Below are 56,070 nucleotides of genomic sequence, written 5' to 3'. Positions count from 1 at the left end.
CATGATGATCGCGTGCAAGGTCTACCTACCCGGAGCCGGTTCTGGGGGACCATCTCGTGCTCGTGTTCCGTGCGTGACAGCGGCCGTTCTCCGGCCACGCTCCGGGACCCGTCGCCGGGAAGAAGAGCGCACTGGGATGGTCTCCCGCCGGACGCGGGCGCATAAGCCTCACATGGCCACCCGATCGGCATGTCCGAACGGTCATGCCAGGATGAGGCGGGCACGGCGGGCGTGTGGGGTGCGGCGGTCACTCGCCGTCGGCGTCCGCGGCGCTCGGGAACTCCGACCCGATGTAGTGGGCGGTCAGCGGCGCCATGCCGTTGAAGCCGACCGTGGCGGAGGACACCGTGTAGGCGCCGGCGCCCAGGATGTCGACGTGGTCGCCCGGGCGCAGGGCCAGCGGCAGCCGGTAGGGGGCGCGTTCGTACAGGATGTCGACGCTGTCGCAGGTGGGGCCGGCGATGATCACGGGCCCGCCGGGGCCGTCGTCGTGGGCCGTGACCAGGCGGTAGTGGATGGCCTCGCCCTCGGTGTCGATGAGCCCGCCGTAGCGGCCGATGTCCAGGTACACCCAGCGCTTCTCGTCGTGGTGGTGCTTGCGCGAGATGAGCACCACCTCGCAGCGCAGGACCCCGGCCTCGGCGACGAGGTAGCGCCCCGGCTCCGCGACCAGGCTCGGCGGCACGCGGAAGTGGCGGCGGACGGAGGCGCGGACGGCCGCCGCGTAGGCGTCGATCGGCGGGACCGGCCGCAGGTAGTCGGTGGCGAAGCCGCCGCCGACGTTGAGCATCCGCAGCCGCACGCCGACCGACTCCAGCTCGGCGAAGATCCGTGCCGCCTGCGCGATGCTGGGGTCCCACCGGGCCGGGTCGAGCTGCTGGGAGCCGACGTGGAAGGAGACCCCGACCGGGTCCAGCCCGAGCGCGGGCGCGGCCCGCAGCAGCTCGACGGCCATATCGGGGGCGCAGCCGAACTTGCGGCTCAGCGGCCACAGCGAGCCCTCGCCGCTCGCCAGTAGCCGGCAGAAGACCTGGGAGCCGGGCGCGTGCTCGGCGAGCTTGCGCAGCTCCTCCGCGCTGTCGAACACGAACAGCCGCACTCCGCGGGCGTGGGCGTAGCGGATGTCCGACGCCTTCTTCACCGTGTTGCCGTAGGACAGCGACGCCGGATCCGCCCCGGCGGCCAGGCAGAGGTCGACCTCGCTGCGGCTCGCGACGTCGAACGACGCCCCGAGCCGGACGAGCAGCCGGACCAGGCGGGGCTCGGGGTTGGCCTTGACGGCGTAGAACACCCGCGCGGAGCCGAAGGCGCCCGCAAGCGCCCGGTAGCACCGCGCCACGGTCGGGAGGTCGACGACCAGGAAGGGCGTCGGACCGGTATGAGCGGCCATGAAGGCGCGGATCCGCTGGTGGTGGGTGCCGGCCTCGACGGTGCCGGTGCATGGGTGGTTCATGTACTCCCCGGGTCTCCTCGATCGGTCCGCGGGCCGCCGCCGGTCCGGGGGCCGCCGGTTTCTGACCGGTGCGGCCGGGCCGGGAGTCGCCGCGGCGACGGGGCGAGAATCATCGATGAATAGATTTCACGGTCACCCGAAAATCGAAAACTAAATCCCCTTCGAATTCGGGACGCGGATCACTATACAATTAAATTAGCAAGGCACTCAATCGGAAAATCAAAATCACGTACCACCCTCCGGGGAAGGCGGTTCCGCCTCGAATCCGCCGGGTGCCGAATTCCACGGCGACCGGGCGCGGAGAAAACGGATCCGGGACGCGGTCCCGAACACCGCCGGCCGCCCAGATTCGTCCGGGCGCCGCATTCCGCGTCCGGCGCTTTCCCCGTCCGCCGCCCGGCCCGCCCGAGCGGCGGGGCCGGTCCCGCGCCACGCGGGCGTGCGCCCGCGGGAGAGGCCGGGCTGGCGCCGGACCGCCGGCGCTCCCCTACTGGCCGCATGACGGACGTGCGGAGCGGAAGCTGCGCGGATCACCGCGCAGCGGACCGCCGTCTGGTGGTCCCCGGAGAACCGCGGCGCCGCGGCGGCGCGCGAGCGCGCGGTCACCCGCCGGCGCCTTGCCTCTGCCGGCCGCGCTCCCGCCCGGCACCGAGCCGGACGCCGCCGGAGTCCCGCTGCACGACGTCGTGCTGCACGGCGACCACGGGTAGCGCCCCGCGGCAGCGTTCGGCACCCCGCGCCCGGGCAGCCGCGGCGGGATCGGGGGCTGGGGGCTGCGGCTGGTGGAGCGGAACGCGCGGCTGGCGGTGCGCCGCACCTCGGAAGCCGACGCGTTCCCGCAGCGGCCACCGCGCCTGCCCTGCGTCCTTTCCCCGGGCGGACTCGCCCGGTACCGCGCGAACTACCGATCCGTCAGCCTCTCCCCCATGTCGGAGTGGCGCTACGCGCGGTGGACGCTCACGGTCGGCGACCGCGTCGCCGACCTCGACCTGTTCTCGCCCGCGGCCCGGCGGCGCCGCTGCGGCCTCCGCACACGGAGAAGGCCTCGCCGGTGCCCGCCCGCGTGGCCTCCGGCGAGCTCAGGCCGGCTCCGGCCCCGCTCGCGGGGAGGAGGAGGCCGCACCTCCTCCCCGATCACCGCCGCCAGCGGGCCGGTCCGGCGGCGCGGCACCTGGCGGGCCCTCCCCCCCGGTTCCGCACGGTCGAATCCGCGTCGCGGGGTGCGCCTGAACCTGTGCCGGGAAGGTCGTCGGGCGCCCGGGACGGGACATCGAGCGGCGGCTGGGCGCGGGGCCGCGGTGCCTCGCAGCGCGTTCGTGGGCGTCAAGGAGGCGCACGCCGGGTGCGGGGAGCAGCTCCGCCGGGCCCTGCGGCGCCGCGCCCGGCGGGCCTTGGGCCCTGGCCGGGGTGTCCACGAGGTTGGACCGCGGGGGGGGGAGCACCACGCGCGCGCCCCGGGCGCCGGCCGGCACCACGGCACCGGCCGCCCCGGTCGGCTCCGGGCCCGGGGCCGCCGCACCCCCATGCGGCTGAATCCTCCGGCAGCGCGGGTCGATACGGTGGGCTGGACGGGCCCCGAGTGGGATGATCGTCGGCGCCGCCGTTCCGCACCGCCCGACGGCGCGGGCGCGGTGCGCAGTCCGTTCACCGCTGTTCGAAGAGGAGAGTCGCCATGCCTGTTGTTCGCACCGCCCACACCCGCTGGGAGGGCACTCTGGCCGAGGGCCAGGGCACCGTCTCGTTCGACTCCTCCGGCCTGCCGGACCAGAACGTGACCTGGAAGGCGCGCTCCGACGTCTCCGAGGGCCGCACCAGCCCGGAGGAGCTCATCGCGGCGGCGCACTCCTCCTGCTTCTCCATGGCGCTGAGCCACGGCCTCTCCCAGGCCGGGACGCCGCCGCGGTCCGTCGAGACCAAGGCCGACGTCACCTTCAAGCCCGGCACGGGCATCACGGGTATCCACCTCACCGTGCGCGCCCAGGTCCCCGGCCTGAGCGCCGCCGACTTCGCGAAGGCCGCCGAGGCCGCGAAGACCGGCTGCCCGGTCAGCCAGGCGCTCGCGGGCACCACGATCACGCTGGACGCCGCCCTGGAGGAGTAGTCCCGGGGCCGCCCCGCCGCGCCGGACGGACGGCGGCGGGGCGGTTGCCCGGCCGGGCGGCGACGTGGTCGGATGGGGCCATGAGCACCGACCAGGCGCGGCAGGCGGCGGCCGTGCGGGTCCGCCGGGCGGCGGCCGGCGACGGCCGGGCGATCGCCACCGTGCGGGTGTCGGGCTGGCGCGCCGCCTACCGCGGCATCGTCCCCGACGCGTTCCTGGACCGGATGGCGCCCGACCCCGCCGCCCGCGAGGGGCTGCTGCGGGCGCCCCGCCCGGGCGTGCGGGAGTACCTCGCCGAGGTCGGCGGCGACGTGGTCGGCTGGCTCGCGGCCGGCCCGTCCCGGGACCCCGACCACGCCGCTGCCGGCGTCCACGAGATCTACGCGTGTTACGCCGTGCCCGGCCACTGGCGCCGAGGCGTGGGCCGCGCGCTGATGGCGGCCGCGCTGCGCGATATCGGGGAGGGCAGAGCGGTCTCGCTGTGGACGTTCCGCGACAACGAGCGGGCCCGGCGGTTCTACGAGGCGTGCGGGTTCAGCCCCGACGGCCGCGAGCGCGACTTCCACGCCGGCGCTCCGATACCGGAGGTGCGCTACCTGCGGCCGGGGACGGCGCGGCCGTGAGCGGCGCGCTGTTCGATCCGCGGCCGGACGGGCCGGTCACCGTCGCGCCCGGCGCCGTGCACGTGCCGGGCTGGCTGGACGCGGAGCGGCAGCGCGACCTCGTCCGGCGCTGCCGGGACTGGGCCACCGGCCCCGCCGGAATGCGCCGGCACCGGATGCCGCGCGGCGGCGAGATGAGCGTGCGGATCGTGTCGCTCGGCTGGCACTGGGCGCCGTACCGCTACACGCGGACGCTGCCGGACGGCACCCCGGTCAAGCCGTTCCCGCCGCTGCTCGGCGAACTCGCCGGCGCGGCCGTCGCCGCGGCCTACGGCGCTCCGCCGCCGCCGGACGCCCCGCCCTACGACGTGGCGCTGGTGAACTTCTACGACGCCGACGCCCGCATGGGCCTGCACCAGGACCGGGAGGAGCGCGTGGACGCCCCCGTGGTGTCGCTCAGCCTCGGCGACTCCTGCGTCTTCCGCTTCGGCAACCCCGAGACCCGGGGCCGCCCCTACACCGACGTCGAACTGCGCGGCGGCGACCTGTTCGTCTTCGGCGGCCCGTCCCGCATGGCCTACCACGGCGTGCCGCGCACCCTGCCGGGCACCGCCGACCCCGAGTGCGGGCTCTCCTCGGGGCGGCTCAACATCACCATCCGGGCCTCCGGGCTGCCCGCCCGCTGATGCCGGCGGGCGATCGGATCACGGCTCCGCGGCGTCGAGGCCGTGCGTCGTCTGGCGGACCAGGAGGTCCAGGACGTCGGAGAGCCGCCCCCGCCGCGCGTAGGCGGTCCGCTGGCGGTGCGCCCCCGAGCCGAGCGAGAACAGGCGCAGCAGCAGCCGCTCGACGAGTTCGCCCTCGGCGTCGGCGGTGAGTCCGGGCATCGCCGCCTCGACCAGGCGGTCGAGTTGGCGGCGCGCGGGCACCAGGTCGGCGGAGAACGGGTCGAGGGCGTGCCCCTCCAGGCCGTCGCGGGCGGCCCGCCACATGGCCAGCCGCAGCGCGCGGTCGCTGAGCGGCGGCGCGGGGTCCCCTGCCGCGACCTGCGAGAGCGCCACACTGACCAGGCCGCGGACCAGGACCGCGAACAGCACGGCTTCCTCGGCGGTAGCCGCCACGTCGCCGACCCGGATCTCCAAGGTGGGCAGGTGCTCGGAGAGGCGGACGTCCCAGTACACCATGCGGCGGTCCAGGATGGCCCCGGTGCGCAGCATCTCGGTGACCGCGCGCTCGTGCTCGGCGACCGAGCCGAGCCAGGGCGGCGGGCCGGCGGAGGGGAGCCGCGCCCAGATGACGGAGCGCCAGCTGGCGTGCCCGGTGTCGCGGCCGCGCCGGAACGGCGAGTTGGCGGTGAGCGCGAGCAGGGTGGGCAGCCACGGGCGGAGGTGGTTGGCGACCGCGAGCGCCACCTCGCGGTCGGCGATGCCGACGTGCACGTGGCACCCGCACACCACGTGGGCGTCGCGCAGCGCGCCGAAGCGCTCGGCGATCGCGCGGTACCGGCGCCCCTCGCTCAGCGGGGCCGACCCCACGTCGCCGAGCACCGCGGTGCCGCTGGCCACCACGGCCAGGCCGTGCGCGGCGGCGGCCTCGGTGAGCGAGCGGCGGGCCGAGACGAGGCTGGCGGACAGCTCGGTGGCCGTCCGGCAGACCGGGCTCGCCGCCTCCACCTGGAAGCGGGTGATCTCGGCGCACAGCTCGGCGCCGGTCGGCCGGGCCGCGGCCAGCACCTCCGGCGCCTGGGCGCTCGCCTGCCGGGTGTCGGCGTCGACGACGAAGAACTCCTCCTCGACCCCGAAGGTGGGCGGCGCGGTGCCGGGGAGGTCCTCCGGCGCCCGGGCGGCCAGCGGCACCACGGGGTAGGGCTGCGGATCCGTCCCGCTGGCCGGCATGGCGGGAGACGGGAGACGCGGGTGGTCCTGGCGTCTGCGGCTGAACTCTTCCATGCCCGGCCCCCAAGCTCGACGGTTTCTCGGAGTAGATACCCCCAAAAACCGGACAGCGCCCGATCGGCGGACGGCCGGAAATGTCCATCCCCCGCGCGGGAAAAACCCGTGCCGCACGCGGGTCACTCGCGTCCCATGCCCGCGACGTGCCGGGTGGCGGCCGCCGGCGGCCCCGCCCCCGGCACCGCACGCGGCGCCGGGGGCGGGGGACGGCCGGTCGGCGGCCGCGCCGGGGGCTAGCGGCGCAGCAGGTCCCGGACGTTGACCACCAGCAGGATGACGACGACGAGGACGATCGGCACGAGGATGGTGATCCGCCAGTTCGCCATGAAGGCCGCGATGATACCCGCCACCGCTGCGACGACGACGGCGAAGATCGCCAGGCCGGTGAGGAACGACATGAGCTTGCGGCGGGCGAACGCGTCGAACATCGCGAACAGCAGGACCACGCCGATGCCGGCGAGGGGCGCGAGCGGGCCGCGCAGCAGCAGGAGGGCGCCCAGCGAGGTGATGAGCAGCGGGGTGCTCAGCGCGGCCCACACGTGCAGGAAGCGGGTCGGGCGCTGCTTCCCGGACGCGTAGGGCAGGTGTGGCGAGCGCAGGTGGGCCTGCGGCCCGTGCTCCAGCGACTCGCCGCTCGCGAGCGCCTCGCGGTGGTTGTCGCGTTCGTCGGCCCACAGGGCGCGTTCGCGGTGCCGGGCGGCGAGCTCGCGTTCGGCCTCCGCGATCCGCTCGCGCTTCTCCCGGGCCCGCGACGCGGCGTGCGCCCGGCGCTGCAGGACGATGTCGGCCGACGCCAGCCGCCGGATCTCGTCGCGCCGGCGGACGATGTCGGCGTCGGCCTCGTCAATGCGCTCCTCAAGCTCCCGCACGTGCGCCAGGAGTTCGGCCCGCGCGGCCGTCTCGCTGGGGGCCACCTTGTGCAGCCCCACCCAGGACAGCGGGTCGGCCCACGAGGCGCGGACCGTGCCGTCGCGCTCGTAGCGCGGGCCGCTGGGGGCGCGCTCCCCGTCGAACCAGTCGCGGGTGTCGCGGCCCCACAGGCCGCGGAAGCCGCGCACCCACGAGGTGTCGTCATCGATGAGCACCGGCGACCAGGCGCGCTCGCCCCCCGGGCCCACGCGGACCCCGTCGCCGCGCGCGTAGTCGACGAACGGCACCCCGATGCCGTGCCGCACGATCGCGCTCGTACTGGGGAACAGCCGCTGGGTGACCGCCCGCCACGCGCGCACCACGCCCCGCAGCACGGCGGGGTCGACCTGGATCAGGTAGTCGCCCGGCAGCATCTGGTGGGAGTGCGATCCGGCCCCGACGAAGATCATCGGGTGGTCGCCGTCGCGGTGCAGTTCGGGGTCGTCCCACCTGCGGCGCAGGTCGTCGCCGGTGTACTCGTGGGAGGACGCGCCCACCCACACCGGCCGGGTACCGCCGTCGGCGGTCTCCACCAGGTAGACGGTGACGCGCTCCCAGTCGGCCTCGTGGTCGTTGACGCCGCCGTAGGTGGACCGCCAGTCGTTCATGGCGTAGAAGAACCAGTACTGCAGGATGACGTAGCCGCCTTCCCGCATGACCCGGCCGTAGTAGGTCGCGCCGCCCGAGTCGAGCCGGTCCCTGTAGCGCGTCGCGGCCGCGGCCGCGACCCCGCCCGGGACCGCGCCGCGGATCAGCAGCGACAGCTTCATCAGCACGTCGACCACCCGCCCGAGCACCCCGACCGCGGCCAGGCGGCCGCTCCTCGGGATCACCGGGCGCGCGCTGCGGCGGTAGCGGCGCGCCTCGGCGCGCAGCGAGGTCTCCTGCACGAACCGCAGGTGCTTGTGGTGGCCCGGCCACTCGCGCTCGGCCCCGGACAGCCGCTCGACGGTGAGCTCTCCCGCCGCAACGACCTCCTGCTCCTTCCCACCGGGCAGCTCCAGCCACAGGCTGCAGCAGTTGAGGTAGTCCTCGATCGCGGTGGGGAAGAACAGCTCGCCCTTGGTATAGACCAGCACCGGCTCGTAGGCGCGGAGCAATTCCATGTCAGATTTTGTCGTGCCCATAACTGCGCCCGACCCTAATGGATCACGGGGGCGCCTCCCGCCATGGCGCGGGTTTCGCGGCCTCGCGGGTCGGGCGGCTGCGCGGCTCGCCGGCGCGGCGTAGATTGCCGGGTATGGAGCACGACCGGATCAGCACGCTGACGGCCTCCGTTCGCGACGACGCGCCCCTCACCGCACTGCGGGCAGCCGCGCAACTACGCCGGGAACTGGAGCAACTTGAGGCGGTGAACGTGCGAAAGGCACGGACGCAGGGCGCCACGTGGGCGGAGATCGCGACCGTGCTGGGGATCAGCAAGCAGGCGGTGCACAAGAAGTACGGCGGGAGCCGCCGCGAACGCTGAGCGCCGCCCGGCCGGAGTCGGCCGCCGGCGCGCAGCCGGTGTCGCCCTCGTCACATGGTGTGCGCGGGCGGGACCGGGACACGGCGTCCGGGTGTGGACGCCGCCACGGGGCAGGGTGGCGGCGCCGAGGTGAAGGACCCCGCTCAGCGGGGATCGCGGCGTGGGCCGGACGGCCGCGCTTTCGATCCGCCGCCGTACGCGGGGCCGGTAGGCCGCCGCGCGGTCGCCGCCGGCGTCCGCGCGGCGCAGCCCTCCTCGGGTCCCCCTCGCCGGATCGTCACCGGTGGTGGCCGCCGTAGTGGCCGTGGTGCCCGTGGTGGCCGTGGTGGCCGTGGTGGCCGTGACCGTGGTGGCCGTGGTGATGGTGGTGGTGGTGCATGTGGCGGTGCTCGTGGCGGACGGGTTCCTCGGCGGTGGTCGCGGCGTTCGCGCTCACCAGGCCCATCGCCGGCGCGCCCAGCGCGAGCGCGGGTGCCACGAGTCCGGCGACAAGGATTCGGCGCAGGTTGACGCTCATATGAATCGTTACCCCCACAAAAGCGATCTGGCGACCTGCCAGATCCGGCTCCATTCGATGGGCTCCCGCCATCGGCCCCTTCGCCGACAGCGGCGGGCCCTGGAGTCACGGTTTCCATGCTTGCGGCGGGCACTCCAAGTCCAAACAGCCGCGGATTCCGCGGCAGCCAAAGAAACCGGCGGCAACGTCAAGGACTCTCGACGTACGCCGTAGAGGTGCGCTGGTGTCCGCAGGAGCCGCTCCGGCGGTGTCCCACGGCCTTTCCGGGCTCGCTCGCGCCCCTTCGCCTACCCGCATCCGGTCAACTCGGGGTGATCTGCGCGGCGTACACGAGCGGGGACAGCCGCCGTCCCGTGCGCTTCGCGGCGGACGGCCGCGGGCCGCGTGGACGGGGAAGCCGCCGCCGGGGCAAGCGGCGGGTGCGGGCCTGCGCCGACTCCCTCCGGGTCGCGGCCCGGACGCGCGGCGGCAGGGGGACCGCCGCCGGGGGCGGCGGCCCCCTACCGGTCCGAGACCGAACGCCGCGAGGCGCTCGGCGCGTGGCCGCACCTCCGCAGTCACCACCGGTGCCGCGCCGCACCCGGTAGCCATCCGCGTCACCAACCTCGCGGGGCAGAACATCCGGCCGGAGCTCCGGCCGGTCGCCGTCCCCGCGCCCGGCGGGCGGCCGCACCCGGTAGGGCGGCGTGCCCCGTCTCCGCTCCCGCTCGCCCAGGGCCCGCGGCCCGGCCCGGTCCCCCGGGTGAGCCGTGCCCGAGCGCTCGTGGACGGGGGCGCTCCCACCGGCCCCGTCCGGGCCGGGCGACCGCGCTCCGCCGGCCGCTGCGCCTGCCGGCCGACGGGCGCCCCGGGCGTACGATCGACGGGGCTCGGCTCCGCCCGGCCGCGCCGGCGGTCCGAGCACCGACAGGCCGCCCCGGGCCCCGCGGCACCGCCTCCGCCGGCCGGAAACGAGGACTGCCATGATGACGCCCGCCGCGTCGTCCGCGACCCTGTGGCCACCGGCCTGGTGCCGGCCACCGGGCTCGCGCTGATCCCGGTGGCCGGCATCCTGATCGGCGGTGCGCTCACCGCCACCTCGCTGGCCGGGCGGCGCGCCGTCGAGGAGCTGCGCACCCGGCGCGGCGAGGTGGAGGCGGCCCTGTCGCTGGGCCTGCCGCCGCGGGCGGCCCGGATGGAGATCTGCCGGCCGGCGGCGGCCGGGGCGCTCATCCCCGCCCTGGACCAGACCCGCACGGTGGGGCTGGTGACGCTGCCGGGGGCCTTCGTGGGGATGCTGCTGGGCGGTGCGAGCCCGGTCGCGGCCGGGGCGGTTCAACTCTTCGTGCTGATCGGCCTGCTGGCGGTGGAGTCGCTCGCGATCGTCGTGTGCGTGGAGCTGGTCGCGCGCGGGGCGTTCCCGGTGGAGCCGTAGCGGGGCGGCCGGACCCCGCGCCGCCGCCACGGCCGGCGTGGGCCGCGGCGGGCCGTCGGGACGCGGCAGGCCCGCGCGCCGTCCCCCTCCGGGTCGGCCGCTCGCGCCGCGGTCTCGTCCGCGGCCGTGCCGTCCGCCCGCGGCCCGCGCGCCGCCGCGGCATCGGAGCGCGCGGCGCCCACCCCGGCGAGGACCACGAGCGCCATGCCGAGTGCCTGCAGCACTCCGGGTGTCTGGGCGATGATCAGCATCCCCATCATGAGGCTCACCGCCGGCTCCAGGCTGCTGAAGGTGCTGTAGGCGGTGCGGCTCATGCGCTGCAGCGCCACCATCTCGACGAGGAAGGGCAGCAGCGGGTAGAGCAGTGCGATCCCGAGCGTGCCGAGCAGCGCCCGCGGGCTCGGATCGGCGACCACGGCGGGCGCGCCCAGCGGGGTGGTGAGCACCGCGGCCACGGTCATGGACAGCGCCAGGCCGTGCAGCGCGCCGAACCGGCCGCCGACGCGTTGCGCGAGCACGATGTAGAGCGCGACGCAGACCGCGCCGCCCAGGCCGTAGGCCACCCCGCCGAGGTCGGCCGCGCCGCTCCACGGCCGGGTGAGGCACAGCACCCCGGCCAGCGCCGCCGCGATCCACACCAGTTCGGCGCGCCGCCGCAGCGCCAGTACCGCCACGGCCAGCGGGCCGAGGAACTCCAGGGACGTCGCGGTCCCCAGGTCGATCCGGGCGGTCGCCTCGGAGTAGCAGACCATCATCCCCGCGCTGACTGTGCCGAGGATCACCGCCGCACCCAGGTCCCGCCGCGGTGCCGCACGCACCACCGCCCACAGCCGGCGCCCGCTGACGAGCAGCAGGATGGCCGCGGCCCAGCAGAGCCGCAGCCAGGTGACACCGCCGGTGCCGACCGTGTCGAACAGGCGGACGGCGAAGGCGCTGCCCGTGTGCAGGGCGAACATGCCCACGAGCACGAGCAGCGGCGCGGGCGTCCGGTTCAGGGCATGGCGAAGCAGGGCCGAGGAGAAGAGGATCACCCGACCATTGGACCGGTCATCGTTTGTTGCTGTCCACGGACCGTTGGCGAACGGATCATGTCCTTCTGGCGGATGGTCCCTGGTCCGGCGCACGGCGCCCAGCCGCGCAGCGGTCCCCCGGCGACCCGGGCCGGACCCGCGATCACGGCCGGGCCCGGCGAGGGCGGCCGTCACCCGCAACCGGGGCCGCCGTCCGCGCTCGCTCCGACGTCCTGTGCTGGGGCCGGCGCCCGGGCCCCGAGCTCCGCGGGCCGACCGACGCGGCCGGCCGAGACGGCCCGGTCCCCGGTACCCGCGCCGGTACTGCCGGCGCGGCTGAGCGGGCGGGCTCGGCGGCGGCACCGCCGGCCGCCCGGACCGGCCGGATCCCGCACGGCCGATGCGAGGACCGCCTCGGCAGGCCGAAGCGTGTCGAGGACGGTCCGCGCAGGCCCGGTCGCCACGTTTCTGGAGGGGGCCGGCCAGGGCCGCCTCCCGTGAGCACCCACCTCCGGCCGTCGCCGACCAGCTGGCGCTGCCCCCACCGCCCTGGCACCCCGGCCGGTCCGGGGGGACCTCGCCGGGCCCACGGCGTGGCCCCTTCGGCGGCCGCCCCGGGGCCGCTCGCCTCGCGAGCGGGCCACGGGACCGGCCACCGGCGCCTCGACCACCGCTCCCCCGCCTGCCGGAGGCGCACCGCCGCCTCCCGGTACCCGGTCCACGGCCTCCCCCGGCCGCCTGCCCGATCCGCCGAGTGGCCCCTCATCCGCCTCCGAGGAACCCGGTGGGGCCGCTCCCCGCAGGCCAGCGGCCAGCTGGCGCGTCTTCCCGAGGCAGCGGCTCCCTCGCGGGCACCCATCCGGGCCGCGCCCACAGCCCGCCCGGCGGGTCCGCCGCGCGGCCCCCGCCTTGGGCGCCTGCCGGACGTGCGAGGCGCCGGCCGTGCCCGGCATAGATTGGACGGGTGGATCTCACCCGGTTGCGCCTGCTGGTCGAACTCGACCGGCTCGGCACCATGGCGGCCGTCTCCGAGGTCACCGGCATCGGCACGTCCGCCATCTCCAAGCACTTCGCGGTGCTGGAGCGCGAGGTCGGCGTCCGGCTGCTCACCCCGGACGGCCGCCGGGTGCGGCTGACCCCGGCCGGGCACCGGCTGGTCGAGCACGCCGTCGAGATCCTGTCGCGGGTGGAGACGGCCCGCGGCGAACTGGCCGGCGAGTCCGAACCGGTCGGCCGGGTGAACCTGGTGACCTTCGTCAGCGTCGCCACCCCCATCGTGGTACCGGCGCTGCACCGCCTGGCCGCCGACCACCCCGGCATCGACGTGCGGATGATCGAGCACGAGCCGGACCAGGCCCTGGAGCTGCTGCACACCGGTGACGCCGACCTGGGGCTGGTCTACGAGTACAGCCTCGTGCCGCGCCGCTTCCCCGACACCTTCACCCTGCACCGGATCGGCGCGGAGCCGCTGCTGCTGGCCCAGCCGGCCGGCGGAACCGCCCGGTCCCGACCCATGACCCTGCCGCGTTTGCGCGAACTCGCCGACACGGCCTGGATCGCCAACTCGCGCGGCAGCGACGAGGACCAGCTCGTGCAGCGCATGTGCGCCATGGCGGGTTTCGCGCCGCGGATCCGGCACCGGATCGACAACCTCGACGTGGTCAGCGCCGTGGTGTCAGCCGGTTGGGGCGTGGGCGTGCTCCCCCAGCTCGCCGCGACACCCCGCAGGCGCGGGGTCGTGCACTCCCCCCTCGGCGATCTGGGCGGCCTGCGGCGTATCTACCTGGTGGGACGCACCGGCGGATGGGCGTGGCGGCCCATGCGGACCGTGGCCGGCTACCTGCGCGACGCCGCCCGGGAGGTGCTGCGGGACACCGACGGCGACGCGGCGGGCCCGCTGCCGGGAGCGCCGGAGACCATCACCGGCTGACACCGCCGAGCCGCGGCCCGGGACGACCGAGCCACCGGAGCGGCGGCGCGCTGGCGCGCCAGGTTCCGGCCGCTTCCCTGGACCGGGGACCCGGCGGCGGACGATCCGGGTGTGGCTGCCCGGGCCCGCGGCGGCGGTGCCGATGCCGCACAGGCACGGCCGCCGGCGGCGGCGGAGACCGCGGTCGCCGAACGCGTCCACGCCATCGTCACCAGCACCGCTCCGGATCTGGCGCCGTAGCTGTGGTACGGGCAGCCGGCCTATGCCAGGAAGGGCGCGGTGGTCTGCTCCTTCCGGGAGTCCGCTGGAGCGCGTCTCCCCACGGCGAAGGGCGCCGGGATGGGCGTGCGCGGACCCCGTCCTTCGGGGCGGGGTCCGCGTTCGTCGGGGCGGCGGTGTCCCGCCTTCGGCAGCGGCGACGGCGGTGGGGCGGTTCCCGGCGGCCGCCCGCTCACGCTGGTCCGCTCGGCGTGGCCGCGGCTTGGGTAGCGCCGGGGCACGATCGCGAACGCCCGTGCCCCCGCCTGGCACCCCGGGGCGCCGGGCCCTGGGCCCGCGCCCGTTACGCCGGTCCGGAAGCCGCGGCCGGTCCGGGGCAGGTGCCGCTCGGCCCGTTCGGCGTCGAGGAGCCGGCGGTGGCGGCGTTACCCGGCCGGCTCCGCCCACGGGAACGAGCTGGTCGTCCGAATGTCGTGGAACCGGCCGGGCCCGGAGCGCCGGGCCGCCCGCACTGGCGAAGGACGGCCGCCCCGCACGCGCCAATGGGTCCCGGCACCGGCCACCGCGATCCGGCAGCCCGGCAGGCCGCCCGACCAGCCGGTGGTCCCCGGCAACCACTGCCCCCAGACCGAACCCCGCCAACGATCTAGGTCTAGGCGGCCCCGCTCCCGGTCACGATGAGCGGCCCCGCGGAGGGCACCGGCACCTTGCCGGCTGCCTCCCGCATGGCGCTGAGCAGCGGCTCCGGGTTGCCGCCCGCCCGGCTCACGGCGACGATGTGCCGCCGCGGGCCGTTGCTGACCGAGCGCACCACCACCTGCGACGTGGACAGGCCCGTCCAGGCCAGCCGGGGCATGAGCGCGATCCCGAGACCGGCGGCGACGAGCGCGAAGACCGCGCTGAACTCGTCGACCGTGTGCGCGACCCGCGGCTGGAAGCCGACCTGGTTGCACGCCGCGGTGACGCAGTCGTACCAGGCACTGCCGGGTCCCGACATGATCCAGTCGGCGTCGGCCAGATCGGTGGCCAGGTCCAGTTGGGTGCGGCCCGCCAGGGGATGGTGGTAGGGCAGCACAGCGTCGAACGGCTCCACCATGAGGGAGTCGAGCCGGAAGTCCGGTGTACCCGCCGGAGGCAGGTGCGCCGACGACATGGTGACGGCGAGGTCGAGGGCGCCCACGCGCAGCATCTCCGTGCTCTCCTCGGGCTCGGCCTGCACCACCTGGAACCGCCAGCCGGGCTGGCTCTGCCGCAGGCCGGCCACGGCCGGAGCGACCAGGTCGGAGATCGCGGTGGCGAACGCGCCGACCCGGGCGATCCCGATGGTGCCGTCGGCGTACTCGGCGAGATCCGCCCGCGCGCGCTCCATCTCGGCGAAGATGACCCGTGCGTGGTCGAGCAGGACCCGCGCCGCGCCGGTCAGCAGGAACCGCCGGCCGCTGCGCTCGACCAGGGTCACCCCGGTCTCCTTCGCCAGTGCGGCGAGCTGCTGCGAGACGGCCGAGGGGGTCACGTTCAGCGCCTCGGCGGTGGCTGCCACGGTGTGGTACTGGTCGAGTGCCTGTAGCAACTGCAACCGGCGCACGTCGATCATGTCTGCCAATCTAGGTGAGGCCGCGAGTGCCTCGGCACGGGCCCCCGATGCCGGATCGGCCCTCCCGCATCAGGCGCTCCCGAGAGATGCGGCCGCGTTCCACCGCATATCCCACCGAATCATCGCTTTCCCGGCACCTTTCCGGAACACCGCGTTCCTTGGCCGGCGCGGGCTTTCCCGAATCGGTCCGTCACCGTGCGCTGGCGTCCCACGGTTCACCGCCGACAGCCGGGGCGGCTGCCGCCCCGGCTCCCCGCACGCGGCCACGACTTCTCGGCCGCGGACGGGAGTAGGTCGCGGGCGCCGTTCCCCGTGAGAGGTCCGCCGGCACGTGCGCCGGACGCTGCGGCGACAAGGCGGCGGCGACCGCGGCAGGCACGGAGGCGCGCCGCGCGAGGCCGCCTGACCAGCACACCGGTCCCCCGTCAACGATCTAGGCTGAACCGCATGCCCGAGACCCTGCTGTACGACGCCGCCGGCTCCGTGGTCGCGGAGAGCTCGGCGGCGCGGCTTCCGGAGACGCTGTCCGAAGGCGCGGCGGCGTGGGTCGGGTTCGGTCCGGACGAGCGGGCGGACTTCGTCGCCTTCGCCACGCCGCTCGGTCTGGACGCCGGCGCCCTGGCCGAGCAGCAGGCCGCCCGTGCCCACCGGCGGCCGCGGCTGCGCGCCTCGGACGGCCGGCTGACGCTGACCGTCCCCGCCGCGCTCCCCGGTGAGGGCTCCGCGGGCCGTCCCGCGCTCGTCGTGTTCGCCACCGAGCGCGTCCTGGTGACCCTCTCCTCGACCGCCGACCCCGACCTGCGGGCGGCCATGGCCGACGGCGGGGACCCCGGGCCGGTGGCGCGGCACGGCTCGGCCGCGCTGCTGGTGCGCCTGCTGGAGCGGCTGGCCGCCCGCTACCACGACGCGGCGCTGGACATCGACGACGAGGTCGACGAGGTGGAAGGGCTGCTCTTCGAGGAGAGCCGCCGGGCGGCCGCCCAGGTGCAGCGGCGTTCGCACGAACTCCGGTGGCGCCTGGTCCGGCTGCGCCGCGTCGTGCTCCCGCTGCACGCGGTCCTGAACGAGCTCGCCCAGCGGGAGCGGCCGCCGGGCGGCCCCGGGATCCGCCCGCGTCTGCGCGAGGTGGCGGTGCGGCTGGACCACGTGGTGGAGCTGATGGACGCCCTGCGGGAGATGCTCGCCTCGATCACGGGAACGGCGCTCAACCTGGAGCAGAACCGGCTGAACGTCACCATGAAGAAGCTGACGGGCTGGGCCGCCGTCATCGCCGTGCCCACCGCCATCACCGGCTGGTACGGGATGAACGTGGCCCTGCCCGGCCAGCACCGCCTCTGGGGGGCACTGCTCGCCAACGCGCTGCTCCTCGTCACCGCGGTCGCCGTCTACGTGTCCTTCCGCCGCCGCGACTGGCTCTGAGCGCGCTGGCGTCCGCTCACCGCGCGTCGATCCGCTCCAGGTCGGCGACGAGCCGCGCGGTCACCGGGGTCTCGACGCCGACGCCGGCGGCCGCCCGCAGCAGCGCGCCGCCGAGAGCCTCCACCTCCATGGGGCGGCCCGCCTCGCGGTCGCGCAGCATCGACGGCTTGGTCGCGGGCGGGATGGCATCGATCACGCGCAGCACACCGGGCGAGTCCAGCGCCACGCCGTGGCGGGCCGCGACCTCGGCGACCTCGGCCACCACGGCGGCCAGGTCGGCCCGGCGGTCCGCGCGCGTCGCACCGATCGGGCTGCCGGCGTGCGTGCACACCAGCGCCGTCGGAAGGAGGAAGTGGAACTTCTCCCACAGGGTGCGCGCCTCGTCGTCGCTGACGGTCACGGTGAAGCCGGTGCCGCGGAGCCGCTCTGCCGCCGCCGCGACGAGTCCGCCGGGAGCGCCCGGGGCAGCGAGCTCCAGCGCGGTGAAGGGGCTGGTGTGGCTGATGCGCCCGGGAGCGGTCCGGGTCGACTCCACCCGGATCGCGGCCGCGGCCACATGTGCGCCGGGCAGCCGGCGGCGCAGGTGCCCGACATGCTCCAGGCCGTTGAGCAGCGGCACGACCAGGGCGCCTCTCACCAGGTCGGCGGGGATGCGGTCCAGGGCGGCGTCCAGCGCGGTCGCCTTCGGGGCGACGAGGAGCACGTCGGCCGGCTCGGCCAGCCGCGCGGCGGCGGGCGGTGCGGCGGTGAAGTCGCCGAAGACCGCGGACTCCACCCGCAGCCCGTTCGCGGTGATGTGCTCGGCCGTGGCCTCACTGGCGACCACGGTCACCCGCTCACCGGCGCGGACCAGGAGCCCGGCGAGCAGCCCGCCGACCCCGCCGGGGCCGAGCACCGTGAAATGCGGCGAAAGTTTCCCGACTGGCATGTCAGCGTCTCCTTTTTCCCGTGTCACAGGGTGCCGGCACCGACCTGCCACGTAGTCTCGGTTCACAGCTCAGTCGGTGGATCAGCCTGCGCCGCCGGCGATCGAGCCGCGCCAATCCTGGTGGAACGGGTGAGAAAAAAAGATGCAAAATTCGGTTGCCACCAAATCACGCGTCGGAGCCGGCGAGATCCTGCGATTCCGTTATCTCGGCCGCCACGATATCGAGGACCTCGCGGAGCTCTGGCGCTCCCAGCACCGGCGCCACACCGCCCTCGCCCCGCATCTGGAGGACGTGATCACCTCCGTCGGCGTTGACGAGTCGTGGCGCCGCCGCCGGGCGCAGTACCTCGACTGGCTGGCCGACCCGGACACGATCGCGGTGCTCGCCGAACGCGGCGGGGTACCCGTCGGCTACGCGATGGTCACCGTGCGCCGCGCGCACCAGGGGTCGTGGGAGCGGGGTGAGCGGGTCGCCGTGGTGCAGACCCTGTCGGTGCGCCCCGACGCCGAGGACGCCCAGGTCGGGCCGGCCCTGCTGGAGGAGGTCCAGCACCAGCTCGCCGCAGTGGGCATCCGCGAACTGGAGCTCGACGCTGTCGCGACGAACGCCGACGCCATCCGCTTCTACGAGGAGCAGGGTTTCCGGCCGTTCGTCACCACCCTCGTGGCGCGTATCGGGATGGCCGGACCGCACGACTGACATGGCGGTCGAGCGGGTGCCGCCCGTCCGACCCGCCGGGTTAGGGTGAGCGCAGCACACCCGCCGCCGCCCCCGGCGCGGTGCTCCGGCCCAGCGAGCCCCGGGAGCCCCATGCGCAGCGCCCTCCGCCCGGTCGCCTGGCCGTCCGCCCTCCTCGTCCTGGCCCTCGTCCTCTCCGGCTGCGGGTCCGCGGGCGACGCGGGCGGTACCCCGGCCGAGACGCGCACGGTCCAGGTGTCGAGCGGAACCGTGGAGGTGCCGGCGGACCCCGAGCGGGTGGCCGTCCTGTGGCGTCCGGGCCTGGCGGCCGTGACGGAGCTCGGCGTCGTGCCGGTGGCCACGCTGGGCGACCCCGCCCGCGGCGACTCCGGTCTGGCCCCCTACCTGCCCGAGAGCGTCCCGGCCGAGGCCCTCACCGTCGTGTCCAACACCCCGCAGGAGCACGACGTCAACATGGAGCGGCTGGCCGCCACCCGGCCGGACCTGATCATCGGGGTGGACAGCACCGCCGCCGCGCAGGCGCAGCTCCGCGGGCAGCTGGAGGAGATCGCGCCGACCGTGCTGCTGGACTGGCCCGGCCCGACGGCCTGGCGGCAGTACCTCGGCGACGTCGCCGCGGTGCTGGGCATGCCGGGCGAGGGCGAACGCGCCCTCCGGGACTACGCGGAACGGGTCGCCGCCGCCCGGGAGCGCCTGGGCGACACCTCGGGCGTCGAGGTGTCGCTGGTGCGGTTGCAGAGCGACAGCGAGGTCCGGTTCGAGACGACCACCTCGTTCCCGGGTGAGATCCTCGACGAACTCGGTTTCGCCCGTCCGAAGAGCCAGCGCGGCACCGAACCGGACGAGCCGTTCGTGTCCGAGAGCTACGAGCGCCTCGCCGAAGCCGACGCCGACGTGGTCTTCGTGTTCGCCAACCAGGACTACGAGGACGCGCCCACGGCCTTCGGCGACGGCGTGTGGGCGAACATCTCGGCGGTGCGGGAGGACCAGGTGTTCGCCGTCGACTACGACTACTGGGGCGCCGCGAGCCTGTTCGGCGCGGAGCGGGTCCTGGACGACGTCGTCGCGGCGATGGAGGGCGACCTGCGCCCCGCGGTGTGACGTCCACGCTCGGCCGGCCTCCGGCGGCGCGGGACGGCGTCGCCCCGCCACCGCGCTCGGCGGAGCGGGCCTCCGCGGCGACCCCCGCGGCGGCGATCCGCATCCACCCCCGCCCACCCGCGCGAGCGGGGTATCGCCTCGCCCCGCGGCCAGCGCCGAGGGCTGCGGTCCAGGACGGAACCGTCCCCCCGCCGTCACTCGCGGCCGCCTGCGCGACCGCATCCGTCGGTTCGCCGGAGCACGGATTCCCATGGCGAAGGGCGCGGGGTGTGCACGCTCCTGGCCCGCTTCGAAGCGGGCTCCGCGTCCACGGCGGTGCGCCGCCTGCGGTGCGGCAGAGGCAGGCGCGGTCCCTGGACGGCGGCCCGCCGAGGCTGGCCTGGTCGGCGTGGCCGCAGCCCGAGTACCGCCGGGACACGGTCGCGGACGCCGGTTCCCCGGCTTCCGGAGCGGTGCCGGGCGCTGGGCCCGCGCCCGCTGACCCCGGTGCGAAAGCCGCGACCGGTCCGGGGCACGTGCTGCTCCGTCCGGCCCGCGACGAGGAACCGGAGCCGGCGGGGACGGCGTCACCCGGTCCGCGCCGCTCACGGGGGCGAGGTGGCCATCATCCGGTCGTGGAACCAGCTGAGCCCGGAGGCGTGCCGCACGCGCTACCGAAGGAGCCCGGCCCGCACCCGCCAGCGGCTCCCGGCGCCGAAATCCGCGATCCGGTGGCAACCGGCTGACCCGCACCCTGCCCAGCGGCCACTGACCTCCCACCGCCACTGGCCAGCGCACCACCCCATCGACGCCCCAGGGCCGTCGTCGGTGGCGGGGCGCGGGGGTGGCTCCGCCAGAGGGCGGCATGGGGCGTCCTCGCTGCCGTCTCATCCGGTGAGCGCTCGATCCCGACGCGGCCCCGCCACTACCGCGACCGCCGCGGTCCCCGCACCGGCGAGGAACACCACGTGGTTCCGGGCGGCCACCCGCGTCCGCGCCCCGGCGACGCGTCCGCCCGGGGCACCTGGGGGGGGTCCGGCCCGAGATGCCGGCGCCGGCCGTGCGGGCGCCGGTCCGGCCTTCCCCCGGCCTGCCGAGCGGCTTCCCGGCCCGGCTCACCGGCGGACGCCGGAGGCCGGCCCTTGGCGGCCGCCCGCCCGGCCGGTAAAGTACCAATACGTAACTTCTTTTGCACTAATACAAAGGGAGAATCATGGACTCCGCGCTCCCCGGCCCCGCCTACTCCGCCACCGCCCGCACCACGCCCACCCGGCACGCCGACCGCGCCCGCTACGACGAGGACACCGTGCACGCCGTCCTGGACGCCGAATTCGTCTGCCACCTCGGTTTCGTCGCCGAGGGCGCGCCCGTGGTGCTGCCCACGCTGTACGCGCGCGTGGACCGGCGGCTCTACCTGCACGGTTCCACCGGCAGCCGCCCGATGCGCACCGTCGACGGCCGGCGCGTCTGCGTCACGGTGACGATCACGGACGGGATCGTGCTCGCCCGGGCCGCGCTGCACCACTCCGTCAACTACCGCTCGGTGGTCGTCCACGGCACGGCGCACCGAGTCACCGACCCGGCGGAGCGGGCCCTGGCGCTCGACGCGGTCGTGGACCAGGTGGTGCGCGGCCGGTCCGCCGACTGCCGGCCGGCCGGTGCGAAGGAGCACGCGATGACCGCCGTGCTGCGGGTGGAGCTAGACGAGGTCTCCGCGAAGGTCCGCACGGGCGACGTCGCGGACGACCCCGAGGACGTGGAACTGCCGCACTGGGCGGGCGTGATCCCGGTGCGCCGCACCCTGGGTACACCCGTCCCCGACGCCGCGCTCCCCTCCGGCACGCCGCTCCCGGGCTACCTGGCGCACCTGGCGTGACCGGGCCGCCGGTCCCGACCGGGGTTTCGGCCACCCCGATTCCGCGCATGCCGGGGCTCCTCGGTAGTTTTACCTGCCGGTGGACCTCGGACGCGACCGCCGACCCGGCGCGGACCGGTTTACCCGTCCCTTGCCGCGCGTCGCGACCATGACGCGCGGTGAGCGGCCCGGCACCGTCCGGCGCGACCCGCGTCGGACGGTGCCGCCCGCGCCCCCGGAGCGGCTCGCCGGGCCCCCCTCGGGAAGGCGCTACCCTCGTCGCGTGGCTGGCACCGACGCGAACACCTGCAACTTCCCCGGCTGCGACCGCCCCGTCCCGCGCGGAACGTCCCCCGGTCGGCCACCGGAGTACTGCGACCTCCCCGAGCACACCCGATGGCGGGCCTGGCGGGAGCGGCAGCGCCTCGCCCAGGAGGCCCAGGACGCCCAGGAGCGGCAGCGGGCGGCCGAGGAGGCCGAGCGGCCGCCGGAGGCCGCCGAGCCCGAGCCGCAGCGCTCCGGAGCGGCCCCCCGCGGCGCGACGCCGGTGACCAGTGCCCGGTTGCGGGCTGACGAACTCCTCACCAGGTTCGCCGTGCAGGCCGAGCAGCTGGCCGGCACCCTCACCGCCGCCACCGAGGCGTTCTCCACCATGACCGACCCCGCCAACGCGGAGGCCCAGGTCGAGGCGGCCCGGGTCGCGGCCGCCCGTCAGATCGCCGAGGCCGACGCCGCCCGGCTGGAGGCCGAGAACCTGCGCCGTGCGGCCGAGGCCCAACGGCGCGCGGCCGAGAACGCGCGGCGCGGGGCGGAGGAGGCGGCCGCGTCGTCGATCGCCGCGGCGGGCTCAGCCGAGCGGATGGCGGACTCGGCGATCGCCGCCCGCGAGGCGGCACTGGCCGAGCGCGATGCCGCCCGGGCGGAGGTCGAGCGGCTCGGCGCCGAGCACGATGCCGCGGTGGCGGCGCGCGACGCCGCGGTTGCCGAACGCGACGCCGCGCTCGCGGAGGCGGAGCGCCGGGTGCGCGCCGCCGAGGAGCGCGCGGCCGCGCGGCTGGACGAGCAGCGCCAGCAGGCCGAGCGCACGCTGGCCGAGGCGCGGGAGCGCGCCGCCGCCGAACTCGACGGCGTGCGCGGCCGGTTGGCCGAGGAGACACGCGAGCGGGAGGCGGAGAGCCGCCGCGCCGAACGCGCCGAGTTCGCCACGGAGCGCGCCGAGGCGCGCACGGCGGAGGCCGCCGCCGAGCGGGACCGCCTCACCGCCGAGAACGCGCGGCTCGCCGCCGAGCTCCAGCGGACCCGCGAGGCCGCCGAGGAGGAGCGCGGCCGCTCGCTCGCGGAACTCGCCGAGCACCGCCGTACCGCGGCGGAGGCGCTGGCCGAGGCCAGGGAGTCCGCCGCCCAGCGGCTAGCCGCCGTGGACGACGCCCGCGCCCAGGCCGTCCGCCGCGCCGAACGCGCCGAGGCGCAGATGGACGACGCGCTGGCGGAGCTCAGGCGGCTGCGCGCCGCGCTCGACTCCCGGTCGGCGGCCGAACCGGGCGGGTGACCGCCGGGCACGGTCCGCTCCGGTCAGCCGAAGACCGCGTACTCCGCGAGCACCTCCTCCAGCTCGGCGGGCAGGTCCGCCCGGATGACCGCGTCCGCCACGGAGCTGAAGCGCCCGCCCATGCGGCGCGCGCGCACCAGCGCCTGCGCGTGCTGGACGGTGACGCCGTTGATCCGGCTGATCACCTGCTCCGGAGCGTTGTTCAGGTCGACCACCCCGCCGTCGTCGAACTCGCGGTCGCGATCAGGACGGCCCACACCGAGTTCCTTCGCCACCAGGGGGTCCCGCTCCATCAGCTCCCGTGCGTGCGCGCGCGTTTCGCGGAGCCGCCGCGCCTCCGCCAGCAACGGCGACCGCTCCCGCGCCCACCCGTCCGGCTCCGGCTGTGGCGCCCGCCCGGCCGGGGCGGCCCCCGCGGGAGGACCGAAGACGTATCCGCGCATGGCGAGCGCCAGGCCGCCGCCGACCACCCAGTTGAGGACCGCGCACGCCGTCTCCCAGGGCGAGTCCGGCTCGGCCAGGAAGAAGCCGACGAACAGCGCGGTGGTGGCGACCGCCAGCGCCAGCGTCCAGGCGTTGAACCGGCGGGCCGCGGCCTGGATGAAGAAGAACGGACTGGCGAACCCGAGACTCAGCGCGGGAAGGCCCGCCCACACCCACGTCGCGACGTGGCGAGCCCGGCTCCGGCTCCCCGCCTGCTGGACCTGTCCCGCACGGGGCTGACGGGGGGATTCGTTCGACATAGGCCGCAGGTTAGGGGCTCTCCGCGCGGTGAGGAAGCCCTCCGAGCGGCCGCTCCCCCGGCCACGGAAGCCCTCGTATCCCACCGTCTCCGCCCCAGCCGCACCAATCCGACGAACCGCGCACCAAGTGCCACATCGCACGCTCTGGTGACGAATCTGCCTAACATTGAGGGTGTGCACGAACAGGCGACATCCCACGACGGCGGGGGTTCCGAGCCGTCCGCCCCCGAGTGGAGGCCGCCGGCACGGATCCGCCCCAAGGTGGCCGACCTGCCGAAGGCGCGTATCGATCTGAAGGCGGTGTTCGGGCTCGCGTCCGGGCGGTGGGCCTGGACGATCGCGATCAAGGCCGCGGTCGCCATGAGTGGTTCCTTCGCGCTCGCCGCCGTTTTCTTCGACCCCAGGGCGGCCGCGCTCGCGGCCCTGGGCTCCATGACGGTGCTCTACGAACGCACCACCCCCTACGCGCACCGCGCCGTGGCCCTCGCCTTCGTCGGCGTCGGGTTCGTCCTCAGCGTGGGCCTGGGTTCCCTCGCCTCGGTCACCCCGTGGACGGCGGCGCTCGGCATCGGCCTGATCGCGGGGGTCGCCACCTGGATCTGCCAGGCGCTGCGGGTCGACCGCCCCGGTCCGCTGTTCATCACCCTCGTGGGCGCCATCTCCACGATCGCCCCGGGCGGGCTGGCCGCCGTCCCGCTGCACGCCGGGCTGGCCGGGATCGGCGCGGCCGTCGGCTGGCTGGTGGCGATGGCGGACGCGCCCTTCCGCGGCCGGTACCCGGAGAACCGCGCGGTGGCCGAGGCGTTCCGCAAGCTCGCCAAGCTGCTCCGCGCTGTCGGCACGCCTTCGCTCGACCACGTCCAGCACGAAGCCTCGCTCGCGGTCGCGGAGGCGTGGCGGCTCGTGCTGCTGGCCCAGACGCGCGGCTACCGCGACACCCCGGCCGCCGCCCGGCTGCGCGCCCTGCTGCGCTGGGTCTCCGACATCCACCTCGCCGCCGCCGACGTCTCCATGGCACGGACCGACCCGCTGCCCGAGGAGGTCGCGCGGTTCGCGGCGGGCCTCGCCGACGCCGTCGCCCGGCCGGAGCTGGCCCCCGATCCGGCCCGGCTCGACGAGGTGCGCCGCGGGCTGCGGCCGCGCTCCCTGGAGTCCCGGCTGTACACCCGGCTGGCCCGCGCCGCGCAGACGGCGCGCAAGCCCGAGCACGAGGCCGCCGGCGCCGGCCTCGGCCTGTACGACACCCGCTACCCCTCGGTCCTGGACTCGCTGCGCTCCAGCCTGAGCCGCGAGTCGCTGGTGCTGCCGACCGCGCTGCGGATGGGGATCACGGTGGCGGCGGCCGGCCTGCTCGCCGTGCTCCTCGGCTTCGAACGCTTCTACTGGGTCTCGGTGACCACCGCCGCGGTGCTCCAGGGCGGCAACGTGGTGCTGACGGTGAACCGGGGGGTGCAGCGCGCGCTCGGCACGCTGCTCGGCGTCGTGATCGGGGTCGGCGTGCTGCTGCTGCACCCGCCGCTGCCGGTCGTCATCGTGGCGGCCGGACTCTTCATGGGGCTGGCCCAGCTGGTGATCGCCCGGACGTTCCTGTACGGCAGCATCCTGCTCACGCCGATGGCGCTGCTCATCGCCCACACCGCGGCCCCCTACCCGGTGGACGAGCTCGCGCAGGCGCGGATCCTGGACACCCTCCTCGGCTCGCTCGTCGGTATGCTCGGCGCGGTCCTGCTGTGGCGGCAGGCGTCGGCGTCGCGGCTGCCCCGGACGATCATCAACGTCCTGGACGACGCCCGGACGGTGATCAACGAGGTGCTCGACCCCGACGTGGCGATCGGCCCGGAGCGCCGCTACCGGCTGCGCCGGGACCTGCGGGCCGACCTGATCAGCCTGCGCGGCGTCTACGACAGCGCGATCGGCGACGTGCCGCGGGCGGAGACGACCCAGCCGCTGTGGCCCGTCGTCGTCGCGACCCAGCGCACCGGGTACCTGGCGCTGTCGGCGCTCGCCCTGGACAAGCCGCCGCCGGTCTCCGGCATCACCCTGCAGCGCGTGGACCTGGCGTTCCGGGAGCTGAGCGCGGCGATGAGCGAGCGCCGGGCCCCCCGGCTGGGCGCGCTGCCGCGCCTGGTGGACTACCCGCGGATCAACATGGAGCTGCGGGCGCTGGCGTCGGCGATGCGCACGGCCGTCGCCGGCGACGAGCGCGCGGCGGCGCTGGAGCACGAGCGCCGGGTCCGGCGCGAGCAGCGCCAGGCCCGCGCGGAGGTGGACGCCGACCTGTGACGCCGGCCGGCTTCACGGCCGGCCGGCGGCCGCCCGGTTCAGTCGCCGACGACGGCGAACGCCCGCACCGGGAAGGTGCCGAGGCCGCGGACCTTCACCGGGACCGCGAAGAACCGGAACCCGGCGGTGGGCAGCCGGTCCAGCAGGCACAGGTGCTCGACGACCGGGATGCCGGCCGCGAGCAGCGCCGAGTGCGCCGGCCGCGCCCCGTCGGCGGCCGGCGAGATGTCGTCGATGTTGACGGAGTCGATGCCCACGAGCACGGCCCCGGCCGCCACGAGCGCCTTGGCCGCCGCCTCCGACAGGTAGGGGTGCTCGTCGCTGCCGTACCGCTCGGTGCGCCAGTGCCGGTCCCAGCCCGTGCGGATCAGCACGGCGCGGCCCGCCACGTCCACCCCCTCCAGCGCCTCCGGGCCGACCTCCCGCTGGACGGCGTCGATGACCACGCCGTCGAGGTCGGCCACCTTGGCGAGTTCGAGGTCGGCGAGGTCGGAGCCGTCCCGGTAGCGGTGCGCGGGGGTGTCCAGGTAGGTGCCGGTGTTGGCGACCATCGAGACCCGGCCGATCCGGAACTCGGTGCCGGGCGCGTAGGTCCGGTGCGAGTCCTCGAAGGAGAGGTGGTCCTCGACCACCGGCCCCGGCAGCCCCGGGTAGGTCGTCATCCCCGCCACGATCTGGTGGCTCAGGTCAACCAGGTGCGTCACTGCGTCGCCTCGTCTCCACGCGTCGTGCGTCCGGCCGGCCGGACGCGCGGGCCGGCACCGGAGGGCGCCGGCGCCCCGTAAAGGTCTAGACCACACTGTAGTGGTATGCGGTGTCCCACGTCACTGCCCCTCGCCCGTGCCGCGAAAGCGCCGGACCCGCCGCGCACCCCGGGCGGAACAGGCGCCCCGGCCTCGCTAGAGTCGGTGCGGTCCCCCCGTCCTGTCCGAGGAGAAGCCCGCCGTGTCGATCTACGGAGCCGCCAAGTCGGTCATCGCGCCGGTCACCCGAACACTGTGGTCACCGCAGGTGACGGGCCTGCGCCACATCCCCCCGCACGGTCCGGTGATCCTGGCCTCGAACCACCTGTCGAACTTCGACCCGGTCCTCATCGGCGTGGTGGTCCCCCGCCCCGTGGTCTTCCTCGCCAAGCGGGAGCTCTTCGCCGAGGGCAATCTCGCCCAGCGGACGTTCACGCGCGCCCTGCGGGCGATCGGCCAGCTCTCGACGGACCGGGGCACGGGCGCCCGGGAAGCCATGGACAGCACCCTCGACCTGCTGGCCGAGGGCCGCGCGGTCGGGATCTTCCCGGAGGGCTCGCGCTCCCCGGACGGGCGGCTCTACCGCGGGCAGACCGGGCTCGCCTGGCTGGCGCTGTCGACGGGCGCGCCGGTCGTTCCGATGGCGGTCACCGGTACCGCGCACGTCCTGCCGGCGGGCCGCCGGATCCCGTCGTTCCACCGCCTCGGCGTGCGGATCGGGCCGGTGGTGGACCTGGCGCCCTGGCACGGCGAGGCCGGCCGCGCGCGGTCCCGCCGCGCGGCCACCGACGCGGTCATGGACGCCATCCACGCCCTGTCCGGCCAGCCGCGCGCCGAACGGTTCGCCGCCTCGGCCAAGGCCCGGCCGGCGGCGCGCGCGAGCTGACCACCGCGGTGGCGCGGGACGGCGGCCGGCCGCGCGGGCGGCACGGGACCCCCGCGACCGGCACCTTCGTGCCTTCTGGCGACACTCGCCCCCGCCGGCCGCCGATCGGACTAGAGTGCTGTTCAGGATCGGTCCCCTCACATCTGCCGGTTCCCGCCGGTGTCGCGCCGCCCCGGGCGGTCGGCCGCCGGGCGCGGACGCGTCAACGTGGAGGGCGGAGCGGTGCAGCGGCTCACTCGGATCCGGTTCCTCGTCTTCCCCGACAACGGGCTGTTCCGCGTCCACGGCCTGGGCGCCCGCTTCGACCGCGGCGCCGCACCCGGCCTGGCGGGCGGCTCACTGCTCGCCTGCGGCCCGGAGCATCTGGAGCTGAGCACGCTGCAGGGGCGGATCGAGGTGAGCGTGGTCCTTGAGGAGTGGGACCAGCTCCCCGGCCCCGACGCCGACACCGGACCGGAGGCGGTGCCGTGGGAGGAGGCCGGCACGGCCACGGTGTTCCTGCGCGGCTACGTCAGCGTGGGCACCGACACCTCCGGGCGCACCCTGGGGGTCCGGCTCGCCGGCGGCACCGGGGGCTACCACGTCGAGGTGCGCGCACGGCGGCGGCACGCCGTCGCCGCCCGTTATGATCATCTGCTCCAGCACTACCGCGACCACGGCTCGGCGGAGTTCCGGCGGGCGGCCGAGAGCCTGCGCGGGCAGGAGGAGTTCCTCCTCCGGCTGTCGCCGGCCGGGCGCACCTCCGGCAACGACCCCGTGAGGTACCCCACAGTTGTTTCGGGCTGAGATCGGCCGATCGACGCGTTGGCCATGCTGAGTGAGCGATAATTCCTGACTGACCGGTGGAAATGACATCGATCTCGCCGCACGCCCCCACCACCTTGCCCGCGGGCGGCAATGTCTATTTTTAGAGTTGGTTGAGTCGGGATACCACTGGTCGGGTAGTTTTGACTTAGGTGAGCCTTGCCTGATTTACCGCGTCGCGAGTCCCGTGGCGCGCGGCACGACTCGGTTCGACCGTGCCGCCCGAGCAGACGCGAAGGATGGAGATGTCGATGACGCGTCCACTGCGAGTGGGAATCGTGGGGGCCGGCCCCGCGGGTATCTACGCGGCGGATCTGCTGACGAAGGACGACACGCTGACGGCGAGCGGGACACCGCTGAGCATTGACATTATGGACAAGCTCCCGTCTCCGTACGGGCTGGTGCGCTACGGCGTGGCCCCCGACCACCCCCGCATCAAGCAGATCCAGGGCGCGCTGCACAAGGTCCTCGACAAGCCGCAGATCCGCTTCCTCGGCAACGTCGAGTACGGCGTCGACCTCAAGCTGGAGGACCTGCGCCGGCACTACGACACGGTGATCTTCGCGACCGGCTCCGACCGCGACCGCCCCCTCGACATCCCCGGCGTCGACCTGCCCGGCAGCCACGGCGCCGCCGACTTCGTCTTCTGGTACGACAGCCACCCCGACGTGCCCCAGCAGTGGCAGGTCGACGGCACCAGCGTCGCGGTCCTCGGCGCCGGCAACGTGGCCGTGGACGTCGCCCGCATCCTCGCCAAGAACGCGGACGACCTCCTGGAGACCGACATCACCGACAACGTGCACGAGGGGCTGCGTTCCAAGCGCATCACCGACGTGCACGTGTTCGCCCGGCGCGGTATCGCCCAGGCCAAGTTCACCCCCATGGAGCTGCGCGAACTCGACAAGCAGCCCGGGGTCGAGGTGATCGTCTACCCCGAGGACTTCGACCTGGACGACGCCAGCATGGCGGCCATCGAGGGCTCCAACCACGTCAAGACCAACGTGAAGGTCCTGCAGAACTGGGCGATCCGCGACCCCCGGGGCGAGCCGCGCCGCCTGCACCTGCACTTCCTGCACCGCCCGGTGGAGATCCTGGGCACCGACCGCGTCACCGGCCTGCGCACCGAGCGCATGGAGCTGACCGGCGACGGCGGCGTGCGCGGTACCGGCGAGTTCATCGACCACGACGTGCAGGCCGTCTACCGCGCCATCGGCTACCTGGGCTCGCCCGTGGCCGACCTGCCGTTCGACGAGGACCGCGGTGTGATCCCCAACGACGGCGGCCGGGTCCTCGACCTCGACGAGCAGCCGATCCCCGGCGTCTACGCCACCGGCTGGATCAAGCGCGGCCCGGTCGGCCTCATCGGCCACACCAAGGGCGACGCGCTGGAGACCATCGGCAACCTGGTCGCCGACCGCGACTCCTTCCCGCCGGCCGCCGACCCCGACCCCGAGTCGTTCGTGCGGCTGCTGCGCGAGCGCGGCGTGCCGTTCACCACGTGGGAGGGCTGGCAGCGCCTGGAGTCCCACGAGGAGGAGCTCGGCAGAGAGCACGGTCGCAAGCGCGTCAAGGTGCTGTCCCGCGCCGACATGACCCGCATCTGCCGGGGCGAGGACGGCTGAACCGCGCCGCCGCCGCGCGGACGCGACCTGGGACCCCGCCCGAGTGGCGGGGTCCTCCGCGTCTCCCTGAGCACGGACCCGCCGCCCGCGCGGCGCTTGCGGCACGGGGTGGACGGATGCGCCGGCGTGCGGCCGCGCCGCTCTCCGCGCGCGGCCTGCCCCCTTCGGCGAGTCGGCGGGGCCGGCCCGCCCGCGCTTCCCAGCGGCGACCTGCGGGGCGGCGGTTTTGTCAGGCGTTACGGAACATCCCGGCCTCTGGATGAGTTAGAGTCACTGGTGGTCGGTGTGGTAGCAAGTGTCCCCCGGGCCTCACCTTCAGCCTTCGCGGAATACCGCGTACGGCGCCCGCCCCAGGTGGGCGGCCGGACGGTCTGCAGGAGCCGCGTTGTGCCCCGCGCCGAGAGGCGACCGCCACACCGGCCACAGACTTCCCGCCCCGCGCTCGACGTGTCGAGACGTGGGGCGTTCTCTTCTCTACACAGGCGAGCGGAAGGACGCGCGAGCGTGGACGAACGATGGACCCCGGAGCCAGGCGATCACCCGCCCGTGCCACCGGCCGGCCCGGGCCACGTGGCGCGGACCCCCGGGCCGCCCTCCGCCGACGACACCGCCCCCGAGCCGGCGGCGTCCCAGCCGCCCCCCTACCCGCAGGACAGCGGTGCCCCGGCGTGGGATGCGCATCAAGGTGAGCGGACGCCCGGCGGCGGAGGCGACGACCTCCCGCCGGCACCACACGGCGCCGGCGGCGCGCCTGGGACCGCGCCCACCTGGCAGCCCGGACCACCTGCCGACGGGACAGCCGCCCACGAGGCCCACCAGGACCCCTGGCCACACACCGGCACCACCCCCACCGCGGACAGCCACCCCGGAACCGGCCCCCACGACGACACCCGCCAACCGGCGGAGGCGGCCGCCGCCGCTGCGGCCGCTCCGCCCCGGCGCTCCCGCAAGGGACTCGTCATCGGGATCACCAGCACCGTGGTCGCCCTCGCGCTGGTCGGCGGCGGCATCTCCTGGTACGTGGTCACCCGTCCCAAGCCCGAGACCACGGCCACGGCCTTCGTCGAGGCCTGGAACACCGGCGACTACGGCGCGCTTGCCGACCTGGCCACCGGCGAGGGCGTCACGGACGCCTTCACCCAGGTGGCCGAGAACCTCGGGGTGGAGGCGACCGAGGTCGTCCTCGGCACCCTCACCGCCGACGGCGACTCCGCCACCGCTCCGTTCGACGTCACACTGGCGCTGAGCAACGCGGGCGAGTGGAGCTACGAGGGTGAGCTGCCGCTGGCCCGGGTGGACGGCGAGTGGAAGGTCGACTTCTCCCCCGCCGTCATCCACCCCGAACTCGGCGACGGCCAGACGCTGGTCCGCGCCAACGAGTGGGGCGAGCGCGGCCGCATCCTGGCGGCCGACGGGACGCGGCTGGACACCGCCGACGCCTCCGGGTCTGTCAAGATGCTGACCGGCGAGGTCAGCCCCGCGACCGAGGAGGATCTCGCCGACCTCGGACCCGCCTACCAGGAGGGCGACCCCATCGGCAGGGGCGGGATCCAGCAGACCTACGAGGAGCGGCTGGCCGGCACGCCCGCGACCAGCATCCGGGTCGCCGACGCCGACGCGGCGGAGGACGGCGCGGCGGCCGGGGACGCCGACTCCACCGTGGTCGGCACCATCGAGGGCACGCCCGGCGAGGACGTCGTCACCAGCATCGACCCGGCGGTGCAGCAGGCCGCCGCGCAGGCGATCATCGGCGAGGACAAGCCCACCGCCTTCGTGGCCATCCGGCCCTCGACCGGTGAGGTCCTGGCGGCGGCGAACGTCCCCGGCGGCTTCAACCGCGCCCTGGAGGGGCAGTACCCGCCCGGCTCCGCGTTCAAGATCGTCAGCTACGAGGCACTGCTCAACGCCGGTCTGACGACCGGTGACCAGATGAGCTGCCCGAAGACGACCGAGGTCGGCGGCTGGCCGTTCAAGAACGCCGGCGACGCCGAGTACGGCCGCCAGACGGTGACGGAGGCGTTCGCGACCTCGTGCAACACCGCGCTGGTGCAGGAGGTCGCCGAGCGGCTGGACTCCGCGAGCCTCACCGCCGCGGCCGAGCAGTTCGGCATGAACGCCCCCCTGGAGATCGGCATCCCGACCGCCGAGCCGTCCTTCCCCGCCCCCGACAGCACCACGCTGCTCGCGGCGTCCAGCATCGGCCAGGGCCAGATCCTCACCTCACCGCTGCACATGGCGACCGTGCCCGCGGCGGTGGCCGACGGCAACTGGCGCGCCCCGGTGCTCGTCACCGACCCCGAGGTCCCCGACCGCCCCGAGCCGCACGCGATCCAGCACGCCGACGCCCTGCGCGGCATGATGCGCGCGGTGGTCACCGAGGGCAGTGCGAAGGACGCCGGGTTCACCGGCGAGGTGTTCGGCAAGACCGGAACGGCGGAGTACGGCACCGCCGAGGAGGACGAGGAGCTTCCCTCGCACGCCTGGTTCGTCGGCTTCTCGGGCGACGTGGCCTTCGCCGTCGTCGTCGAGGGCGGCGGAGGAGGCGGCGCGGTGGCGGCGCCGATCGCGGCGGACTTCGTGAAGAACCTCTGACCGGCACCGACCGCAGCCCGCACCACCCCCTCGGGGCCGCTCCGCACGGAGCGGCCCCGATGTCCGTACCGGAGCCGCGACGTCGCTCGACAACGGCTCCGGCAGCTGCCGCAGGCATCCCCGGACGTCACCGCCGGCGCGGGCGGAGCGTCCTCGGGGAGCCATGTGCCGGTGAGCTGGGCGGAGCGAGGACGCGCAGCTGCCCGCCCGGACCGCCGACGGGGGGTTGCTGAGCCAGCTGCCCCCATGGCGAGGGGCACCAAGGACCGGTGGGTGACGTCCAACCCCGACCCCCTTCCCACCGCACTCCGCGTCCCTCCCGCCGACGACGCGCCGAACCCGGCCCGCCCAGGCGGCCCGCGCGGGCCCTGGGTCCGTTCCACCTGGGCCGCAAAGCGCCAGGGCCGTGCGCGCCCGGAACCGGGCCGCGGCCGCCCGCGTCGGGAACCGTGTCCCGGCAGGACCTGCTCCGGGGCCACGCGCACCGGTCCGGCGCCGGGGGCAGCCGCCCGGGTCCGCTCCGCGCCGAAGGCGCGCTTCTTGGCCCGCAACGCCCTGCGAGGACTCACCGACGAACCCCGCCCAGGACGCCCCCGTACGCGTCAGCGACGAGCAGGTCGAGCCCGTGGCGCGCCGCCTCGGAGGACACGCCCGCCAACGCCACGTACTGGTCGAGCAGGGCTACGGCCAAACGCACGGGCCTGTCGCGGTCCGCGGTCCCGCGGATCTGGCGCGCCTTCGGTCGGCACCTCCACCGGCAGGAGTCGTTCACCTTCTCCACCGACCCGTTCTCCATCGGCAGGTGCACGACGTGGTCGGGTGGTACGCGGACCCGCCCGAACGCGCGCTCATGCTGTGCGTGGACCAACAGGCCCAGATCCCCGGCGCCGGACCGCTCCCACCCGGTGCCACCGATGCTGCCCGGGGTGCCCAAGCGGACCCCCGCGACGACGTGCGGGCGGGCGCCACCACCCGGTCCGCCGCGCTGGACACGGCCAGTGGCCGGGTGATGGGCTCGCCGCACCGCCGCCACCGGGCCGAGGAGTTCAGGAAGTCCCTCAACGAGGTCGGCCGCGAGGTTCCCCAGGGCCCTGCGGGTGCACCTGGTCCGCGGCGACGACGCCACGCACAGGACGACCGCGATCGAGCGGCGGCTGCCGGCCCGTCCCCGGTCGCGCACGCACTTCACCCCGACCAGCGCTTCCCGGCCGAACCTGGTCGAGCGCTGGTTCGCCGAACCCACGATGAAGCGGTCGCGCCGTGCGGCGCACACGTCAGTCCAGGCCTGGGAGAAGGACATTCGTTCCTGGGGCATGCAGCGGAGCCCCCGGCCGTTCGTGCGGCACAGGACGGCCGAGGAGGTCCCCGAATCCCGCGCGTGTACTACTGATGAATCGACGGCTCAGGACACTAGGAGCTCGCCGGCACTCCTACGGCCTTCGCCGGCACCCCTGAGACCACGGCCTCGGGCGAGCTCGTCGTGCGCGACGGGCTCGCCACGGGCTGCGGCGGCGTCATCGCGAACACCACCACGAGCAGCCCGACCAGCAGCGCGGCGATCGCGCCGCAGACGGCCCACGGCTTCCATCCCGCCCCGTCCTCCACGCCCTCCGGGCCGTCCTCCGCGAACGGGTCGTCGGTGCCGAACGCGCTCAGACGTTCCGCGAGCTCGGGATCGTCCTCGCTGAGGCGGTGCTCGATCTCGGCCAGGATCCGTCTCTCGTTCTCACGCAGAGCCATGGCACCCCTCCTCCGCCGGTGGGAGACCGGCCCCGCTGGCCCTGCCGCAGCCGCCGATCTCCGCCCAATACCCACATTCCTATCCGTGTGCCGACGCGGCAATCATGCGTCGCACACGTCGTCAACCAGACCCATCAGACGAACTGCCGCGTTCCGCCTCACTCGGTCGAGACGGCCGCGCCCGGACCCGGTGCGCTCTCGGTCCGGTAGGCGTCCACGGCGGTGACGAAGTAGCGGACCGGCTCCTCGGCCGGCGACGCGTCCAGGTACTCCTGCTCCCCGGAGCCCGCGGCGCCGACCACCGCCGCGAGGTGGCTCGCGTCGGCCAAGGCGCACAGGTCGTCTCCCCCGCCCAGAACCCGGTAGACGGCGAACATCCGGGCGTCGTCGGAGCCGGTCCACGTCAGCCGCACACCGTCCGCCGAGCGCTCGGCCCGCAGCTCGGCGACGGGCGGCGCGGCACCCTCGGCGCCGGGGACGGCGGGTGGCAGCGCCGGGCGCGGGTAGTGGTCGGCCACGGTGCGCTCCATGGCGTCGGCGGCACGGCCGGTCAGGTCCTTCATCGAGAAGTACACGTCGCCCGCCACCTGCGGGTGGCCGGCGTTGAAGTCCAGCTGCCGGGAGAGGGCGTCGGCGCCCTCCCAGCCCTCCTCGCCGACGTTGTAGGCGGCCTGGCCGATGTAGAGGTCGACACCGGTGCCCTCGACCTCCCGCGACCACCAGGGCACCAGCTCCTCGTAGTCGGCCACCTCGAAGCCCCGGTACCAGTAGAGCTGCGGCACGACGTAGTCGACGGTCCCCTCCTGGATCCACGCGCGGGTGTCGGCGTAGATGGCGCTGTAGGACTCCAGGGCCCGCGTCGCGGAGCCGGAGTCGGCGCTGGTCTCGTTCTGCCACACCCCGAACGGCGAGATGCCGAACCGCACCCACGGCTTGGTCTCCTGGATCCGGCCGTGGATGTCGGCGACCAGCGCGTTGACGTTCGCCCGGCGCCAGTCGCCGCGGTCGTCGTGGTCGCCGCGGTGCGCGGACCAGCTGGCGTCGTCGTCGAACTCCTCGCCCTCGGCCGGATAGGGGTAGAAGTAGTCGTCGAAGTGCACACCGTCGACGTCGTAGCGCTCCACGACGTCGAGCACCGTGTCGCTCACCCACCGCCGCACCTCGGGGTTGCCGGGGTCCAGCCAGCCCTGGTCGTCGTACTCGATCAGCCAGTCCGGGTTGCGCCGCGCCGGATGGTCGTCGGTGAGGTTCTCCAGGTCCGGGTCCCGCCAGCCGACCCGGTAGGGGTTGAACCAGGCGTGCAGTTCGAGGCCGCGCGCGTGCGCCTCCTCGACGGCGAACTCCAGCGGGTCGTAGCCGGGGTCGCCGCCCTGCTCTCCGGTGAGGTAGCGGGCCCACGGCTCGCGCTCGGAGCGGTAGACCGCGTCAGCGGTCGGGCGCACGTGCAGGAACACGGCGTTGAGCCCGAGCGCGCTCGCCTGGTCCAGCCGCTCGCGCAGTTCCCGCTGCTGCCGCTGCGCGCTGAGGCCGGGCTCGCTCGGCCAGTCGATGTTGCGCACGGTGGCGATCCAGGCGCCGCGCATCTCGTGCTTGGGGAAGCGGGCGTCGGAGGTGCAGTCCTCCGGCAGCGCGGCGGAGAGCGGTCCGGCCGAGGAGGACGCTCCGCCCCCGGGCCGCTCCCCGTCCGCGCCCGGCTCGCCGACCCGCGGCTCGAAGCCCGGCGGGATGCTCGCGCACGCCACCATCACCGGCAGCGTCACCAGCGCCGCCACGGACCTCCGCAGCCATCCCATCGAGTCCGACCTCCGCATCGTTGGTGGGTTGTCCGGTCCGGTCGTCCGGTCCGAAAGGACAGCCTAGAGTCCGGCCGCCGCGGGCACCGGAGAACGCGACTCCCGGCGGCGGATTCGGCCCCGCCCGGACCGCCCGCCCTGTGCGGGACCACTCACCGGTGCGGACAGGCGGCCCGTCTCCCGCGTCCTAAACTGGAATGTCGTGAGTGTCGCCCCCGAATCGCCGAAGCAGCTGACCGTCCGAACCGTACCGCTGCATGACGGCCGCCCCCTGCTCGCCCACCTGCCGGAGGCCGCGCCGCTGGCGTGGCTGCGCGGCGGCGAGGGGCTCGTCGGATGGGGCGAGGCCGCCCGGATCACGCTGCCGGCCGAGAACGGCGGCAGCGGCGGCAGCGGCGTCCAGCGGTTCGGTGCGGCGGCCCGCTGGCTCGCCGAGGTCCTGGCGCGGGCCGAGGTGACGGACGCGCTCGACCTGCCGGGCACGGGGCCGGTGGTGTTCGGCGGCTTCACCTTCGCCCCGGACTCCGCCGGCTCCACCCTGGTGCTGCCCCGTGTGGTCATCGGGCGGCGCGGCGACCGGACGTGGCTGACCACGGTCGGCGACGGTCCCGGAGCCCGCCCAGCGGACGTGCTGCGCGAGGTCCGGCCGCTGCGCCCCGTCGGGCGGCTGGCGTGGCGGGACGGGACTCCGGACGCCGGCCAGTGGCGCGCGGCCGTCGCGGAGGCGGTCGCCCGGATCCGCGCCGGTGCCCTGGACAAGGTCGTGCTGGCCCGCGAGGTGCACGCCGACGCTCCCGCGGACATCGACGTGCGGACCCTGCTGGCCCGCCTGTCGCGCGACTACCCCGGCTGCTACACGTTCTCGGTGGCCGGCATGGTGGGTGCGACCCCCGAACTGCTCATCCGCCGCGAGGGGGACGACGTCACGTCCCTGGTCCTCGCCGGGACCCGCGCCCGCGGCGGCACGCCCGAGGAGGACGCGCGGCTCGCCGCCGACCTCACCGGCTCTGCCAAGGACGTCGAGGAGCACCGCTACGCGGTCGACTCCCTGCGGGCCACCCTCACCCCGCTCTGCTCGTCGATCGACGTCCCCGACCTGCCGGAGCTGCTCCGGCTGGCCAACGTCCAGCACCTCGCCTCCCCCGTGCGCGGGACCCTGCGCCCGGAGGTCTCCACCCTGGACGTCGTCGCCGCCATGCACCCCACCGCGGCGGTCGGCGGCACCCCGACGCCGACCGCGGTGGACCTGATCCGCGACCTGGAGGGCACTGACCGCGGCCGCTACGCCGGCCCGGTCGGCTGGTTGGACGCACGCGGCAACGGCGAGTGGGGCATCGCCCTGCGCTGCGCCGAGATCACGGGGCCGCGGGCCCGCCTCTTCGCGGGCTGCGGCATCGTGGCGGGCTCGGACCCGGACGCGGAACTGGCGGAGGCCGACTCCAAGTTCCGGGTGATGCGCGAGGCTCTCACCGACGGGACGTAGCGGCGGCCCGGGCGCTCACGCCGGCGCCGACGTCGGCGCGGGGATGCGCCCCTGAGCCGTGTACTCCGCCAGTCGCCGCCCGGTGGTGTCGATGACGTCGTTCAGGGCCCGGCGCGAGCGGGTGAGCGTGTCGATGCGCTCGTCCAGCCCCTGCATGCGTGCGCGCAGCATGACCAGGGTTTCGGGGCAGGGTTCGAGGTCGGGCCCCGTCCCGGTGGCGCAGGGCAGGAGGAACTCGATCTCCTTGGTCGACAGGCCGGCGTCGAGCAGCTTCCTGATCTGGGCGACGGTCGTGACGGCGTCCTCGGAGTACTCGCGATAGCCGTTGGCGCCCCGGCCGGGCTCCAGGAGCCCCTGGGATTCGTAGTACCGGAGCTGATGTGCGGGGACACCTGTTCGACGGCTCAGTTCACCGATCAGCATGCTTCCGCCCCTTGACCTTCATATCGGTATGAACGTTGAGGATTCTGCCATGAGCAATGACGCACCTCTGGAACAGCACATGACGCGGCATCACGACACGGACCGCACGCCCGTGACGGTCATCGGCCTGGGGCGGATGGGCCGGGCGCTCGCCGAAGCGTTCCTGCGCGACGGGCATCCCACGACCGTGTGGAACCGCACGGCGGCGAAGGCCGAACCGCTCGTCGCCAGCGGAGCGACGCTGGCCGGCTCCGTGGCGGACGCCGTCGCGGCCGGCCCGCTCGTCGTCGTCTGCATCACCGACTCCGATGCCGTACGCGAACTCCTCGACCCGGCGGGCGGGGTCCTCGGCGGCCGGGTCCTGGTGAACCTCTCCACGGGCACCTCGCAGGCGGCGCGCGCCACCGCCGAGTGGGCGGCCGGCTGGGGCGCCGCCTACCTCGACGGCGCGATCATGGGCACCCCCGCGGCCATCGGCACCGCGGACGCGTTCCTCCTGTACAACGGGTCGCGCCCGGCCTTCGACGAGCACGAGGCGGCGCTGCGGAGCCTCGGCGCGGGAACCGCGTACCTGGCCGAGGATCCCGCTCTCTCGGCACTGCACGAAATGGCGGTGCTGAGCCTGATGTGGAACACGATGAACGGCTTCCTGCACGGCGCCGCCCTCCTCACTCGCGCGGGAGTGGACGCCACGACGTTCGCGCCGGTCGCGAAAGCCAGTATCGAGACGGTGGCCGGCTGGGTCTCCGGCTACGCCCGGCAGATCGACAGCGGGGCCTACCCGGTCGATGACATCACGCTCGGCGCCCACGCGGTGGCGATGCGGCACCTCATCGACGAGAGCGCCGCCGTCGGGGTCAGCACCGAACTGCCCCGGTTCCTCGCGTCCCTCGCCGATCGGGCCGTGAACGCCGGGCGAGGCGACGACGGCTACGTCGCGATGATCGAGCAGTTCCGCACGCCGGAGGAGAAGCGATGACCGCGTCCCCCTACGACCCGCGCACGCTCCTCGCGGAGAGCCGACTCGGCGTCCTCGCGACACTGAGGTCGAACGGCCGACCGCAACTCTCCCCCGTCCAGCCCTTCTACGACCGGCCGGCCGAGGTCATCTACGTTTCAACGAGCGCGGCGACGGCCAAGATCACCAACCTGCGCCGCGACCCGCGGGCGGCCCTGGAGGTCACCGCCCCGGACGGCTCGGCATGGGCCACCGCCGAGGGCACGGCGACCCTCATCGGCCCGGGCACCGACCCGCACGGCCCGGAGGTGGCGGCACTGGTGGACTACTACCGCGCCGCGGCGGGAGAGCATCCGGACTGGGAGGAGTACCGGTCGGTGATGGTGTCCGACCGGAGGGTGCTGATCGTGCTGTCGGTCGAGCACGTCTACGGGGAGGGCTTGCCCTGACGGAGCAGCGGCGGGCCCGGACGACTGCGCGTCGAGGTTCGCGGCGCCGGTGGTAGCCGCGACGCCTGCCGTCCGCGTCCCGTGACCGACCCCGACGCGGAGAACGGACGCGGGCTGCTCCTGGTGCAGACCCTGGCGGACGACTGGGGACCGCTCCCTCACGGCGTCGGCCCCGGCAGCTACTTCGAACTCTCCTGGAGGCCGTGACGCGGGACCCGACCGCGGCGCTCTCACCCCAGCGCCGCGGTCACTTCCTCCTGCAGCCTCCGCCGCTGTGCCGCCGACTCCGCTCGGTCGGTGCGGACCTCGATCAGCCGGATCCCCTCGCCCAGTAGGGCCTTGGGCAGGTCGCCCGCCCATTCCAGGCGGGTGTAGGGGACCTCGGCCGCCGCGGCCACGCGTTCCATCGACGCGCCGTGCGGGGTGCCGAAGACCCGTTCGAAGTCGGGGTGGCCGGCCTGTTCCAGGCCGGAGAAGATGCCGCCGCCGTCGTTGTTCACCACCACGAGCGCCAGATCGGGGCGGGGTTCGTCGGGACCGGTGATCAGGCCGTTCTGGTCGTGCAGCAGGGCCAGGTCGCCGATCAGGGCGGCCGCGGGGCCGCCGCCGTCGCGCTGGTGGGCCAGGGCGGCGCCCACGGCGGTCGACACCGTGCCGTCGATCCCGCTGACACCCCGGTTGCCGATGATGCGGGCGCCGCAGCGGGCGGGCATCGTGGCGTCGAGATCGCGGATCGGCATGCTGGATCCGGCGAACAGCAGGGAGCCGTTGGGGAGGTGGCCGGCCATGTCGCGGGCCAGGCGGAGTTCGCCGAGCGTGTCGTCGGCGTCCAGCAGCTCGTCGGTGGCGGCTCGGGCGGCGGCCTCGGCGTCCCGCCAGGAGCGGGACCAGGGCGTGTCGGGCTCGGCGGTGGCCGCGGCGACCACTCCGGGCACGACGTCGGTGGCGGTGCGCACCGGGTCGGCGAACGCCGTCGGCTCCCCCACCACGACATGCCGACCGGCCCGGCGCAGGTAGCCGAGCAGCTGGCGCGACAGCCCCGGCCGCCCCACGCTGACCACGATGTCCGGCTCGTGCGCGGCGACGAAGTCCGGTACCGCGAGCAGGTGCCGGTAGGTGGAGACCGCCTCGGCGCGACGCGCGTTGGAGGTGGGCTCGGCCAGCAGGGGCCAGCCGGTCTGCACGGCCAGCGCGAGGTAGGGCACCGGGTCGTAGTCGCCGTCCCCGCACACGATGACGCCGCGCTGGACCGGTGGCAGCACCATGGGCGGCGCTTCCAGCGGCGGGGCCCCCGCCATCGAGATCCAGGACCGGCCGCCGTCCCGCCCCGCCAGTGACTCCGGCCAGGGCTCCCCCGCGCCGTCCGGATCGGGCACCAGCGGGTCGCGGAACGCCAGGTTGAGGTGCACCGGCCCCGGCAGCCGCCCGGAGGCGGCCGCCCAGGCGCGGCAGGCCAGCGAGCGCCAGTAGGCCACCATCCCCGGCACGGGCTCCGGGACGCCCACCTCGGTGAACATCCGCACCGCCGAGCCGTACAGCGCGATCTGGTCCACCGTCTGGTTGGCGCCCGTTCCGCGCAGCTCCGGCGGCCGATCGGCGGTGAGCAGCAGGAGCGGCACCCCGCTCTGGTCGGCCTCCAGCACCGCCGGGTGGAAGTTGGCGGCCGCGGTCCCGGAGGTGCACACCAGCGCGACCGCGCGCCGCGCGGTACGGGCCAGCCCGAGGGCCAGGAACGCCGCGGACCGCTCGTCGATGCGCACGTGCGTCCGGATCCCCGGGTGGGCGACCAGGGCGAGCGCCAGCGGCGTGGACCGCGACCCCGGCGCGATGACGGCCTCGGCCAGCCCGCACCGCGCCAGCTCATCGACGAGGACACGCGCCAGGGCGGTGGAGGGGTTCACAGCAGCTTCTTTCATCGTCGGCTCGCGGTCGGGGGCGGGGAACGGCCAGCCCGGGGAGCGGGTGCGGCGGGGGTGCCGCCGTCCCGTCTCCCGTCGGCGGAGCCGGCCGGGCGACCGGACCGGCGATCCGCCAAGCTGCCAGGCTACGGCACGCGTGTCACGCGACAGGCACGAACGCGCCGTTCAGCCGTATTTCGTGACCGGCCTCCGTTCTGCGCACCCGGACGCGGACATGTCCGCCACGTGTCCCGCCCGCCGACGGCCGCTGGGAGCCCGGAACGGCACCGTTCCAGCGCGACCGGTCAGCCGGCCGGGCCCGCTCCTCCGTCTCCGGCCCGCCTACCGGTCCCCGCTCCGCCGTGGTGAGGCGCCTGGTGCCGCTGGTGCGCGGGCGCACGCCCGGGACGGGAACCCCTCCTGTACCTGGCCGGCCAGGACGGCGCGCACGACGCGTTCGGCGCGGACGGGCGCCGGAGCGGGATCACCCGCGCGGGGAGCGCTCTCTGGTGGAGGCGGCGCCGATCGAGGCGGAGATGGGGACGGCCGCACCCCGTGGGCGGTCGCTCGGATACGGCCGCGCGGACACGGTCCCGGCGTCAGGGCCGGTTGTGCGGGTGTCCGGTCGGTTTCGGGCGGCGGCGCGATCCTCCGGTCGGCGCGACGCGCGGCTCGGAACTGGCGGGGTCGCGGGCCGCTGGGCGGTGCCGCGCGGCCAGGCGCGTGGGGGCTATGCCATCACGGGGCCGCCGTGCCCGGTCGGCTGGTGGCAGTGGTGGGTGATGTGTTCGACGAGGACCTGCCAGCTGTCGGCCAGGGAGCGGCCGTCGTCGGGTTGCGCCTGGTTCGTGGTCAGGTAGAGCAGGAGCGGGCCTTCGAGGGCGCCGGTGAGCTGGACGGCGAGGCCGTCCAGGAGGCCGGGGGGCAGGCGGGCCTGGGCGAGCAGCATGCGGATGTGGGCGCGGGTCATGCTGACCGCGCCCGCCGGGGCCGGTTCGGAGGGGTCCATGGCGGCTCGGGCGATGGCGTGGTGGGCCAGGAGGAAGGGGATGCGGGCGCGCCCGTAGGCGATGAGGCGCTGGCGGGGGTCAGCACCGGGGCCCAGTGGTGGCGGGCCGGAGAGGACCTGTTCCTGGAACCGGCGTTCGTTGTCGTCGAGCAGGGCGCGGAAGATGCCCGCGCGGGTGCCGAAGCGGCGGAAGACGGTCCCTTTGCCGAGCCCGGCGCGTTCGGCGAGGGCGTCCATGGTGACCTTGTCCGCTCCGTGCTCGGCGATCATCGCGCGGGCGGTCTCCAGGAGGCGTTCGCGGTTGCGTGCGGCGTCGGCGCGCTCGGCGCGCGGTTTCCCAAAGGGCACGGTGGGCGGATTCACAGAGGCAATCTACCCCTCGCAGCAAAAGCGGGGTAAAGTCCGCTTATGCTTTCGGGGACGGCATCGGGCCGTCACCCCCGCGTCCGCCATCGCTCCGCGCCTCGCGGACCTGCACCTCTTGGAGAAGTGAGCCCTCATGCACCTGTTCCGACTGGACGCCAGCATCCTCCCGGCCATGTCCACCAGTGCGGAGATCGCCGACCGCGCGGAGGCCGAATGGGCCGCCGCCCACCCGGACGGCACCGTGACCCGCCGCCACCTGGGCGCCACCCCGCTGCCCGCCGACGCCTGGGCACTGGCCACCACCGCCGGCTCCACCTCCGAGGCCGAGCGCACCCCGGCCCAGCGCGATGCGCTCGCCCTGGCGGCGGAACTGGCGGCCGAACTCCAGGACGCCGATGCCGCCATCCTGGCCGTGCCGCTGTACAACTTCGGCGTCTCCCAGCACTTCAAGACCTGGGTCGACCTGGTGATCGCGGGCGCGGGACCGGCCACCCCGGTGCTGAAGGGCACCCGCACGGTTGTGGCCACCACCCTGGGCGGCGGCTACGGACCCGGCACCCCGCGCGAGGGCTGGGACCACTCCACCCCCTACCTCCGGCGTGTCGTCGGCGGCATCTGGCAGGCCGACCTCACCCTCATCAAGTGCGAACTCACCCTCGCCGCGACCACGCCCGGCATGGAGGGGCTGCGGGACCTCGCCGAGCAGCAGCGCACCCAGGCCCTGGACGCCGCGCGCGACGCCGGCCGGGTGCTGGCCGGCGTCTGAGCCGCGGCAGGAAGGCGGGGGCACGTCTGCGGAGTCGGTTCCCGCCACTGGCCAATGAATGCCATCGCCGATGACCTGCGTATCGAGGCGGCCCCGGCGAGCACCTCGACATCGGCGTCGACTTCGCCAGGGTGCGCGCCCACCACCACGCCGCCAAGGCCCCGAAGCGGACGGGCCCGGCGGCACGAAAGGATACGGATCCGACGCGCTCGGCCGGTCCCATGCGGCGCGAGAACCACCGCAGACGTGGACCGGCGAGCGGCAGGCCGCCGGCCGTCGGCCGGGCCGCCTACCGGAACGGCACCGCCCCGGGACACCTGCTGCAACCGGCACCACCGTGGAACACGCGATCAACGTGCGCGAGCAGAACCCCGCGTGACCAGGGACCACAAGAAAACCGTGATCGGTGACGGAACCGTCCGACTCGCCGCCATCCGCGTCTGGCTACGCGACCTCGCCCGTTGAGGCACTGCCGAGGAGGGAGGCGGCCAGCTTGGCAGCTGGGCGGCTATCGCAGCCACCGTGCGGACCCGCGTGCCCGGCAGCGATGGTGCCGGAGGGCGGAGGGGACGGGCTCGGCGTCGCCGATAGCGGCCACGGCCTGGCGGAGAAGGCCGCCCGGCGGTTTCCGGCCGACGCCGTTGGGCATGGCCGACCCCCGCCGGAGTGCGCATCTGGACCGCCTTCGGGAAGGCCCCGGACCCGCTCGTCTGTCCCCTGACCGTGCCCGATCGGCGTAGCCAGGGGCGTTCGCGCGCCCGGGGCAGCCCGAGGCCGGTAGAGAAGTGCGGGGCGAGTGAACGCCGTAGACGGCCCGAGGATCAGCGACCGGGCGTCCGTCCGGCGGCCTCGGCCGACCGCGGGACTCGTGGTGCGGCTTGGTCGCTGACGGCGCCCTGCCGTGCCGGTCGGCGGCCGCCGAGCGGCCAGCGGCCGCTTGTCCGGGGCGCTGATCAGCCCGTCGCACCGGTTTCTGGCGTTCGGTGTCCGATCCACCGGTGGGTGCGCGCCCGCGTCCTCCCATGGTGCGCGCTGACCGGTGGGATCACGGCTCCCCACTGGGAGGCGGGAACCGGGCGATGTAGCGCAGGGCCCGGCTCCACGGATCGAAGGCGAAGCGCTGCCGAGGGCGGTGGCGGTGGCAGGCGCAGAACGTGTCCAGACCGGCGTTGATCGCCTGCGGCCGCAGGTCCGCCGCGGGCTCGGCGGCCCGCGTCACGGCCAGCAGTTCGCCAGGCCGGGTCCACCCGCCGTGGTCGAACGCCCAGGTCCCGTCGGTGACGTAGACGTGGCCGGGATCCCGCTCCCCGCGCGGCCACAGGCCCATGGCACGGAAGCCGGCCTCCGGATAGGTCTCCAGGAACGCGAAGGCGAGGATGTGGCACGCCCCGGCCGCGAAGAACGCCGTGTCCTCCCGGTTCCACGAGAGCAGCTGGTCCCGGCGTTCCTCCGCGGTCCGCCTGAAGTGCGCGCTGGGCCGGTACACCCTTCCAGGGTAGGAGCGTTCACCTCGACGGGAGCGCCGGAGCGGACAACCCCACGACAGTGCGCTGGGGCCCGTCCCGGACAAGGCGGGAGTCACGTCGGTCCGACCCTCCGCGAGCCGCTGGGAGCGGCACCTGCCGCTCCGGCCGGTCACCGCGACTCCCCAGTGGGGACGGGCCCTCGCCGCCGGCCCCGACGCCGTGGCGGCCACTGGCCCGTGCTCGCCGGGCCCTCACCGCGGGTTCCGGCGGTCCTCTCCCGCCTCCGCCGACGTCACACCTCACCCGCGGTGGCCCGCTGCTCCCGCCACACCTCGCGGGCGGCCGCCACGCGGGCCGGCCAGCCCGCGGGATCGGCCTCCACCTCCGCGAGCCGGTCGGCGTCGACCTCGGGTCGGCGCACCGGCAGGTACCCGTCGACCGGCTCCAGCGGCTCGGCGCAGACGTCCGCCGCCAGCAGCCGCATCGTCGCCAGCCCGCACGCGTACGGCAGCTCCGGCAGCGCCGCCGCGAGCGCCACGCCCGCCGCCAGCCCGACCGAGGTCTCCACCGCGCTGGAGACGACCACCGGCAGCCCGCACGCCTCGGCCACCCGCAGCGCCGCCCGCACCCCGCCCAGCGGCTGCACCTTGAGCACCACGATGTCCGCGGCGCCGGCCGCGCGCACCCGCAGCGGGTCCTCGGCGCGGCGGATCGACTCGTCGGCGGCGACCGGGACGTCCACCCTGCGCCGGACCTCGGCGAGCTCGGCGAGGGTGGCGCACGGCTGCTCCACGTACTCCAGGCCGAACCGGTCGAGCTCACGGACCATCCGCACCGCGGTGTCCACGTCCCAGCCGCCGTTGGCGTCCACCCGCACCCGGCCGCCCGGCCCGATGGCGTCGCGGACCGCCTCGACCCGGGCGATGTCGTCGGCCGCGCGCTGCCCGCGCTCGGCGACCTTCACCTTGGCCGTGCGGCAGCCCCGGCCCTCGGCGACGATGCGGGCCGCGTGCTCGGGGCCCACGGCGGGCACGGTCACGTTGACCGGTACCCGGTCCCGGACCGGGTCCGGCCAGCCCTGCTCGGCGGCCTCGTGGCAGGCCGCCCACCACCGCGCGCACTCCCGCGGCCCGTACTCGGCGAACGGGGAGAACTCCCCCCAGCCCGCCGCCCCGCGGACCAGGACGCCCTCCCGCGAGGTGACGCCCCGGAAGCGGGTGCGCATCGGGATCGCGAAGACCCGGAGCGAGGGCTCTTCCCCGCTTCCGCGCGTCGCCGCCTGCCGCATGCCCGTCCTCCCTCTCGCCCGCCTTTGCGTGGCCGTGCCGGTCAGGGACGGCGCGGGAACCGGTCGAACTCGGGGCGGCGCTTCTCGCGGAACGCGTCGCGGCCCTCCTGGGCCTCCTCGCTCATGTAGTAGAGCATCGTGGCGTCACCCGCGAACTGCTGCATGCCGGCCGCGCCGTCGCTCACGGCGTTGATGGCGCCCTTGAGCATCCGCAGCGCCAGCGGCGACTTCTCCAGCAGTTCGCGCGCCCACGCCACGGTCTCCTCCTCCAGGCGCTCCAGCGGCACGACCGTGTTCACCATGCCCATGTCCAGTGCCTCCTGGGCGGTGTACTGCCGGCACAGGTACCAGATCTCGCGGGCCTTCTTCAGGCCGACCGTCTCGGCCAGCAGCCAGGACCCGTAGCCGCCGTCGAAGGAGCCGACCTTCGGCCCGGTCTGGCCGAACCGCGCGTTGTCGGCGGCGATCGTCAGGTCGCAGCAGACCTGGAGCACGTTGCCGCCGCCGATGGACCAGCCCGCCACCATCGCGATCACCGGCTTGGGCAGCCGGCGGATCTGCACCTGGAGGTCCAGGACGTTGAGCCGGCCGATGCCCTTGCGGGCGACGTCGTCGTCGCCCATGTAGCCGTCGTCGCCGCGGATCTTCTGGTCGCCGCCGGAGCAGAACGCCTTGTCGCCGGCGCCGGTGAAGATGATGACGCCGACCTCGGAGTCGTCGCGGGCCACGTTGAACGCGTCCTGCAGCTCGAAGAGCGTCTGGGGGCGGAAGGCGTTGTGCCGCTCCGGGCGGTTGATCGTGATCTTGGCGATGCCCTCGGCGGTTTCGTAGATGATGTCGGTGTACTCACCGGACCGCTGCCAATCGACCACGCTGCTCACGATCTCCGTCAACTCCTTAGCGACGCTGTGATCGAGGCGATGGCCGACCGCCCGGCCCGCGGCCGTCGTGGGCGCGCCGGATCGCCTCACCAATCCGGGGATCAACCCTAGTCGCCTGCCCGTAGCGCCCGGTACGCGGCAGCGGATCCGCGCCGCGGGCGGCGGTGCCCCGGACCGGGCGGCGAGGGCCCCGCGGGCGCGACTACGCTGGTGGGCCGTGCCGAACCGACCGCTGCAGGCGGTGCTCGGGCTCGACGGAGCCCGGCTCGCCGACCTCCTCTCCGCCGCGATGTCCGGGGGCGGGCCGGCCCTGCTGCCGATCGCCGCCGACGCCCCGCGGCCGCACGTCCGAGCGCTGCTGCGGGCCATGCGCCCCGCGACCCTGCGCACCGCCGACGGCGTCACCCCGCTGGACGGCGCGGCCGGCGTCGCCGAGGACACCGCCCTGCTCATCGCCACCTCCGGCTCCACGGGCGAGCCCAAGGGGGTCGAGCTGTCCGCCGCGGCGCTGCGGCACTCGACCCGGGCCTCGACGCACCGGATCGGCGCCGGACCCGGCGATGCCTGGCTGTGCGTCCTGCCCACCAGCTACATCGCCGGGCTCCAGGTGGTGCTGCGGGCGCTGTCGGGCGGGGCCGAACCGCTGTACCGGCGCTTCGACCCGGCCGAGGTGATGGCGGCCGCGGCCGAGCACCGTCCGCACGTCTCGCTGGTGCCGACCCAGCTGCGGCGGCTGCTCGCCTCCGGCGCCGACCTCTCCCTCTTCCGCACGATCCTGCTCGGCGGCGCCGCCGCGGACGAGCGGCTGCTCGCGGCGGCTCGCGCGGCCGGCGGCCGGGTGGTGACCACCTACGGGATGAGCGAGACCTGCGGCGGCTGCGTCTACGACGGCGTGCCGCTGGACGGCGTGGCGGTGCGCCTGGCCGACGACGGGCGGGTGCTGCTGTCCGGGCCGGTGCTGTTCAGCGGCTACCGGCTGCGCCCCGAGCTGTCCGCCGAGCACCTGGTGGACGAGGGCGGGCGGACCTGGTTCCGCACCGGGGACCTCGGCCGGCTCGCGGACGGGCGGCTGACCGTGCGCGGCCGGGTGGACGACGTCATCAACACCGGGGGGCACAAGGTCGTGGCCGGCGAGGTGGCCGCGCTGCTCGCCCGGCTGGACGCGGTCGCCGACGCGGCCGTGGTGGGGCGCCCGGACCCGGAGTGGGGCGAGCGCGTCACCGCCGTCGTGGTGCCCGCGGACCCCGCCGCCCCGCCGACCCTGCCGGAGCTGCGCTCGTGGGTGGCGGAGCACCTCCCGCGCTACGCCGCCCCGCGCGAGCTGGAGCTGCGCGCCGCACTGCCGCTGCTCGCCTCCGGCAAGCCCGACCTCCGCGCCCTGCGCCAGGCGGCCGGCCCGCAGGCCGGTCCCCGCGAATGACCGCGGGGCTCCGGGGCAGGGGGCACTCCACGGGCACCGCTCCGGGCGGCGGCGCGGCGCCCTGAGTAAGGGAACTTCCCGGCACCGGGGCACGTCTATCCCACACAGCGGTCCTCGCCCCGGAGGAAGGAGGCCGTGGATGCGGATCATCCCGCGCGGCCGGATCGCCGGCATCGCGGCTCCGGCCCTGCTCAGCGTCACGCTGCTTCCCTCGGCGGCGGCCGCCGCCGAGCCGGACGGCGGAGCCGGCCCCGACCGCCCGCCCACCACCGCCGCGCGCGGCCCGGACGTGCACGCCACGGGCGCCGACCCCGGCGGGGTGACCGCCTACTGGACCGACGAGCGGATGGACGCGGCAGGGCCGGTGCCCATGACCCGCGGATGACCGCCCTACCCGCTCGCCACGGCACCCACTACCACATCGGACGTGACCTAGGCCACTGCCAACGATATCCAATCGAGATCGGGAACATTTGACTCTCTAACACGTTGGACATAATGGCGCGCCAAGACGGCGGACTCCTAGCCGCCGCGCGCCTGACGTCTTGGAAGGGAGGGAGGTGCCCTCATGCCGCGCACTGCCCTAGCCACTTCTCCCACGGCGACGGGGACCGCCGCCGGGCCCACCGCCTCGGCGGCCCTGGAGGAACTGATCACGCGGGGGCGCTCGCAGGGACACCTGTCCCTGGCGGAGCTTCGGGCCGCGTTCTCCGCGGCCGGCATCAGCCCGGCCGACGGCCGCTCCATCCTGCGCGAGCTCGGCGACGCCGGGGTCCGCCTGGCCAACAGCGGAGGCGACGGCGCGGTCGAGTCCGTGGAGGCCGACGAGGACGAGCTGGAGGAGGCCCTCGACACCACCCGGGCCGAGGTCGCCGACCCCAAGGGTCGCCGTGTCAGGTCCACCGTATCCGACACCGAGGCCCCCGAGGCCGATCTGGACGATCAGTCCCCCGCCATGGGCGACTCGGTGCACACCTACCTCAAGGCTATCGGCCGCCGCCAGCTGCTCACCGCCGAGCAGGAGGTGGACCTCGCCAAGCGCATCGAGGCCGGCCTCTTCGCCGAGTACAAGCTCGGCCTGGTGGAGGGCGCGTCGCGGCCCGACGGGCTCAGCGCGGCAGAGCGCGAAGAACTGGAGTGGATCGCCGAGGACGGCCGGCAGGCCAAGTCCCACATGCTGGAGGCCAACCTCCGGCTGGTCGTGTCGGTCGCCAAGAAGTACAGCGATCGCGGCATGTCCCTGCTCGACGTCGTGCAGGAGGGCAACCTCGGGCTCATCCGCGCGGTCGAGAAGTTCGACTACGCGAAGGGCTACAAGTTCTCCACCTACGCCATGTGGTGGATCCGGCAGGCCATACAGCGCGGCTTCGCCGACTCGGCCCGCACCATCCGCCTCCCGGTCCACGTCCTGGAGCTGCTCAGCAAGGTGAGCCGGCTGGAGCGCGACATGCACCAGACCCTCGGGCGGGAGCCGACCCCGGAGGAGCTGGCGCACGAGCTCGACAAGACGCCGGCGCAGATCGAGGAGCTGCTGCGGGTCACCCGGCAGCCCATCAGCCTCGACTCCACCATCGGCGAGGACGGCGAGACCCGCATCGGCGACCTCATCGAGGACATCGACGCCTCCGAGGCCTCGGAGGTGGTCGACCGCCAGCTGATGGCCGACCAGCTGCGCCGAGCGCTGGACGACCTGGAGCCGCGCGAGGCCACCATCATGTCGCTGCGGTTCGGCCTGATGGACGGCCGGCCGCGCACGCTGGACGAGATCGGCAAGCACCTCGGCCTCACCCGCGAGCGGATCCGCCAACTGGAGAAGCAGTCGCTGTCCAAGCTCCGGCACCCCAGCCGGGCCCAGCAGCTGCTCGACTTCGCGAGCTGACGGCCCGTTCCCGGTCGGCACAACGGTGAGCGACGACCGGCCCCGCGCCCGCCAGGGCGCGGGGCCGTCGCCTGCCTGCCGGACTTCAGGGTGATCCCTGACCTTTCCCGGAGTTCCCGGCGAACCGGTCACGCTGCCGCGGCGTACGGGGATACTGGGTGCCATGTCCCACGAGCCCGTGCCCCGGGACGAGGTGGCCGCCGCCCTCAAGGCCGGCCGCGAACTCGGCCCCGAATACGACGACGCCGTCGCCTCCTCCCTCGCTGAGCGCCTCGACCAGACCATCGACGCGCGCATCGCCGCCCGTCTCGCCGCGGCGGGGGTCCAGGAGGGCAACCAGCCGCCGGCGCGGCGCGGCGGCATGAGCCGCAACACGCTCCGCTTCGTGATGGGCATCATCTCGCTGACCCTGGCCATCCCGATCACCGCGATCGGCGCCAGCGCCGCCGGCGCGATCGGCATGCTGGCCGGGCTGTTCGGCGTCATCGCGGTCTACCTGATGGTGGTACTGGGCGCGGACCGCTGACGGCGAGCGGCCTCGGGATCGGACCCCGGGGGGCGGGCGGCACCAGACCCGGACGGTCCGGGTCGAGCCGGGACGCGTCCGGGACGCCTTGGCACGGGAGGCCGATCGGCCGGTTTGCACGGGTTACTGGGCGTTCAGCGCCAGATCCGCAGACGGGTGCGCACGGTGGGGCGGCCCGGGTCGAGCTGGTTCCGCATGGTCGGGGCGACCGCCTCGCCCCCTTGGCGGGCCAGCCGGGGAACACCGCCGCCGGCTCCTCTGCGAGGGACCGGGCGGACCGGCGCCCGCATGCCCCGGGCCTCGTGCCTTCGGGACGGGCGGGGAACGGGGCCCGACACACCCGCGGTACGGGCGGGCACGGCCGCGGTGGTCCCCGACCGCGCCGCTACGGTTTCCGACTCCGCGCGCAGGTGGGAACCTGACGTAGTCCCGGATGGTCCGGCCCGAATGGCAACGGGGCGGACGCCTGGCGGTCCCCCTGCCCCGAGGTCGACCCCTACTCAGCCGGCACCGTCCTCGTGCGGCTCCCGCCGAGCGTCGGAGCCGCCGGCGTCCCCGGGTCCCCGGCCGTCCACAACCGCCGAGAACGGCATTCCGGGCCCAGGCGCCGAGCGCTCCCGCCGGGAAGGCCCTCGCCGGTCCGACGCCGGCCGGCGCAACGGCGCGGACCGGCGGGCCCGGCCGGGGCCGCCGGGCCTCAGCGCGCGCTCTGCCGCAGCGCCGCGGTGACGATCTCCAGCGCCTCGGCCCGGTCCAGCCCGAGCCGGGAGATCACCTCCGCGTAGGCGCGGGCCGCCGCGAGCGCCTCCGCGCGCTGGCGGTCGCCGCCGGCGGCGACGAAGGTGCCGGAGCGGCCGCGCGTCTCGACCACCCCGGCCTGCTCCAGTTCCCGGTAGGCACGGGCGGCGGTGTTCACAGCGACCGACAAGTCCTCGGCGAGGGCCCGCACGGTCGGCAGCTTGTAGCCGACGGGGAGCTCACCCCGGGCCGCGGCGTTGGCGACCGCGAGGCGGATCTGCTCGTACGGGGGAGTCTTCGACGCTGGATCGATACGTATGAAATCCGGCATCCCGCTCTCTCCGTCCACGCGGCGGCGCCACTCCGGGGCCGGCCGCACCGCTCCGTCCCGCCGCTCGTCCCGGCGGGCACGCTCCGTGCCCTCCGATCCTGTCACCGTTCGCGGAGCGGCGCACCGGCGAGCCGGGCAGCCGGCGCCGGTCAGGCCGCCGGCTGGCGCGGCACCCGCGCGATGCCGTGCAGGCGGTGGCGTTCCCGCAGGGTCAGGAACCGCTCCGCGGCGGCCGTCGCCTCCCGGACGTCGGCCCGGGCCATGCGGCGCCGCCGGTAGATCCGGTCGTCGTAGCCGCGCGCGCCGATGAGCGCCCGCTGCCGGGCGTAGGCGGCGCGCATCGCCTCGGTCAGCGCCGCGTCCAGTTCCATGCCGCGCCGGTGCAGTTCCTCGACGTCGGCGCCCTCGACGCGCGCCGCCCGCAGCCGCCGCTCCGCCTCGGCCGCGGCGGCCACCAGCCCGGGCAACCGGGCCGCCGACTCGACGTCCTCGGCATGCCGCCGCCGCGCCTCCGGTCCGATCCTGCGCCTGCCCACCACCATGGTCGCTCCTCGTCCGATCCGGGTCACCGCCGGGAATTCACGGCCGAGCACCACTGTAGAGGTGGCCGACGTCACATGGGAGGGGTGCGGCACGTCGCCCCGCATGCCTTTACGCGGTAAGCCTAGGATGGGCCGAGTGAGCTACAGCAACGCCACGGGACGCGTGCGCAACAACGCCGGTCTGACCACGGAGCGCATCGTCACCGAAGCCCTCCGCATCATCGACGGCCAAGGCCTGGGCCGCCTCACCATGCGCCGCCTGGGCGACGCCATGTCGGTGGAGGCCATGGCGATCTACCACCACTTCCCGCTCGGCAAGGAGCAGCTGTTCGACGCCATCGTCGAGCACATCACCGACGTCTCCCCCGCGCCGCCCCGGGACGCGGTGGCGGAGGACCACACCGACGAGGACACCGATCCGGACGCCGGCGCCGAGGAGGCGCCGCAGGATGACCGGCCGTGGGACGAGCGGCTGCGCTCGTGGGCGCACGACTACCGCGCCGCGCTCCTGCGGCACTCCGGGGCGCTCTCCCTGATGATCAACCGGCGCCCCGACACCCCCTCGGCGCTGCGGTCCCAGGAGATCCACTACGCCGCGTTCGAGGAGGCCGGCCTGGCCGGTGCGGACATCGTGCGGGCCGCCGCCCTGCTGGACGCCTACGTGACCGGCGCGGTCATCCAGCAGGTGCGCCTGGAGAGCGTGCCGAACCCGCAGGCGCCCGTCGTCGACGGCCGCTACCCGCACGTGGCCGCCCTCCAGGGCACCGTCCTGGACGCCGACGCCCGCTTCGAGGCGGGACTGGCCGCGGTCCTCGCCAGCGTCACCGCACCGGCCGGCCGGTCCGCCTGAGCCTCCGCACCGAAGCACGTCCCGGTTCAGACCGAGCCGTCCAGCTCCTGGGCGATGATGGCGGCCTGCACCCGGCTGCGCAGGTCGAGTTTGGCGAGGATCCGGCTGACGTGCGTCTTCGCGGTGGTCTCGGTGATCCCGAGCCGGCGGGCGATCTGCTGGTTGGACAGCCCTTCGCCGACGCAGCCCAGCACCTCGCGCTCGCGCGGGGTCAGCTGGGCGAGCGCCGCCGCGCCCGGTGCCGTCCACGCCGCCGGGCCGCCGCTGCCGAACCGGCCCGGTGGGCGTCCCGCACCGGCGAACTCCCGGATCAGCCGGCGGGTGACCGCCGGCGCGATCATCCCCTCGCCCCGCGCGACCACCCGGACCGCCGCGACGAGGTCGTCGGCCTCGATGTCCTTCAGCAGGAACCCCGCCGCCCCGGCGCGCAGCGCCCCGAACACGTACTCGTCCAGGTCGAACGTGGTGAGGATGAGCACGTCGACCCCCATCCCGGTCAGCTCCCGCGTGGCGGAGATCCCGTCCCTGCGCGGCATCCGCACGTCCATGAGCACCACATCGGGGCGCAGCCGCCGCGCCGCGGCCACCGCCTCCTCCCCGTCGGCCGCCTCCGCGACCACCTCGACGTCCGGAGCGGAGTCGAGGATCATGACCAGCCCCGAGCGCACCGCCCACTGGTCCTCCGCCACCACCACCCGGATCACGACGCGCCCACTCCCGTTCCCGTACCGGCGCCGACCGGGACCTCGGCGCGCACCCGCCACCGTCCGCCGTCCGCCGGTCCCGCGGCGAACGTACCGCCGAGCAGCGCCACCCGCTCGCGCATCCCCGTGAGCCCCGCGCCGCCGCCGAGCTCCGCCGCCGCCTCCGCGCCCGACCCCGGCGGCATGGCGTTCTCCGCGGTGATCACCAGGAGCCGGAGGCCCGGGCCGGACTCCCGGCGCTCGACGGTCACGCGCACCCGCTTGGGTTCGGCGTAGCGCAGCGCGTTGGTGAGCGACTCCTGGACGATGCGGTAGCCGGCGGCGTCCACCTGCGCCGGCAGCGGCGACGCCGACCCGCGCTCGGTGTAGTCCACCTCCAGCCCGGCCTCGCGCGCGACGTCGACCAGGCGCTCGGCGTCGGCGAGCCGCGGCATGACGCGCTCCAGCGCGGGCGCGTCGGCGGCGCGCAGCACCCCGATCATCTGCCGCATCTCGGCCAGCCCCTGCACGCTGTTGTCGCGCACCACCTCCAGGATCCGCCGGACGCGCTCCGGATCGAACTCCCGCATGGACAGCGCGGCGGTGGACTGCACGGCCACCGCGCTGAGGTGGTTGGCGATCACGTCGTGCAGTTCGCGCGCCACGCGGCCGCGTTCGGCGGCGATCGCGCTGCTCCGGTCGAGTTCGGCCATCCGCGCCACCTGCTGGGCGCGCTCGCGCTCCAGTTCGGCCCGCATCCGGTACTCGCGCACGGTGAACCCGCTGGTCAGGGGCACCAGGAACAGCACGGCCGCCAGACCGAGGAGCTGGAGCAGGTCGAGCATCCCGCCGGGGAGCCCGCCGGTCGCCAGCAGGTACACCAGGACGGCCAGCACGACGACGTGCCCGGCCAGGACGACGTAGAGGGTCCACAGGGCCATCCGCCGCCGCCCGAAGGCGCCGATCCCGTAGAGGACGTCCCCATAGGAGATGAACACCCAGGTCGACGGCCCGAAGAGGGCGCCGTCCGCCGCCAGTGCCAGCGTCCCGAGCAGCAGCGCCAGCCACGGCCTGCTCCGCCGGAACAGCAGCGCCACGCACACGCAGGCGAGGGTGAGGAGCAGCGTCCACGCCGGCACACCGGAGCGGGTGACGTAGGAACCCAGCAGCCAGAACACCAGGCCCACGGCGAAGTGCGCCGCGGCCCACAGGGCACTGCCCACGTAGACGGAGCCGCCCAGGATCCGCCGGTCGATGATCTCCCGCAACCGAGTCGCCCGCACCGCTCCATCACAGCACGTCCGCGGCGGCGGCGCGTACATCGAAGGATGCAGCGCGATCTCCTCTCGGCGGGCGACGCGCCGCGCCCCCGCGCACGTGGATGCTGGGATCCGACGCTCGGAGGGCCGCCGGAGACACCGGCGCGCCCGGCAGCCGGGCGCCGACCGAACCGACGGGGAGTACGGACGAGACCATGGTCGTGACCTTCATCCTGGCCGCCGAGGTGCTGTTCTGGGTGCTGCTGCTGGGCGGGCTGGCCGCCCGCTACCTGCTGCGCATGCGGCGGGTCAGCACCGTGGCGCTGCTGCTCGTGCCCGTGCTGGACGTCGCGCTGCTCGCCGTGATCGTGCTGCACCTGCGCGCGGGCGGCACCGCGGACTTCAGCCACGGCCTGGGCGCGCTCTACCTGGGGTTCACCGTCGGCTACGGCCACAGCATCATCCGGTGGGCGGACGTCCGGTTCGCGCACCGGTTCGCCGGCGGGCCGCCTCCGGAGAAGGGGCCCGAACGCGGCCCGGCCCGGCTGCGCGCCGAGTGGACGGCATGGCTGCGCGGCCTCGTCGCCTGCCTCATCGGCGCGGCGGTCCTCACCGGCCTGATCCTGCTGGTCGGCGACCCGGCCCGCACCACGGCGCTGAACTCCTGCTACCCGCCGCTGGCGATCTTCATGTTCTGGAACACCGTCATCGCGGTGTGGGGCAGCGTGGCGTCCCTGCGGCCGGAGCCGGTCGCGCACCCGGAGGAGCCGGCCCCCGACGCCTCCCGGTGACCCGGGCACCGGCTCTCCCGCCACGGCGGGCACCGGCGCATGGCCGTGGTGGACGGGCTGGCCACCTGCGCCTCCCGCAGGAGCTAGGCCCCAGGACGTCGAGGACGGGGCGGGCCACGGGGCTGGGGGCGGCGGCGTCGAGGTCGAGCGGGCCGGTG

51 protein-coding genes (1 of these 51 only partly in view) are annotated in these 56,070 nt (G+C 75.1%); 28 read left to right on the top strand and 23 right to left on the bottom strand.

From position 1 onward, the window contains the following. Both DEF28_RS03510 and DEF28_RS03505 read right to left on the bottom strand, forming a co-directional pair. Positions 1-3 carry the 5' end (the start) of a nucleotidyltransferase family protein gene (locus tag DEF28_RS03510; protein ID WP_147280079.1) on the bottom strand. Its footprint begins 798 nt before the window's first position, so only the first 3 of its 801 coding nucleotides appear in the window; the start codon lies at positions 1-3; its stop codon lies beyond the left edge, outside the window. Between the two features lie 244 nt (positions 4-247). After that, positions 248-1,453: a type III PLP-dependent enzyme gene (locus DEF28_RS03505; protein ID WP_181874249.1), complete on the bottom strand. Its 1,206-nt coding sequence runs from the start codon at positions 1,451-1,453 to the stop codon at positions 248-250. 1,672 nt (positions 1,454-3,125) lie between these two features. Here DEF28_RS03505 and DEF28_RS03500 point away from each other — a divergent pair. The 3 genes from DEF28_RS03500 to DEF28_RS03490 all read left to right on the top strand — a co-directional run bounded on the left by DEF28_RS03500 (position 3,126) and on the right by DEF28_RS03490 (position 4,842). After that, positions 3,126-3,554, top strand: coding sequence for an OsmC family peroxiredoxin (locus DEF28_RS03500; protein ID WP_114397007.1), 429 nt, complete (start codon positions 3,126-3,128; stop codon positions 3,552-3,554). 80 nt (positions 3,555-3,634) lie between these two features. After that, positions 3,635-4,177 carry a GNAT family N-acetyltransferase gene (locus DEF28_RS03495; RefSeq protein WP_114397008.1) on the top strand — a complete coding sequence of 181 codons (543 nt, stop codon included), beginning with the start codon at positions 3,635-3,637 and terminating at the stop codon, positions 4,175-4,177. After that, positions 4,174-4,842, top strand: a complete 669-nt coding sequence (locus DEF28_RS03490) for an alpha-ketoglutarate-dependent dioxygenase AlkB family protein (protein ID WP_114397009.1) — start codon at positions 4,174-4,176, stop codon at positions 4,840-4,842. The genes DEF28_RS03495 and DEF28_RS03490 overlap by 4 nt, the downstream gene beginning before the upstream one ends. Before the next feature lie 18 nt (positions 4,843-4,860). Here DEF28_RS03490 and DEF28_RS03485 read toward each other — a convergent pair whose 3' ends face one another. Further along, positions 4,861-6,051: a carboxylate-amine ligase gene (locus tag DEF28_RS03485; protein ID WP_114397010.1), complete on the bottom strand. Its 1,191-nt coding sequence runs from the start codon at positions 6,049-6,051 to the stop codon at positions 4,861-4,863. 290 nt (positions 6,052-6,341) lie between these two features. Then, entirely contained in the window at positions 6,342-8,123 is a 1,782-nt protein-coding gene (locus tag DEF28_RS03480; protein ID WP_374058082.1) for a hypothetical protein, read from the bottom strand. Between the two features lie 134 nt (positions 8,124-8,257). Between DEF28_RS03480 and DEF28_RS03475 the strand changes: the two genes are divergently transcribed. Next, the gene (locus DEF28_RS03475; RefSeq protein WP_114397012.1) at positions 8,258-8,485 is read left to right on the top strand and encodes a hypothetical protein; all 228 of its coding nucleotides are present in this window, start codon (positions 8,258-8,260) and stop codon (positions 8,483-8,485) included. A gap of 277 nt (positions 8,486-8,762) precedes the next feature. Here DEF28_RS03475 and DEF28_RS03470 read toward each other — a convergent pair whose 3' ends face one another. Further along, positions 8,763-9,002 carry a hypothetical protein gene (locus DEF28_RS03470; protein ID WP_114397013.1) on the bottom strand — a complete coding sequence of 80 codons (240 nt, stop codon included), beginning with the start codon at positions 9,000-9,002 and terminating at the stop codon, positions 8,763-8,765. Between the two features lie 994 nt (positions 9,003-9,996). Between DEF28_RS03470 and DEF28_RS28275 the strand changes: the two genes are divergently transcribed. Further along, a complete protein-coding gene (locus DEF28_RS28275) occupies positions 9,997-10,416 on the top strand; it encodes an ABC transporter permease (RefSeq protein ID WP_233515072.1) in 420 nt (139 codons plus the stop codon). On the opposite strand, the gene DEF28_RS03460 is transcribed toward DEF28_RS28275, so the two are convergent. Beyond that, positions 10,317-11,447, bottom strand: coding sequence for an EamA family transporter (locus tag DEF28_RS03460; protein ID WP_374058083.1), 1,131 nt, complete (start codon positions 11,445-11,447; stop codon positions 10,317-10,319). The genes DEF28_RS28275 and DEF28_RS03460 overlap by 100 nt on opposite strands. Positions 11,448-12,390: 943 nt before the next feature. Here DEF28_RS03460 and DEF28_RS03455 point away from each other — a divergent pair. Both DEF28_RS03455 and DEF28_RS28780 read left to right on the top strand, forming a co-directional pair. Next, positions 12,391-13,356, top strand: coding sequence for a LysR family transcriptional regulator (locus DEF28_RS03455; protein WP_114397015.1), 966 nt, complete (start codon positions 12,391-12,393; stop codon positions 13,354-13,356). Positions 13,357-13,467: 111 nt separating this feature from the next. Beyond that, positions 13,468-13,596, top strand: coding sequence for a hypothetical protein (locus DEF28_RS28780; protein ID WP_258861958.1), 129 nt, complete (start codon positions 13,468-13,470; stop codon positions 13,594-13,596). Between the two features lie 631 nt (positions 13,597-14,227). On the opposite strand, the gene DEF28_RS03445 is transcribed toward DEF28_RS28780, so the two are convergent. Further along, the gene (locus tag DEF28_RS03445; RefSeq protein WP_114397016.1) at positions 14,228-15,169 is read right to left on the bottom strand and encodes a LysR family transcriptional regulator; all 942 of its coding nucleotides are present in this window, start codon (positions 15,167-15,169) and stop codon (positions 14,228-14,230) included. A 447-nt stretch (positions 15,170-15,616) separates the two neighbouring features. Between DEF28_RS03445 and DEF28_RS03440 the strand changes: the two genes are divergently transcribed. Then, a complete protein-coding gene (locus tag DEF28_RS03440; RefSeq protein ID WP_114397017.1) occupies positions 15,617-16,588 on the top strand; it encodes a magnesium transporter CorA family protein in 972 nt (323 codons plus the stop codon). 16 nt (positions 16,589-16,604) lie between these two features. Here DEF28_RS03440 and DEF28_RS03435 read toward each other — a convergent pair whose 3' ends face one another. After that, complete coding sequence (locus tag DEF28_RS03435; RefSeq protein WP_114397018.1) at positions 16,605-17,516, bottom strand: ketopantoate reductase family protein; 912 nt, start codon at positions 17,514-17,516, stop codon at positions 16,605-16,607. A 142-nt stretch (positions 17,517-17,658) separates the two neighbouring features. On the opposite strand from DEF28_RS03435, the gene DEF28_RS03430 reads away from it, so the two are divergent. The 4 genes from DEF28_RS03430 to DEF28_RS03415 all read left to right on the top strand — a co-directional run bounded on the left by DEF28_RS03430 (position 17,659) and on the right by DEF28_RS03415 (position 22,700). Further along, positions 17,659-18,216 (top strand): GNAT family N-acetyltransferase, encoded by a 558-nt coding sequence (locus tag DEF28_RS03430; RefSeq protein WP_114397019.1) that lies wholly within the window; start codon positions 17,659-17,661, stop codon positions 18,214-18,216. Positions 18,217-18,327: 111 nt separating this feature from the next. Beyond that, positions 18,328-19,317, top strand: a complete 990-nt coding sequence (locus DEF28_RS03425; RefSeq protein ID WP_114397020.1) for an iron-siderophore ABC transporter substrate-binding protein — start codon at positions 18,328-18,330, stop codon at positions 19,315-19,317. A gap of 1,192 nt (positions 19,318-20,509) precedes the next feature. Then, positions 20,510-21,172 (top strand): pyridoxamine 5'-phosphate oxidase family protein, encoded by a 663-nt coding sequence (locus tag DEF28_RS03420; RefSeq protein WP_114397021.1) that lies wholly within the window; start codon positions 20,510-20,512, stop codon positions 21,170-21,172. A 262-nt stretch (positions 21,173-21,434) separates the two neighbouring features. After that, complete coding sequence (locus DEF28_RS03415; protein ID WP_114397022.1) at positions 21,435-22,700, top strand: hypothetical protein; 1,266 nt, start codon at positions 21,435-21,437, stop codon at positions 22,698-22,700. A 23-nt stretch (positions 22,701-22,723) separates the two neighbouring features. On the opposite strand, the gene DEF28_RS03410 is transcribed toward DEF28_RS03415, so the two are convergent. Next, on the bottom strand, positions 22,724-23,443 hold the full coding sequence (locus DEF28_RS03410; protein WP_147280080.1) for a helix-hairpin-helix domain-containing protein: 720 nt from the start codon (positions 23,441-23,443) through the stop codon (positions 22,724-22,726). A gap of 165 nt (positions 23,444-23,608) precedes the next feature. Between DEF28_RS03410 and DEF28_RS03405 the strand changes: the two genes are divergently transcribed. After that, positions 23,609-25,726 (top strand): FUSC family protein, encoded by a 2,118-nt coding sequence (locus DEF28_RS03405; RefSeq protein WP_374058084.1) that lies wholly within the window; start codon positions 23,609-23,611, stop codon positions 25,724-25,726. 38 nt (positions 25,727-25,764) lie between these two features. On the opposite strand, the gene DEF28_RS03400 is transcribed toward DEF28_RS03405, so the two are convergent. After that, the gene (locus DEF28_RS03400; RefSeq protein WP_114397024.1) at positions 25,765-26,430 is read right to left on the bottom strand and encodes a cyclase family protein; all 666 of its coding nucleotides are present in this window, start codon (positions 26,428-26,430) and stop codon (positions 25,765-25,767) included. A gap of 241 nt (positions 26,431-26,671) precedes the next feature. On the opposite strand from DEF28_RS03400, the gene DEF28_RS03395 reads away from it, so the two are divergent. From DEF28_RS03395 to DEF28_RS03380, 4 genes are all read left to right on the top strand, one after another. Continuing rightward, positions 26,672-27,355: a lysophospholipid acyltransferase family protein gene (locus tag DEF28_RS03395; RefSeq protein ID WP_114397025.1), complete on the top strand. Its 684-nt coding sequence runs from the start codon at positions 26,672-26,674 to the stop codon at positions 27,353-27,355. Between the two features lie 222 nt (positions 27,356-27,577). Further along, positions 27,578-28,141, top strand: coding sequence for a hypothetical protein (locus DEF28_RS03390; protein WP_147280081.1), 564 nt, complete (start codon positions 27,578-27,580; stop codon positions 28,139-28,141). A 287-nt stretch (positions 28,142-28,428) separates the two neighbouring features. Beyond that, on the top strand, positions 28,429-29,781 hold the full coding sequence (locus DEF28_RS03385) for an FAD-dependent oxidoreductase (RefSeq protein ID WP_114397027.1): 1,353 nt from the start codon (positions 28,429-28,431) through the stop codon (positions 29,779-29,781). A 504-nt stretch (positions 29,782-30,285) separates the two neighbouring features. After that, positions 30,286-32,373, top strand: a complete 2,088-nt coding sequence (locus tag DEF28_RS03380; RefSeq protein ID WP_233515071.1) for a penicillin-binding transpeptidase domain-containing protein — start codon at positions 30,286-30,288, stop codon at positions 32,371-32,373. A 565-nt stretch (positions 32,374-32,938) separates the two neighbouring features. Here DEF28_RS03380 and DEF28_RS03375 read toward each other — a convergent pair. The 3 genes from DEF28_RS03375 to DEF28_RS03365 all read right to left on the bottom strand — a co-directional run bounded on the left by DEF28_RS03375 (position 32,939) and on the right by DEF28_RS03365 (position 35,906). After that, positions 32,939-33,673, bottom strand: a complete 735-nt coding sequence (locus DEF28_RS03375) for a hypothetical protein (RefSeq protein ID WP_114400107.1) — start codon at positions 33,671-33,673, stop codon at positions 32,939-32,941. Between the two features lie 110 nt (positions 33,674-33,783). Then, positions 33,784-34,113 carry a DUF3040 domain-containing protein gene (locus DEF28_RS03370; RefSeq protein WP_114400108.1) on the bottom strand — a complete coding sequence of 110 codons (330 nt, stop codon included), beginning with the start codon at positions 34,111-34,113 and terminating at the stop codon, positions 33,784-33,786. Positions 34,114-34,271: 158 nt separating this feature from the next. Continuing rightward, positions 34,272-35,906: a glycoside hydrolase family 10 protein gene (locus tag DEF28_RS03365; RefSeq protein ID WP_114400109.1), complete on the bottom strand. Its 1,635-nt coding sequence runs from the start codon at positions 35,904-35,906 to the stop codon at positions 34,272-34,274. 202 nt (positions 35,907-36,108) lie between these two features. Here DEF28_RS03365 and DEF28_RS03360 point away from each other — a divergent pair, with 202 nt between their 5' ends. Further along, the gene (locus tag DEF28_RS03360) at positions 36,109-37,389 is read left to right on the top strand and encodes an isochorismate synthase (protein WP_114400110.1); all 1,281 of its coding nucleotides are present in this window, start codon (positions 36,109-36,111) and stop codon (positions 37,387-37,389) included. 15 nt (positions 37,390-37,404) lie between these two features. Here the strand turns inward: DEF28_RS03360 and DEF28_RS03355 are convergent, their stop codons facing one another. Further along, positions 37,405-37,812 (bottom strand): MerR family transcriptional regulator, encoded by a 408-nt coding sequence (locus DEF28_RS03355; RefSeq protein ID WP_114400111.1) that lies wholly within the window; start codon positions 37,810-37,812, stop codon positions 37,405-37,407. Between the two features lie 49 nt (positions 37,813-37,861). On the opposite strand from DEF28_RS03355, the gene DEF28_RS03350 reads away from it, so the two are divergent. The 3 genes from DEF28_RS03350 (at position 37,862) to DEF28_RS28775 (ending at position 39,426) form a co-directional block, all read left to right on the top strand. Continuing rightward, positions 37,862-38,791, top strand: a complete 930-nt coding sequence (locus tag DEF28_RS03350; RefSeq protein ID WP_233515070.1) for an NAD(P)-dependent oxidoreductase — start codon at positions 37,862-37,864, stop codon at positions 38,789-38,791. Continuing rightward, positions 38,788-39,219 carry a PPOX class F420-dependent oxidoreductase gene (locus DEF28_RS03345; protein WP_114400113.1) on the top strand — a complete coding sequence of 144 codons (432 nt, stop codon included), beginning with the start codon at positions 38,788-38,790 and terminating at the stop codon, positions 39,217-39,219. Before DEF28_RS03350 ends, DEF28_RS03345 begins: the two co-directional genes overlap by 4 nt. A gap of 81 nt (positions 39,220-39,300) precedes the next feature. Then, positions 39,301-39,426, top strand: a complete 126-nt coding sequence (locus tag DEF28_RS28775; protein WP_147280233.1) for an ATP-binding protein — start codon at positions 39,301-39,303, stop codon at positions 39,424-39,426. A 23-nt stretch (positions 39,427-39,449) separates the two neighbouring features. Here the strand turns inward: DEF28_RS28775 and menD are convergent, their stop codons facing one another. Together menD and DEF28_RS03335 are read right to left on the bottom strand one after the other, a co-directional pair. Beyond that, positions 39,450-41,120, bottom strand: a complete 1,671-nt coding sequence (menD, locus tag DEF28_RS03340) for a 2-succinyl-5-enolpyruvyl-6-hydroxy-3-cyclohexene-1-carboxylic-acid synthase (RefSeq protein ID WP_181874421.1) — start codon at positions 41,118-41,120, stop codon at positions 39,450-39,452. 727 nt (positions 41,121-41,847) lie between these two features. Further along, positions 41,848-42,489: a TetR/AcrR family transcriptional regulator gene (locus DEF28_RS03335; RefSeq protein WP_114400727.1), complete on the bottom strand. Its 642-nt coding sequence runs from the start codon at positions 42,487-42,489 to the stop codon at positions 41,848-41,850. Positions 42,490-42,625: 136 nt separating this feature from the next. Between DEF28_RS03335 and DEF28_RS03330 the strand changes: the two genes are divergently transcribed. After that, the gene (locus DEF28_RS03330; RefSeq protein ID WP_114400728.1) at positions 42,626-43,258 is read left to right on the top strand and encodes an FMN-dependent NADH-azoreductase; all 633 of its coding nucleotides are present in this window, start codon (positions 42,626-42,628) and stop codon (positions 43,256-43,258) included. A gap of 1,045 nt (positions 43,259-44,303) precedes the next feature. On the opposite strand, the gene DEF28_RS03325 is transcribed toward DEF28_RS03330, so the two are convergent. The 3 genes from DEF28_RS03325 to menB all read right to left on the bottom strand — a co-directional run bounded on the left by DEF28_RS03325 (position 44,304) and on the right by menB (position 46,893). Continuing rightward, positions 44,304-44,744 carry a hypothetical protein gene (locus DEF28_RS03325; protein ID WP_114400729.1) on the bottom strand — a complete coding sequence of 147 codons (441 nt, stop codon included), beginning with the start codon at positions 44,742-44,744 and terminating at the stop codon, positions 44,304-44,306. A 272-nt stretch (positions 44,745-45,016) separates the two neighbouring features. Then, a complete protein-coding gene (locus tag DEF28_RS03320; protein ID WP_114433315.1) occupies positions 45,017-46,012 on the bottom strand; it encodes an o-succinylbenzoate synthase in 996 nt (331 codons plus the stop codon). Between the two features lie 41 nt (positions 46,013-46,053). After that, on the bottom strand, positions 46,054-46,893 hold the full coding sequence (menB, locus tag DEF28_RS03315) for a 1,4-dihydroxy-2-naphthoyl-CoA synthase (RefSeq protein ID WP_114400171.1): 840 nt from the start codon (positions 46,891-46,893) through the stop codon (positions 46,054-46,056). Between the two features lie 217 nt (positions 46,894-47,110). On the opposite strand from menB, the gene DEF28_RS03310 reads away from it, so the two are divergent. The 4 genes from DEF28_RS03310 to DEF28_RS03295 all read left to right on the top strand — a co-directional run bounded on the left by DEF28_RS03310 (position 47,111) and on the right by DEF28_RS03295 (position 50,718). Further along, positions 47,111-48,313, top strand: coding sequence for an AMP-binding protein (locus DEF28_RS03310; RefSeq protein WP_114400169.1), 1,203 nt, complete (start codon positions 47,111-47,113; stop codon positions 48,311-48,313). Between the two features lie 139 nt (positions 48,314-48,452). Further along, the gene (locus DEF28_RS03305) at positions 48,453-48,698 is read left to right on the top strand and encodes a hypothetical protein (RefSeq protein WP_114400168.1); all 246 of its coding nucleotides are present in this window, start codon (positions 48,453-48,455) and stop codon (positions 48,696-48,698) included. Between the two features lie 183 nt (positions 48,699-48,881). Further along, positions 48,882-50,192: an RNA polymerase sigma factor gene (locus tag DEF28_RS03300; protein WP_114400167.1), complete on the top strand. Its 1,311-nt coding sequence runs from the start codon at positions 48,882-48,884 to the stop codon at positions 50,190-50,192. 163 nt (positions 50,193-50,355) lie between these two features. Next, on the top strand, positions 50,356-50,718 hold the full coding sequence (locus DEF28_RS03295; protein WP_114400166.1) for a hypothetical protein: 363 nt from the start codon (positions 50,356-50,358) through the stop codon (positions 50,716-50,718). Between the two features lie 697 nt (positions 50,719-51,415). Here the strand turns inward: DEF28_RS03295 and DEF28_RS03290 are convergent. Beyond that, positions 51,416-51,787, bottom strand: coding sequence for a GntR family transcriptional regulator (locus DEF28_RS03290; RefSeq protein WP_114400170.1), 372 nt, complete (start codon positions 51,785-51,787; stop codon positions 51,416-51,418). Between the two features lie 149 nt (positions 51,788-51,936). Then, positions 51,937-52,329, bottom strand: coding sequence for a hypothetical protein (locus DEF28_RS03285; RefSeq protein ID WP_114400165.1), 393 nt, complete (start codon positions 52,327-52,329; stop codon positions 51,937-51,939). Positions 52,330-52,465: 136 nt separating this feature from the next. On the opposite strand from DEF28_RS03285, the gene DEF28_RS03280 reads away from it, so the two are divergent. Further along, positions 52,466-53,179: a TetR/AcrR family transcriptional regulator gene (locus tag DEF28_RS03280; protein WP_233515069.1), complete on the top strand. Its 714-nt coding sequence runs from the start codon at positions 52,466-52,468 to the stop codon at positions 53,177-53,179. Between the two features lie 26 nt (positions 53,180-53,205). On the opposite strand, the gene DEF28_RS03275 is transcribed toward DEF28_RS03280, so the two are convergent. Both DEF28_RS03275 and DEF28_RS03270 read right to left on the bottom strand, forming a co-directional pair. Continuing rightward, entirely contained in the window at positions 53,206-53,883 is a 678-nt protein-coding gene (locus tag DEF28_RS03275; RefSeq protein WP_114400163.1) for a response regulator, read from the bottom strand. Next, a complete protein-coding gene (locus tag DEF28_RS03270) occupies positions 53,880-55,145 on the bottom strand; it encodes a sensor histidine kinase (protein WP_233515068.1) in 1,266 nt (421 codons plus the stop codon). The genes DEF28_RS03275 and DEF28_RS03270 overlap by 4 nt, the downstream gene beginning before the upstream one ends. Before the next feature lie 191 nt (positions 55,146-55,336). On the opposite strand from DEF28_RS03270, the gene DEF28_RS03265 reads away from it, so the two are divergent. Further along, entirely contained in the window at positions 55,337-55,912 is a 576-nt protein-coding gene (locus DEF28_RS03265) for a hypothetical protein (RefSeq protein WP_114400161.1), read from the top strand. Positions 55,913-56,070: the final 158 nt, after the last annotated feature.

Source organism: Marinitenerispora sediminis, from assembly GCF_003336425.1.
Lineage (GTDB): Bacteria > Actinomycetota > Actinomycetes > Streptosporangiales > Streptosporangiaceae > Marinitenerispora > Marinitenerispora sediminis.
This window is presented reverse-complemented; position numbering and strand designations above follow the sequence as displayed.

What these genes read in the sequence shown, in the direction of transcription:
- DEF28_RS03305 (WP_114400168.1), top strand. Translation starts at nt 48,453, where the DNA reads ATGCGGATCATCCCGCGCGGCCGGATCGCCGGCATCGCGGCTCCGGCC.
- DEF28_RS03355 (WP_114400111.1), bottom strand. Translation starts at nt 37,812, where the DNA reads ATGCTGATCGGTGAACTGAGCCGTCGAACAGGTGTCCCCGCACATCAG.
- DEF28_RS03375 (WP_114400107.1), bottom strand. Translation starts at nt 33,673, where the DNA reads ATGTCCTTCTCCCAGGCCTGGACTGACGTGTGCGCCGCACGGCGCGAC.
- DEF28_RS03330 (WP_114400728.1), top strand. Translation starts at nt 42,626, where the DNA reads ATGCACCTGTTCCGACTGGACGCCAGCATCCTCCCGGCCATGTCCACC.
- DEF28_RS03480 (WP_374058082.1), bottom strand. Translation starts at nt 8,123, where the DNA reads ATGGAATTGCTCCGCGCCTACGAGCCGGTGCTGGTCTATACCAAGGGC.
- DEF28_RS03470 (WP_114397013.1), bottom strand. Translation starts at nt 9,002, where the DNA reads ATGAGCGTCAACCTGCGCCGAATCCTTGTCGCCGGACTCGTGGCACCC.
- DEF28_RS03370 (WP_114400108.1), bottom strand. Translation starts at nt 34,113, where the DNA reads ATGGCTCTGCGTGAGAACGAGAGACGGATCCTGGCCGAGATCGAGCAC.
- DEF28_RS03495 (WP_114397008.1), top strand. Translation starts at nt 3,635, where the DNA reads ATGAGCACCGACCAGGCGCGGCAGGCGGCGGCCGTGCGGGTCCGCCGG.
- DEF28_RS03420 (WP_114397021.1), top strand. Translation starts at nt 20,510, where the DNA reads ATGGACTCCGCGCTCCCCGGCCCCGCCTACTCCGCCACCGCCCGCACC.
- DEF28_RS03505 (WP_181874249.1), bottom strand. Translation starts at nt 1,453, where the DNA reads ATGAACCACCCATGCACCGGCACCGTCGAGGCCGGCACCCACCACCAG.
- DEF28_RS03300 (WP_114400167.1), top strand. Translation starts at nt 48,882, where the DNA reads ATGCCGCGCACTGCCCTAGCCACTTCTCCCACGGCGACGGGGACCGCC.
- DEF28_RS03410 (WP_147280080.1), bottom strand. Translation starts at nt 23,443, where the DNA reads ATGTCGAACGAATCCCCCCGTCAGCCCCGTGCGGGACAGGTCCAGCAG.
- DEF28_RS03445 (WP_114397016.1), bottom strand. Translation starts at nt 15,169, where the DNA reads ATGATCGACGTGCGCCGGTTGCAGTTGCTACAGGCACTCGACCAGTAC.
- DEF28_RS03345 (WP_114400113.1), top strand. Translation starts at nt 38,788, where the DNA reads ATGACCGCGTCCCCCTACGACCCGCGCACGCTCCTCGCGGAGAGCCGA.
- DEF28_RS03285 (WP_114400165.1), bottom strand. Translation starts at nt 52,329, where the DNA reads ATGGTGGTGGGCAGGCGCAGGATCGGACCGGAGGCGCGGCGGCGGCAT.
- DEF28_RS03440 (WP_114397017.1), top strand. Translation starts at nt 15,617, where the DNA reads ATGCCCGAGACCCTGCTGTACGACGCCGCCGGCTCCGTGGTCGCGGAG.
- DEF28_RS03365 (WP_114400109.1), bottom strand. Translation starts at nt 35,906, where the DNA reads ATGGGATGGCTGCGGAGGTCCGTGGCGGCGCTGGTGACGCTGCCGGTG.
- DEF28_RS03425 (WP_114397020.1), top strand. Translation starts at nt 18,328, where the DNA reads ATGCGCAGCGCCCTCCGCCCGGTCGCCTGGCCGTCCGCCCTCCTCGTC.
- DEF28_RS03350 (WP_233515070.1), top strand. Translation starts at nt 37,862, where the DNA reads ATGAGCAATGACGCACCTCTGGAACAGCACATGACGCGGCATCACGAC.
- DEF28_RS03320 (WP_114433315.1), bottom strand. Translation starts at nt 46,012, where the DNA reads ATGCGGCAGGCGGCGACGCGCGGAAGCGGGGAAGAGCCCTCGCTCCGG.
- DEF28_RS03435 (WP_114397018.1), bottom strand. Translation starts at nt 17,516, where the DNA reads ATGCCAGTCGGGAAACTTTCGCCGCATTTCACGGTGCTCGGCCCCGGC.
- DEF28_RS03430 (WP_114397019.1), top strand. Translation starts at nt 17,659, where the DNA reads ATGCAAAATTCGGTTGCCACCAAATCACGCGTCGGAGCCGGCGAGATC.
- DEF28_RS03500 (WP_114397007.1), top strand. Translation starts at nt 3,126, where the DNA reads ATGCCTGTTGTTCGCACCGCCCACACCCGCTGGGAGGGCACTCTGGCC.
- DEF28_RS03475 (WP_114397012.1), top strand. Translation starts at nt 8,258, where the DNA reads ATGGAGCACGACCGGATCAGCACGCTGACGGCCTCCGTTCGCGACGAC.
- DEF28_RS03265 (WP_114400161.1), top strand. Translation starts at nt 55,337, where the DNA reads ATGGTCGTGACCTTCATCCTGGCCGCCGAGGTGCTGTTCTGGGTGCTG.
- DEF28_RS03295 (WP_114400166.1), top strand. Translation starts at nt 50,356, where the DNA reads ATGTCCCACGAGCCCGTGCCCCGGGACGAGGTGGCCGCCGCCCTCAAG.
- DEF28_RS03485 (WP_114397010.1), bottom strand. Translation starts at nt 6,051, where the DNA reads ATGCCGGCCAGCGGGACGGATCCGCAGCCCTACCCCGTGGTGCCGCTG.
- DEF28_RS03290 (WP_114400170.1), bottom strand. Translation starts at nt 51,787, where the DNA reads ATGCCGGATTTCATACGTATCGATCCAGCGTCGAAGACTCCCCCGTAC.